Below are 57,671 nucleotides of genomic sequence, written 5' to 3'. Positions count from 1 at the left end.
GATTTACGTCGAGGTTTAAGCATAGTGATCAGTCTCCTGATGATAGGCCCCCCGCTCATTATTGGCGAAGGCAGGTTTGAACTATCTGGTTAGGAAGGCAGGCTCGACTATCGGAATAGGTTGAGAGCTGATGAATAGCCGATAAACGTCTGTTGCAAGATGTAGGCCCGAAAAATTAGGCATCGAGCGCCAGTCGGACGCTGGTGATGCAAGATGCGTCTGGTGCTGGTAATACTCTGGTTTGCTTAGTTACATTTTGTTGAATGGTCATCGACGGTGTTGTCAGATACCGATGCTCAGGTGCCGGAGAGTGATAAGACAGCGAGATGAGATTGTCATGATGAGAAACTGGCCGTGACGCCGGTAGTCTGTACCGATTACGGTAACGTGTTATCTGGCTAGTGATCATGCAGCCTCCGTCGAAAAGAGGCATTTTTTATTTTAGGGGCGAACAGAGGAACAACATGCCTGCACCCATTAGATATATTCAGGACAGCAGTCAGTTGCCGGATCAGGCAGATGTGATTGTGATTGGCGCTGGAATTGCCGGCGTTGCGGCGGCGTATGAGCTGGCGAAAAAAGGCGTCAGCGTCCTGTTGCTGGAAAAAGGGCTGGTTGGCGGGGAACAATCCAGCCGTAATTGGGGATGGTGTCGGCAGCAAAATCGTGATGAGCGCGAACTGCCATTGATTATCTATGCACTGCGCCGTTGGGAGGAACTACAGCAGGAAACCGGAGAAGACCTGGGGTTCCGTCGCAGTGGCTTACTTTACACCTCGCGGGATCAGGCGGAAATTGATGCCTGGGACAACTGGGGCAAGATGGCGAAAGCCTACGGCGTGCGTAGCGACATTCTCAATGCTGAACAAGCCAAAGCGATGACGCCGGGCAGCACCACCGCATGGCTGGGCGGGGTATCGTCACCGACCGATGGCCATGCCGAACCTGCACTGGCCTGCGCCGGGCTGGCGGTTGCAGCTCAACGCCTTGGCGCTCAGGTTATTCAGCAATGTGCAGTACGTGGGCTGGATATTAGCGGCGGTCGGGTCAGCGGTGTGTGGACCGAACGCGGGCGGGTGAAAACTTCAATGGTAATTTGTGCTGGCGGCGTTTGGAGCTCGCTGTTCTGCCGCCGTCACGGCATTGAACTGCCGCAAGGCAACGTCATCGGCACCGCGTTTTGTACTGCGCCAATCGAACAGGCGATCAGCGTGCCGTTTTATACCGCTGAGTTTGCCTGCCGCCCGCAACGGGATGGCAGCTATACGGTTGCGGTATCCGGGCGAGGCCGGTTGGAACCGGGATTCCAGAGCCTGCGTTATGCCCGTCAGTTTTATCCCACTTTTCGTGCACGGCGTAAAAATCTGTCGTTCCGGTTGGGTTTCAAACCGTTCCTGTGTGGACCAGAAATGTGGGCGAGCGGTGTGCTTGATAGCGTGTCGCCATTTGAGCAAACCCGCATTCTTGATCCGGCGCCAGACATGGCGTTGGTCAGTGAAGGATTAGCGGCGATGCGGCGTGAATATCCGGCGCTGGCCGCTTTGCGTGTGGTACAGGCATGGGGTGGTATGATTGACAGCACACCCGATGCCATTCCGGTGATTTCGCCGGTAGCGGACCTGCCGGGGTTGGTGCTGTCTACCGGGTATAGCGGCCACGGTTTTGGTATCGGGCCCGGCGCCGGGCGGCTGGCGGCGGATCTGGCAACCGGCGATACGCCGGTGGTAGACCCGACGCCATTCCGTTATGCCCGACTGGTGGATGGCTCCGGGTTAAAGGCGCCGGGCATGATGTGAGGAGATGACGGAACATGACGATAACGTTACGCGCCATGACGGCAGCGGATGCTCATTTCGGCTGGTCGTTGACCCAACAGGTGAACTGGCCGCATCGTCTGGAAGACTGGCAGGACGCATTGCTGCTGGGTGAAGGACTGGTGGCGGAAGATCAAGGGCAGCCGGTGGGGACAGCGGTATGCTGGCGCTGGGGGGATCGCCGGGCCACTATCGGTCTGGTGGTGGTGGACGGCCAGCAACAAGGGCGTGGTATTGGCCGGTTGTTGATGGAGGGGCTGCTGGCTGGTCTTGATGGTTATCAGGTACGGCTGCACGCGACGGATGCGGGGCAGAGGTTGTATACCCAATTAGGGTTTATACCGGTGGGGACGATCCACCAATACCAGTGTTTGCAACTGCCGTCGAACGCCAGGCTAAATCTGGCGCCTGACCAGCGGTTGCGTGCCGCCACGCTGGATGATGCATCACACCTGGCGGCGCTGGACCAGCAGGCGCATGGGCTGGTGCGTCCGGCGCTGATTGCCTGGCTGTTGCGTCAGGCATTGCAGGTGCGGGTGCTGGAACAATGCGGTCATATCGCAGGTTTCGCCGCGCTGCGCCGTTTCGGGCGTGGTTATGTCATCGGCCCGGTAATTACCGACAACGCGGACAACGCACGTTTGCTGATCAGTTCACTGATGGCTGAGGCTGGTGGTGAATGTGTGCGTATCGACAGCGACGGTGCGCTTGGGTTGGGAGACTGGTTGGCTGATTGTGGGCTGCAGCAGGTGGATGCGCCGGTCACGATGATTCGCGGCGCACCATGGCAGCCGGAAGTGGGCGGTATGCGCGCCTGGGCGCTGATGACACAAGCGATGGCATAATACTGTTGCCAGGAACTCAACGGCAAGCGCCGGTCTTGCCGTAGTAACGCGTTTTTTGAACGACCATCGCTCCACCAAGGCGACCACTTACTGGATGGACGCTTACTGAACAGTCCGGTTACGCCCCTCACGCTTGGCGGTATAGAGGTTTTTATCCGCCTGCGGAAACAACTCATGCACCGTATCCACCAGGTATTTGCCTGAAGTCGGTGCATGGGCGATGCCGATGCTGACAGTCACGGGCACCTGCCGCTGGTTACACCGAAATACGGTTTGCTGGATAGTCTGGCGTAACTCATCGGCCAACAGATAAAACGCCGGAGGACTATAGTTAAAGCACACTACAGCGAACTCCTCCCCGCCGATACGGCTGACCAGCCCCTGTGCAGAAATAGTCTGCTGTATCACGCCTGCTACCTGGCGCAGAATCTCATCGCCGCAATCGTGCCCGAAGTTGTCGTTGATATTTTTGAAGTGATCAATGTCGATCAGCATGATGTTAACCGCATCCTGTTGCAGTTTGAGGCTCTGCCCGTGTGTGGTCAGCGCTTCGGTAAAACCATAGCGTGACAAGGTATTGGTCAGAAAATCATGGCTGGCTTGTTGCAGCAGGCGGGCGTTCAACTGGCGAATAGTGCGAGCATTCATCGCCATCATCAGCGGACTGAAGATAGTGGCGGCGATGCCAATACGGGCGATGACGACCTGATGCATAAAGGAGGGATCTGGCGGACTATACAATGCAAACACGTGCTCGGCGGTCATAATAAGCTCCGTCGTGCCAATACATAAGGTGATAAGCCGAATAAGCCACAACGGATAAACAATGGCGCACCATGTCAGCGCTGGCAACGGAAACGCCAGAATGGCAATCGGGCCGAGCAGTGGTGCCACGCTGATAGACAGCAACAGCAACAGCAACGGCAGGGCATCTGGCAAGCGCAACGTTGGGAGTCGCAGCGAAATCTGGCTGCGTAGGGTTAACAGCAACGGCAGGAATAATACCGCCGTGTAGAACTGGTCGCTGAACCAGTTGAGGAAGTGGCTGCGAAACACCGCAGCAGGAAAACTGGGCCACGGCTGCTGCGCCAGTGCGCCGACGATACCGCAGGCCAGCGCTGCGACCATGCAGGAGGCGAAAAGATACAGCGAACTGAGCATGTCCGTTTCCCGGCGAGTAAGGAAACCGGGCCAGTTGAGGAGCTGGGTAAGGACGATGATAAACACGATGTTGGCGGAATTGATGGTCAGCGCGCTCAGGCCCCAGCCGTAAAACAGACTGTCTTGCAGGATCATCGCAGCATAGGAAATCAGGTAATACCAGGGGGTGTTGAGGTAGCTGCAGCGGTAAAATAGCGCTGCGACGATGATATTTACCGGCCAGAAGACGGAGAGATCCAGCTCGGACAACCGGGCGTGTGCACCAATATTGCAACCCACCAGCGTCACCATAAAAACATTCAAACTGTTCAGACCGGTGCTGCCGTTTTTAAATAAAGCCAAATTCAGATGCATGGAGTCAATCCACTTTCAGGTTTTAAACCCTTCCACTGGCGCTATGTCGTTGTCGTTTTTGGGCGCTGTTTGGCAGCAACGGAGCACGCGTAGAGCCGGTACGATACGTTTTTACGGATAACTATATGAAAAAAGCCGGTTTGGCTCTGTTTCTCTTTTATTCTATTTCTGACAATTCGTTACCAGTAAGACCACAAAATGAGCCGCGGTAAACCGTGGTTATTGGGAGCGACATTCCACATCTAAGCGTGGTTGTTAGCGTCATCGTACGAAGCAATGGAGGAGAGTACATACAAATTTCAGGGGTATTCATGAGTGGGTAAATCGTACTGTGGCCCTAAGTGCAATGCGGCATAGAACGGCAGAGCCATATCAACAAGCGTGACGTTGCCAGACCAGAGATACCTGTGAATGGGGAGATAACGGCAAGGATACGGCCACAGACTCTTGACCAGCCAGCATAGCGCCAGGACATCAGCACCATGAGGTATGTAGGGGAAAATCCATTTTAATTGTGTCACAGTAATACCTGATATTAACTTTTTCTCACAATAATTATTCCCCGAATGAATATATCAAAATAATAGTCATCGATAAATGTAAAACTCAATTGATACTTTGCACACTGATGGCCTGTCCCGCGTTAGGGAAAGTCTGAAACAGGTGGAGTGCGTCGCTGACGACGGGAGAACGTCGGCATGTACGATAGTCAATAACCGGTTTTCCGCGTGTCAGCGCGTTTGCACATTGCTTTTCGGGATAAATGTCGCAAAGTGGGGTTGGCGGGTTCGCTATAAGCATCATTAACCAATGCGGCGACCATAAACCAGTGTGGCAACTATCTTTCCGATGATTACAGGCTTTTCGATGTCTACAGGCAGCGAGCTTGTGGGGTGGGGAACCCCTCCTGCTGACAGGAGGGGGATAAGAGAGAATTAGACGTAGGAATCGTCGTCGTCGTAGGCGCTATCATCCGCGAAATCGTCATAGTCATTACTTTGCGGTTCTGCGCTGACATTGCTCCACAGGTTGTTGTTGGCGCCGTTATTGAAAGTATCCAGATTATCCGCGCTGAAATCACGGAAGCTGTCGCTGGCATTATCCAGCATAGTATCGTTAGTCATCGGCGTTTCGTTGATGATGTTAACGATTTCTTCCGGTTGCGAGCGGTGGAACATACCGGTCAGCATGTCGGCCAGTACCACACCACCCGCCACACCGGCGGCGGTCTGTAATGCGCCGCTTAAAAAGCCGCCAGAACGGGACGGCGCCGGTTGTGCGTAGCCCGGTGCCGGCTGACCGTAACCTGCCGGCGGCGGTGTATAACCCATCGGTTGGCCGTAACCGGCTGGCTGGCCATAACCGGCGGGTTGTGATGGCTGGGTAGGCTGCGGCGCACTGCTGCGACTGCCGCCACCAAACAGACCGGCCAGAAAACCACCGCTGCTTTGTTGCGGACGGGCGGCGGCTTCTTGTTTCAGCCGGTTAATTTCGGCTTCCAGCTCTTTAACCCGTTGATCCATCTGTTTCAGCGCGGCTTCCTGAATGATCATCGCCTGTGCCATGTAGTAAGGCGCGGCGGGTTGCTGGCGGATGTATTCGTTGATTTGCTGTTCTGCCTTGAGATCCCGAGGGCCTGCGTTGGTCTCGGCTGTTTTCAGTCGGCTAAACAGACCATCAATAAGGCGTTGTTCTTCAGATTGCATAGGATCACCTCAAGAGATATTGGATTGTGGGCCTGCACAGTCAGGCCGACCCGTGGCTGTTTTATCACACCCTTCACCGCCATCCTACTGTGTTCCTCTGGGCTAATACATGGCTGTCAGGTAAAGCTGCTTACAAATTTGTTACCAATTACAGCAAGACGGGCAGCAACCTATTGACCCTATTAGGAATCGCCCTGTGATTTCACATGCTGCAGAGATTACCAGAACCCTTGCCGTAAGAGGGACGCAGCGTGACATCTTGTGCTGCACGGTTGTCCAGTGGGCGCTTATCCCCAGTTTTCCCGTCATTCAATCGATTGGCTGTGAATAATACTGTTGGCGGTAATTATTTTATCCCCGGTGGTGAGAGGGAATTAAAGAGAATAATGTGTAACCTGTTATTGGGTTATTTAGACTGGATGAATATAAAATAATCAGATTGGATGAGTGGGGTGATTTCTAGGAATATTCTATATTTTTTTTATTTCCAGCTTTGCTTTAATCACTCCCGAAGCGGTTACCTGAACGCTTCAGTTATTAACCAGAATATAACTCTTTATTTCCGGTTAATCGCCAATGACTTGTTAAAGGAAATTCATAATGAATATGAAACCCCTGTTTTTAGGCGTTATCCTGGCGGCTTCTTATGCACACGCGGCATCAACCGAAATCACGGCTAAACCGGTAACCGGAGCAGCCGCCAGCGCGGAAGTGAAAACCACGTCCATTGCCAATACCACAGCGAGTCAGGGGGCGAACGGCAAAGCGCTGACGGCGTCGTTGCCGCAGACAACTGCCATCACACCGGCAAAACAAAACGACCAGCAAGCGGTGAAAGCCCATCAGAATAAAAAGGTCATGCATAAAAAAGCCGTCACAGCGGAAAAAGAACCGGCGATAGTAGATAAAACCGGGAAGGAGCCAGCAGCGGAGCATAAAATAACGGCAGAAAAAAAGAAAAATACTATTGATGAGAAAAAAGCAACTACGTCGATAACGTCAACTTCCGCTAAAACCGAATAATGGATCATCACCAAAATTAAATATGATATATCCCTAAATAATTCGGGTTGCAGGGCAGCAACGTATCTGCCTCTCGACGTATCGCCGGTATATACCCATCGCTGACAAACACCGGCATCATAACTGGCACCCTTAATTCCCCCCGGCTGGTCATCGTCTGTTTTTTGCCTGATGCAGAGAACAGATGTGATGTCTGGCCGGGTTCATTGCAGTTGTCGCCAGAGTTTCAGGATAGCGCCGTATCAGGATTACTGTGCCAGCGTGCAGCTCACATCCAGAATTTCTTCCGCTGAGCCGTGGTTGAACAGGCTGATAAAATCACGCCGTACTGCCAGCAAAATCAGCTCACCCTGAGTATTGGCGGTAAGTGCCAGACCGTAGTTTTTCATCTCGTCCCCCCGTGCCTGTACATAATGATTGAGCAATTTGAACGGGTCTGATCGCGTCAGGTCGCTGCCGTTCAGCTTAATTGCCAGATAATTATGGCCCAGCAGTGGCTGGCCGAGCGACACCCAGTCGTAACCGATGAAGGCGTTTCGGTTACGTAGCGTCTGGTAGACGTCGGGCTTCAGGCAGGAAATATGAATATGCAACTGGCCTTGCGTACGGCCATACAGAGAGTTGATAGCCAGCGCTAACTTATCGTCCCCAATCGGTTTGCCCCGTTGTGCAGACAGCCTGTCCCGGTAGCTCCAGGCGGCGGCAAAATAGGCCGGTGTTTCGGGTTGCAACAGCAACGGACTTTCAATACCGCTGATGCGATCAGTCGGGATCAGCAGATCGTGATAGGGGCCGCGCCGGTCTTTGAATAAGGCGTAGCGGCCTTGCAGGTTGACGTCCAGACAAGGGGCTGGTGAGTGATTTTTCTGCTGATTGGGAACGCACTGCTGGCTGACAAACTCCCACAGTACATTGCCGTCGCCTCTGTGGGCGAAGGGCTGCCAGAAATAGAACAGCAGGGAGAGCAGCAGCAACGTAACGATCAAACCGATAAGGTACTTTCTGCGTGTTATGGCTCTGCGTGTCATGGCATGATTCCGTAGAGGGTGTTGCCGCATGGTCGTTGATTGCGACGCCATTGTCGCAAGTGATGTGTTGCAAGGTAATTCGTCGGATAAACGCCGTTGCATCTGGGTGATGGCACACCGTATACCGTGATGACACGCCAATAGCGCGTGTGGCTGTAACGCCACATTCACTCATTCACCTATTCACCTATTCACCTATTCACCTATTCACTACATTGTGCCGTGCACATGATGGCGCCTTGATGACAGACGCCTAAAGACGGGTTAGCTGGCCGAGGCGCTCTTGCCGATCAGTATGCGGATCGACTGGACAACCTCTTCCACCAGCAGGCTACGCGCATGTTGGGGGGGGAAAATCGCCATATAAGCGACATCAATATTCGGTTCAAAGGGTTTGATCAGGAGTCTGGTCTCACTGGTGTGAGCGGTGATCGCATCGACGATCCCCACCCCCAATCCAGTGCTTGCCATGACGCAACAATGGCGCAGCGAGGTTTCTATCGGGCTTTGCAGTGTCACGCCTTGTGCGGTAATGGCCTTTGCCAGCTGTTCCCTTAACACGGTTTTGCGTCCGGGCAGGATGGAGCGGTGGTGGTTCAGGTCATCAAGAGTGATAATGGCGCGCTCCGCCAGCGGGTGGTCTGGCGCGACGACGGCGACGGCCTGAGCCGAACCCAGCAGGTCAGCCTGTAATCCTTTGATCGCCGGCGTACTGTTGATAAAGCCGATGTCGTACTGATTACTAAGCACCATCTCGGTGATGGACAGCGTACTTTCCACATCCATAGAAAGCGCTACATCCGGGTATTTTTTCAATAATGTCGGAAAAATACGTTCAGTACACAGATTGGCGAGGGCAGACACCGCACCGATGCGCAGCACGCTGCCTTTGGCGTGACGGATGTCGTCCGCTACCCGCAGGATGTGATCCAGCCCCAGATATAGCCGTTCAATTTCCCGAAAAAGCTTAAGCGCTTCTTCACGGGGTTCCAGTCCTCGTCCATCCCTGTCAAACAGTTTTAGTTTAACCGCGTACTCGAAATCCTTGATCAGCCGGCTGACTGCGGGTTGGGTGATATTCATGATGTTAGCGGCTTGTGTGATGCCGCCGGTCAGAATCACCTTATGGAATGCTTCAACCTGCCTTAAGTTGATACGGCTCATAGATGTTACCAACTATAACGTTTATTTATGTATTCGGTACAAAATACGATTTTTAATCATTTTAGCCAACACGTAGACTCCATACCAAGGTTACAGTTTGTCATAGATTTGAATAAAGCGTGATAAACCTGAATACGAGATGGAGCCGAATTTAAAGGAGTAACCATGAAAGGAACGTTGTTTGTTGCTGGCCTGATGGCACTGATGCCTGTGGCACAGGCAGCAGATTTGACAATTGGACTGGCGTCGTTCACTACCTCGATGGACCCGCAGTTCTATGTCGGTGGCGCGAACAGCGCCATGGCCCGCAACCTATTCGACGGGCTGGTTAACCAAAACGAAAAACAACAAATTACGCCAGCTCTGGCGGTGTCCTGGAAGGCTCTCGACGACACGACCTGGCAGTTTACATTGCGACCGAACGTTAAATTTCATGATGGCAGCGATTTTACCGCTCAGGATGTGGTGGCCAGTGTGAAACGCGTCGCGTTAGCGGCGAAAAATAGCCCCAGTGCTTACACGCCTTATGTAGCGGATATCAGCGAGATTCGTGAAATCAATCCGCTGACAGTAGAAATAAAAACGAAAGGGCCGGCGGCACTGCTGCTCAATAACCTGAGCCGTATCGCGATATTGCCGGCGCGGCTAGCCGACCAGCCGAGTGAAGTACTGAACGGCGGGAAAGAGGTGATTGGCACCGGTCCGTTTAAATTTGTCTCCTACACCCCGGATGACAAGGTGGTGCTAAGCCGCAATGACCAGTATTGGGGCGGCAAGGCGCAGTGGGACAAGGTGACGCTGCGCGTCATCAAGAACAGCAGCGCCCGTATCGCCGCGTTGCTCGCAGGTGATGTGGACATGATTGAAAGCGTACCGACGGCGGACCGCGCGACTATCGCCCGTCAACAGGCTTTCGTTACGGAGTCGGTGCCGGGTAACCGTATTCTGTATCTGCACCCGGATCAGGACAGAGAAGTGTCGCCGTTTGCCAAAGGCGATGACGGTAAAAATCCACTGAGGAAAGTCGAGGTGCGTCAGGCGATGTCGCTGGCGATTAACCGCGATGCGCTGGTGCAGCGCATCCTTGACGGTCAGGGGTTGCCTTCATCGCAGTTGGTGCCGCAGGGCTATCTGGGTTATTCCGCCAGGATACCCGCGCCGGTTTACGATCTGGCGCAGGCAAAACAGAAACTGGCGGCGGCAGGCTACCCGAACGGTTTTACCCTGACGTTCCATGCCTCGAATGATCGCTACCCCAACGACGCCAAAATCGCACAGGCGCTGGGGCAGATGTTCAGTCAGGCAGGCATCAAGACCGAGGTGGTCACCATGCCCGGTAACGTCTACTTTGCCAAGGCCGCACAGCGTGAATTCAGTCTGGTGATGGGCGGTGCGGCGATTGAAACCGGCGAGGCCTCCGGCGTGTTGGGTCCGTTGCTGGAAACCTTTGGCCCGAATGCCGGGCAGGGGAATAGGGGACGGTATTCCAATACCGAGTTTGACAAGCTGCTGAATCAGGCGCGCGCCACGCTGAATGAACAGCAACGCGACGCGTTATTACAGCAGGCAACCGAATTGGCGATGAAACAGCAAGGGGTTATCCCACTGCTGTTTCTCTCCAATACCTGGGCAATGAAAAAAGGCTATAGCTACGTAGGCCGCACAGACGGCTACACATTGCCCTATTTTGTTCACAAGCAGTAATGGTGAGCTTTTCACCTGATACTGGTGGTGGATGAAAAATAGATACCCCAAATAATTCGGGTTGCAGGACAACACGTTCGCGTGTTGAACAACGCGGCGCGTTGGCCCTTTAGGGCAAGGCTCACTAGAGCCTTGTAACGCGGCAACCGAGTGAATCCCCAGGAGCTTACATAAGTAAGTGACTGGGGTGAGTGACAAATTGGCGTAAGCCGATTTGAACGCTGCTGGCAGCGGCCCCGAAGGGGCGAGGCCCATGAAATGGGCTGAGTAACGCAGCCAACGCACCTGCAACTCGAAGTATGACGGGGTAGTGCGATTTTTACGTTAACACCAGGGTTTTCCCATCAGGCCGTGTCCCGCCGCACCCCGCGGCGGGACACCCAGCCTTTAACCTTCAGAGCAACTCCATGAGCGGATTCTTTGGCGTATTTCCCTATCTGGTTTCATCGGCAACAGCAATCGGCGACATGAACACCACCACCCTCAATGAATGGAGCGGCAAACCCATTGCCCCGCCACAGCGGTTGAATCATCATGCCCGACAAGGCGCTGCCAGCGAATTGAAAGGAGTCGATGTGCTGTGAGTCCCCTTCCTGTCATTATTGATTGCGATCCCGGCATTGACGACGCGCTGGCATTGCTGAGCGCGTTTGTTGCCCCGCAACTGGCGATTCAGGGCATTACCGTGGTCAACGGTAATCAGCCGTTGACCAACACGCTGCGCAATGCGTTGCAGATAGTCGAGCTAGGTGATCGTACCGATATTCCCGTCTTTGCTGGTTGCTGGCAGCCGATGCTGCGTGAGCCAATCCACGGCCAGTTTCATGGTAAAAATGGGCTGGGCGACAGTAATTTTCCCACGCCGCGTAAAACGGCGGAGCCACAACATGCGGTTAATTTTCTGATTGCCCGTTGCCGGGAGGCGGCGCAGCGCGGTGAGCCTATTACACTGTGTTCGCTGGGGCCGTTGACCAATCTGGCCAGTGCGTTTTGCATCGCGCCCGATATCGTGGCAGGGATTGAGCGGATTGTGTCAATGGGCGGTGCGTGCCGCGAATTGGGCAACCGTACCATGACATCGGAATTTAACCTGCTGGCCGACCCGCACGCAGCGCATATCGTCTTTTCGCAAGCGGTGCCGATGACGCTGTTGCCGCTGGACGCCACTCATCAGGTGATTCTGACGCCAGAGCGCGTCAGCGAACTGGTTGCCCATGCTGGTCGGTTGCGTGAACCGCTGGCACAACTGATGGCATTCTGGGATCGTAACGATATCAAACGGTACGGTTCACGTGGTGGACCACTGCATGACCCGCTGGTGATCGCCTGGGTGCTGCGGCCCGATCTGTTCCAGACTGAACGGGCGCGGGTGTTGGTGGAGCACCAGAGTGAATTGTGCATGGGACAGAGTATCATGGATATTTATGGTAAATCCGGCTTGCCGGCGAATGTCGATGTGGTCACAGGGGTTAACGCCGATGAAGTGTTCCAGTTATTCTGTCAGCTGTTTTCAGTCTATGGAGCGGCAAGATGACAGGTCAGCGAATCATTATTGATACCGACCCTGGTGTGGATGATGCGATTGCGCTGTGGCTGGCGCTGGCCTCGCCGGAACTGGAGGTGCTGGGCATCACGGTGGTGGCTGGCAACGTGGAGCTGGAACATACGCTGGCGAACGCCCGGCGGATTGTGGCGCTGTCTGGTCGTGATGACGTGCCGGTATTCGCCGGTGCCGAAAAGCCGCTGATTGGTCCACAACGCTATGGCAAGTACGCCCACATCGGCGCGTTCAGCGATGAACTGGTGCCGGCGGGCGCGAGCCGGGTTGGGCAGGAACACGCAGTGGATTTTATCGTTCGCACCACGCGTCAGGCGGCGCAAGAACAAAATCCGATAACCTTTTGCGCTATTGGGCCGATGACTAATCTGGCGCTGGCGTTGATTCAGCACCCGGATGTCGCGCGTGGTATTCGCCAGGTGGTGACCATGAGTTGCGCGTTTACCGCGCTCGGCCACCGGACGCCGTGGGCAGAATTTAATGTCTATGCTGATCCGCACGCCGCCAGCCGGGTATTTGGCAGCGGCATCCCGCTGGTGATTATGCCGCTGGACATGACATTTCAGGCGCTGATTACTCAACAGGAGATCGACTTGTTGCAGCGTGATGCAGGGCGCCCCGGTCAGGCCATCGCACGGTTGCTGGGGGCGTTTGATCGTAGCGACATGGCGCGTTTCGGGCGTGAAGGCGGCCCGGTACATGATGCGACGACGGTGGCCTGGTTACTGCAACCGTCGCTGTTCGCCGGACGTGAAGCGCGGGTCGGGGTGACCGTCGCCGGTGAAACCGCCGGGCATACCTGGGCGGATTTTTATGGCAAGCTGGCGCTGGCGCCCAATGCGCAGGTGATGCAATCGGTGGATGAACCTGGATTTTTGTCACTGTTGGTGCAGGTACTCAGCCGCTATGGCCGGGCGAATACCTCGGAGCGCCGCGCTTAACCCTCATCATTAACCACAAGGATGCGTCATGGCCCGCTTTTTACTCAGTCGTTTTCTGCAAACGCTGCTAACGCTGGCGGTCATGTCGATACTGGTTTTCGCCGGCGTTTATCTGGTCGGCAACCCGGTGGATTTATTACTAAGTAGCAGTGCTACTCCAGCCGAGCGCGAGGCGGTGATTCATGCATTCGGGCTGGATAAAACCCTGTGGCAACAGTATCTGCTGTTTGTTACCCACGCGCTGCAGGGCGATTTGGGCAATTCCTTCATTTTCAACCAACCGGCGTTACACCTGATTCTGCAACGGATGCCTGCCACGCTGGAGCTGGCGTTGGTGGCGTTTCTGCTGTCGCTGCTGACAGGCATTCCGCTCGGCGTGTTCGCCGGTTTGCGGCCAGATAGTCTGGCGGCGAAGTCGGTGATGACGGTATCGATTCTGGGCTTTAGCCTGCCGACCTTCTGGATAGGCATGATGATGATCATGCTGTTCAGCGTGAAGCTGGGGTGGCTGCCGTCATCGGGACGTGGCGATACCGTAACGGTGGCGGGCGTGCCGCTAAGTCTGCTGACGGCAGATGGCTGGCAGCACCTGCTGTTGCCGGCGCTCAATCTGGCGCTGTTCAAGATTTCGCTGATTATCCGCCTGACCCGCGCCGGCGTGCGGGAGTGTCTGCAACAAGACTATGTACGTTTTGCCCGCGCCAAAGGGCTGTCGGAAAGCCGTATCCTGTTGGTGCATGTGCTGAAAAACACGCTGATCCCGCTGATTACGGTAATGGGTCTGGAACTGGGGGCGCTGATCGCCTTTGCGGTGGTGACCGAAACCATTTACGCCTGGCCGGGGATGGGCAAGCTGATTATCGACGCCATCGCCGTGCTGGATCGCCCGGTGATTTTGGCCTACCTGATGATGACGGTGGTGATGTTCAGCCTGATCAACTTGCTGGTGGATGTGCTGTATGCGGTGGTGGACCCGCGCATCCGCTTGGGAGGTGGGCAATGAACCGGACGGAGCGCTCGGTGCATACGCCGTCTACATCGCCAGCAGCGCGTTCGGCGTTGGCTCGTACCTTGTCGATGTTGTTGCATGGTCGGCTGACGCGGCTGGGGCTGATGACACTGTCGCTGATTGTGGCGCTGGCGCTGCTGGCGCCCTGGATTTCGCCGCAAAATCCGTATGACCTGACCCAACTGATGATCACCGATAACCGCCTGCCGCCGGGTTCGCTCGGTATGGGCGGACTGACGTACTGGCTCGGTACCGACGATCAGGGGCGTGATTTGTTCAGCGCTATCCTGTATGGCACCCGTACCAGCCTGATGGTAGGGGTCAGCAGTGCGCTGGTTGCGCTGTTCATCGGGATGATCGCAGGCCTGTCGAGCGCCTGGCTGGGCGGTAAAACCGATGCGCTGCTGATGCGTATCGTCGATATCCAGCTCAGCTTCCCGCCAATACTGATCGCCCTGATCTTGCTGGCAGTGCTGGGGCAGGGGGTGGACAAAATTATTCTGGCGCTGGTGATCACCCAGTGGGCGTATTACGCCCGTACGCTGCGCGCTTGCGCATTGCTGGAAAGCCGCCGCAATTATGTGGATGCGGCGCGCGGCATGGCGTTTTCCGCGCCGCGCATTCTGTTTCGCCACCTGTTGCCCAACTGCCTGCCGCCGCTGATTGTGGTCGCCACTATGCGTATTGCTTACGCCATCATGCTGGAGGCAACGCTGTCGTTTCTCGGCATTGGCTTGCCGGTGACCGAACCGTCGCTGGGGTTGCTGATTGCCAACGGCTTTGACTATCTGCTGTCCGGCGATTACTGGATCAGCCTGTTCCCCGGCGTGATGCTGCTGTTGCTGATTGTGGCGATCAACCTGATCGGTGATGCCTTGCGTGATGCGCTGAATACCAGACAAGAGGAGTGAGGCGTGAATCAGCCGGTGCTGTGTGTTGAACAACTGAACACCGCGTTTCGGGTCAATGGTGAGTGGCTCAGGGTGGTGCAGGATCTGTCATTTGAGATTGGCGAGCGGGAAACCGTGGCGTTGGTGGGTGAGTCCGGTTCGGGTAAAAGCGTCACGGCATTGTCCATCATGCGTCTGCTGGCCGGATCGCAAGTGCAGACCAGCGGGCGGGTGCGGTTTGAAGGCCGCGACCTGCTGACGTTGCCTTCCCGCGAGATGCAGCACATTCGCGGTAATCGTATCGGCATGGTGTTTCAGGAGCCGATGACCAGTCTCAATCCGGTACTGAAAATCGGGACACAGATTAGCGAAGTATTGCGACGTCACCGGGGAATGGACCACGCCAGTGCTCAGGCGCAAGCAGTGCGTCTGCTGGAAAAAGTGCGCATTCCCGCTGCCCGATCCCGGCTGAACGAATACCCGCACAGCTTTTCCGGCGGTATGCGCCAGCGGGTGGTGATCGCCATTGCGCTGGCCTGCAATCCTCGCTTATTGATTGTTGATGAGCCTACTACGGCGCTGGATGTTACCATTCAGGCGCAAATTCTTTCGCTTATCAAAACATTGCAGGATGAGGAAGGCATGTCGATTCTGTTTATCACCCACGACATGGGGGTGGTAGCGGAAGTGGCAGACCGCACCATGGTGATGTATCGCGGCGCAGGCGTAGAAATGGCGGATACTCGGCAGTTATTTCGCGCGCCGCAACATGCGTACAGCAAGACGCTGTTTTCCGCCGTGCCGCGGTTGGGCGACATGGCTGATACCCCCTTGCCGCAACGGTTCGCGTTGTTTGGGCAGGCAGCGGCCAGCGAACCGCTGGCAGATACGGTGATACCGGGAGAGCCGGTGCTGGCGGTACGCAGTCTGGTCAAACGTTTTGAGGTGAAAAGCGGCTGGCTACGGCGGGTAACTGGGCGGGTGCACGCGGTGGAAAACGTCTCGTTCAGCCTGCAAGCGGGAGAAACGTTATCGCTGGTGGGCGAGTCCGGCTGTGGCAAATCCACCACCGGGCGCGCCATCTTACGACTACTGGAACCGAATGGCGGTGCGGTGTCGCTGTGCGGCGAGAATATGCTGACCGCCGATAAACCAGCGCTGGCCGGGTTGCGGATGCGGGCACAGATGATTTTTCAGGACCCGTACGACAGCCTCAACCCGCGGCTGACTGTGGGCAGCGCGATTGCCGAGCCGATGATCAGCCACGGTTTGGCGTCTGCGCGACAGGCGCCGCAAAAAGTGGCGGAACTGCTGAAAAAGGTGGGATTGCAGGCCGACATGGCGGAGCGTTATCCGCACCAGTTTTCCGGCGGACAGCGGCAGCGATTATGCATTGCGCGGGCGCTGGCGCTCAATCCGCAGGTAATCATCGCCGACGAAGCGGTTTCTGCGCTGGATATGACCGTCAAGGCGCAAATCGTCAATCTGCTGCTCGACCTGCAACAACAACTGGGGTTGGCTTATTTGTTTATTTCTCACGATATGGCGGTGGTAGAGCGCATCAGCCATCGGGTGGCGGTGATGTATCAGGGGGAAATTGTGGAGATCGGCCCACGTCAGGCGGTATTCAACCACCCGCAGCACCCGTACACCCGCCGCTTGTTGGCCGCCGTGCCGGTGCCTGACCCGGAAAAACGCGTTCTCCGGTCAATGCAGGCAGATGAACTACACAGCCCACTGCGTCCGGTGGGGTATCAGCCGCCGGAGCGCCGGTATCAGCAGGTCGGCGACGGCCATCTGGTGCTATTATCCTGAATCAGAAAGGCCATGAAGACATATCCTGAACCATGAGGGTATCCATTGGTATAACAGAGGTGGTCAGCATGAATCGCAGAGGTTTTCTTGCCGCTATTTCGGCAACTGCTGTGGCCCTGACTGCCGGGCGCGTGCTGGGCCTGCCATTGCCGACGCCACGCCCACGCATCTGGCTGTGGGATGGCGCGCCGCCGGGCGGCGGCGGACCGGGCGGCGCGGCGCGGTTGAGCGCCAGAGGCGCGCTCAGCCAGATCGTTGCTCCTTATCTTGAGGTGTTTTCGCCGGAAAAGCCTAACGGGCAGGCCATACTGGTGGCGGCTGGCGGCGGCTATCAGCGTATCGAAATGGGTAAAGAAGCCTGGCCGGCAGCGACCTGGCTGATGTCGCAAGGTTATACGGCGTATGTGCTGGCGTATCGCCTGCCCGGCGAAGGTTGGCATGACGGCAATCGTGTGGCGTTGCAGGATGCACAGCGCGCATTGCGGTTGATTCGCCACCGTGAACAACGAGTCGGCGTGCTGGGGTTTTCGGCAGGTGGGCATCTGTTGGGGATGGCGGCGCTCAGACATGACCCTGCTTATACGCCGCGGGATAAACTTGATACTCTGCCGATGCAGGCTGACCATGCTGCACTGATCTACCCGGTGATTACGCTGGAAAAACCCTATCAGCATACCGCCACCCACCGGGTCCTGGTGGGACGAGATGCCACGCCAGCAGCGGAAGCCGAATGGTCGGTGCAATCGTATGTATCGCGGCGCTCGCCGCGGTTTTTTTTGGTGCAGGCGGAAGATGATATGGTGTCCGATCCGCATAATACGTTGATCATGGCGCAGGCTTGTCAGCGAGTGCAGGTGCCGGTGGAGATGCGGCGTTACCCGGTCGGCGGACACGGTTTTGGGCTGGGTAAGCCAGGTACGCCGGTTGCAGCCTGGCCGTCAGCCTACCTGAACTGGCTGCGTCAATAACGTGTCGATGTCAGGCGGTCATGAGACAGAAAACCAGCAAGCCATATAAAACTCAATAGTAGTGGTATTTACTCTGTCGGGAGCCGAGTTGACGCGTTGGGCTGTGGCCTGGCAGGGGCGAATCTACGTAAAAAATAAAGCCGATAATCTGCAATCAGAATTAATTTGAGGTACTGATGGCGAGTGCGAGAGCGCGCGGATAATCAACCGAGGTATTATTCTCTGATATCTTTCTAGTGAGGGCTTTTGTTAAATCCTGTGCTTTGGCGTTTATTAGTTATAACTTATTTATATTAATAACAACGATGGCATGGATGTCACCGGGGTATTTTTTCTCTTGGTTACATTTTTTGTTGTGATTATTGATATGAATGCGAATAAGGCTGCTTTTTACCCGATTAATACGGATGATGTTCCTTAATAATCGATCTCAGTTGCTGATGTTATGTATCACATTGATCAACCGCTTTTGTGTGACGATACGAATAGCGTGTGATTTTTGTTGATTTGTCCGTCATGACGGTGATGTTCCGTCAGACTGGATAAGGCTTACCATTCATACCAGTAACATCTGTTTTCATCGCAATCCATCGGCTATCACAAGGTCAAGAGCAATTGTTGCAGGAAGGTGGTGGAGAAATGACCGATAGTCTACACTTTTTCAAAATAGGAATATGTAACGGATGACGTGAGACACATATTTTTCTTTTTGATGGTGTATAAGTATAAGAAGTAAGCGTTATTTGGAACGCGCCAGCAATCGCGTAGAGTGGGGTTGAGGGTTCAGCCTGATTTGCCTGTATTACCGATGTTGCCTTGTAACCATTACATTAATAATTATTTGCATTGAGGACAGAATGGATAAATTTCAAAAAGAGATTGAGGAGAGAACTAATCTTACCTCGTCCAACAAGTTTGAATTGTTATTGTTCCGTTTGGGGTCGGCCACCGGTGAAGGGCCATCCGAGCTGTTCGGTATCAATGTGTTCAAGCTTCGTGAAATCGTTCCGATGCCAACCTTGACCAAGGCTGCGGGTATGACACCACCGATGCTTGGTATGATTAATATTCGCGGGCAGATTATTCCCGTTATCGATCTTCCGGCGGTGGTAGGGTGTGCGGCGAGTACCGGGCGCAACATCCTGCTGGTGACGGAATATGCACGCAGCACCCAGGCTTTTGCGGTTGAGTCCGTTGATGACATCGTTCGTCTTGAGTGGAGTCAGGTAAATACGGCGGAAGCAGGGGTAAGTAATACTTATATCACCAGTATTGCGCGTCTGGACAGCGATCCGTCGAGCAATCGTCTGGCGCTGGTGTTGGATGTGGAGCAGATTCTGCACGACATTATTCCAACTGAGCGTGAAATTAAGATTGAAAGCGTTGAAGACAAAACCTTCCATCTGAAGCCCGGCGCGGTGGCGATTGTGGCTGAAGACTCCAAAGTCGCGCGAACGATGCTCGAAACGGGGCTGAAGGTGATGAATATTCCGTACATGATGCATATCACCGGGCTGGAAGCCTGGAACAGAATCAAAACGTTGCAGCAGGAAGCACAGGCGGAAGGTCGGCCTATTTCGGATAAGATTGCTTTTGTGCTGACTGACCTGGAAATGCCGGAAATGGATGGTTTTACGCTGACGCGTAATATCAAACGTGATGAGGCGCTCAAGGGTATTCCGGTCATTATCCACTCTTCGCTGTCCGGTACCGCTAACGAAGACCACGTACGTAATGTGGGCGCTGATTCGTATGTAGCGAAATTCGAAATCAATGAACTGGCCGCCGCGATTCACAAAGTAGTGGATCGCGTGAAACCTGCGTCGGCCAGATAATGTAACGGGTTCTACGTGGCCCCGGACTGCTTTTGCGCAACGGGGCCGATAAACATGCCTCACCTCAGGCGGCGTGTCCTCCGGGCGATATTCTTCGTCATCATCCCTGCGATTTTTCCTTGCTGTCCACACAGTTTGTTTCCTTCTCGACCCGTGCTGCTGTAAGTATCCTGCAAACTGAACGTGTCTTCGGTTAAAAGCGCGGTGTCGATCACATTCGCGCCACATGGGGTTGATAAGAAAAACCGTGGGCGAAAGCGTGCTGGCGCGGTAATCCGCTATGGCGTGCCACTTATCTTTACTCTAAAGCTAATGATTGCGATGCCTGCTTGATTGAAGCGGTATTGCGCGGAGAACATACTTTAACCAGACCAAAGCAAATCAAAATGATTAGCTGAATCAGGAGGTTAATAATGTTGTCTGGGCAAACGTCACCGCGAGTCTGGAATACGCGCCGCAGTGAAAAACAACGTCGTAAGGCGCTGATACCCGTTGCGGGCAAGGTGCTTCCTACCGAACATCTTGCCGCCATGCTGGAAAAATTGATCGCTCCCGGCGATAAGGTTGTGCTGGAAGGCAATAACCAGAAGCAGGCTGATTTTCTTTCCCGCTCGCTGGCAGAGGTTAATCCGCAGGTGGTGCATGATTTACATATGATCATGCCGAGCGTTGGGCGCAGCGAGCATCTGGATATTTTTGAGAAAGGCATCGCCCATAAACTCGATTTCTCCTTCTCAGGTACGCAGAGTTTGCGTATTTCGCAGTTGCTGGAGGACGGCGCGTTGGAAATCGGCGCTATCCATACCTATATCGAACTCTATTCCCGCCTGTATGTTGACTTGATCCCGAATGTGGCGCTGGTGGCAGGTTATAAAGCCGACCGCAAAGGCAACCTGTACACCGGTCCCAGTACCGAAGATACGCCGGCGCTGGTTGAAGCTGCGGCGTTCCATGACGGTATCGTCATCGCTCAGGTCAATGAACTGGTAGACGACGAAACGGATCTGCCGCGCGTCGATATTCCCGGTTCCTGGATTGATTATGTGGTTGTCGCCGACAAGCCGTTCTTTATCGAGCCACTGTTCACCCGCGATCCGCGACTGATCAAACAAGAGCACATTCTGATGGCGATGATGGCCATCAAGGGTATCTATGCTGAACATCAGGTGCAGTCGCTCAACCACGGTATTGGTTTTAATACCGCGGCGATTGAGCTGTTGCTGCCGACCTATGGCGAGCGTCTGGGGCTGAAAGGCAAAATTTGTAAACACTGGACCCTCAACCCCCATCCCACCCTGATTCCGGCGATTGAAAGCGGCTGGGTTGACAGCGTCCACTGCTTTGGCGGCGAATTGGGGATGGAAGCCTATATTGCTGCCCGGCCAGATGTGTTCTTCACCGGCGCCGATGGTTCCATGCGCTCCAACCGCGCCTTTTGCCAACTGGCAGGGCAGTACGCTGTGGACATGTTTATCGGTTCGACATTGCAGGTCGATGGACTGGGCAACTCATCCACTGTTACCAAAGGCCGCCTGGCCGGATTCGGCGGCGCGCCCAACATGGGGCATGACCCGCATGGCCGTCGCCACGCGACGTCCGCATGGCTGGCGATGATTAACGAACCCGACCCGATGCAGCGTGGGCGCAAGCTGGTGGTGCAAATGGTGGAAACCTTCCAGGCCGGCGTCAAACCGACCTTTGTAGAAAAACTTGATGCCGTGGACGTCGCTAAAGCCGCGGGTATGCCGCTGGCGCCGGTGATGATTTATGGCGACGACGTTACCCATGTGCTGACGGAAGAGGGGATTGCCTACCTTTATCGCGCCAACAGTCTGGAGGAGCGCCGGGCGATGGTAGCGGCGGTAGCGGGGATTACCGACATCGGGCTGGGGGTGGATGCGCAGCGCGTAGCGGAATTCCGCCGTAGCGGCAAAGTGGCCTACCCGGAAGATTTGGGGATTCGCCGTACGGAGGCGACCCGTTCACTGCTGGCAGCCGGCAGCGTGGCTGACCTGGTGGAATGGTCGGGCGGCCTGTACAACCCGCCGGCGAAATTCCGGAGCTGGTAAATAGAACCGCAGACAGCCCGATGCACACGGGTTCGCGCAATAGCAGGCCGACCTGCTGGCCGCCACGCTATTGCCTGATGGCATCGCACAGCCATCTTTATACGATTAAGAGGGTGTTATGGAACAGATTACATTGTCATTCCCGGCGACTCGCCCGGCCAGCGGCAACGCACTGGCGGGTGTGGTGGGCTCCGGTGATATGGAAGTGCTGCTGATAGCAGACGCCGGACAGACGCTCACCATCGACATCACTACGTCGGTGGATAACAGCCGGGCGCGTTGGCAAGCGCTGTTTTCCCGGTTAAGTACGCTCGGCAGCCTGACTGCCGGCACCATGACGATTCATGATTTTGGCGCCACGCCGGGTGTGGCACGCATCCGTATTGAACAGGTTTTTGAAGGGGTGAGCTATGCGTGACGACCACAGTTTTATCGAGCTTAAAGCGCGGGAGCGCGCTCACGCCTTGCTGGATGAGGGCAGCTACCGCGAATTGCTCGGCCCGTTTGACGGCATCGTGTCTCCGTGGCTGGGACCTCAGGGGATTGTGGTGCAGTCTGACGACGGCATGGTGGTGGCGAAAGGCACGCTACAGGGCAAACAGACGGTGGTGATCGCCATTGAAGGGGCGTTTCAAGGCGGCAGTATGGGCGAAGTCTCCGGGGCCAAGATGGCTGCTGCGCTGGAACTGGCCGCAGAAGACCAACGTAACGGTATTCCGACGCAGGCGATTCTGTGCCTGGAAACCGGTGGCGTCCGTTTACAGGAAGCCAATCTGGGACTGGCGGCGATTGCCGATATCCATGCCGCGATTGTTGACCTGCGTCGTTATACGCCGGTTATTGGCATCATCGCCGGCACGGTGGGCTGCTTTGGCGGTATGTCGATAGCCGCTGCGCTGTGCAGCCATCTGATCGTTACCCGCGAAGCGCGTCTTGGCCTTAACGGGCCGCAGGTGATTGAACAGGAAGCGGGTATTGCCGAGTACGACTCGCGTGACCGCCCGTTTATCTGGAGCATGACCGGCGGGGAAATCCGTTACCGCAGCGGCCTGGCTGACAGTCTGGTGGCTGACGGCGTGAACGCGGTCAAACAGGCGGTGAATGACGCGCTCGCCAGCGGCGTACCGGCGCAACACCGTTCGGATAACTATGCATGGTATCTGGCGCGGCTTACTAACGCTGATACGCAAGTACAGGCCGACACGCAACAGATCCAACAGCTTTTCGGGGAGGTAAACCCATGAGTCAGGTAGCACATCGTGGCGCGCTATGGCTGGACGCGCTGGCACCCGGAAAACCGCGACTGACCGGATTGTGCCCGTCGGTACAGGTAGCTGACGGCAGTCTCGCCGGTGAGCCGGTGCGTTTTATTGCTGTGGTTCCGGATGCGAATAACCACTACCCGCGTGCGGTAAAGGGTGAAGTGGGGCTGCTGGAGGGCTGGACACTGGCGAAGGTGGTGCATGAGACGCTGGCAGCCGACCGCAATAGCGATAAGAAACGGCCTATTGTGGCGGTTATCGATGTACCCAGTCAGGCGTATGGCCGCCGGGAAGAGGCATTCGGCATCCATCAGGCGCTGGCGGCGTCGGCAGGGGCTTACGCCCAGGCGCGTCTTGCCGGTCACCCGGTTATCGGGCTGATTGTCGGTAAGGCAATGTCCGGCGCGTTTCTGGCTCACGGCTATCAGGCCAACCGACTGATCGCCTTTAATGACCCGGAAGTACAGATTCACGCCATGGGCAAAGCGTCTGCGGCACGTATCACGCTCAGAAGTGTGGAAGACCTGGAAAAGCTGGCCGCCACAATTCCACCGATGGCGTATGACATTCGCAACTACGCCACGCTGGGATTGCTGGCGACGCTATTGGATATCGACAATCCGGATGCGCCGTCCGCCGACGATCTGGCTCAGGTCACAGCCGCATTACAACAGGCGGTGACCGATGCCCGCCGCGACTCATCGCTGAAAACGCGACTGGGCGCGGACAACCGCCGCAGCTCTTTGCACGTGCGTGAGCGGATGCGCGCGCAGTGGTAAGCCGCGTTCGCGGGTAAGTCACACATTGGTGGTCGGCGTGTTCATCCGCGGCGGCCACCTATTCGGTAAGCCAATAAAGAGACCTGCCAGATAACCGGATCAGGCGCTACAGGAAGCGCCTGCAGACCCCTTTTGTCTGAAAAAACGGTTGTCTGAAAAAAACGGCGTTGTACCGGCAATGATGCGGGACACAAGCCAAACCATCGCGCTGGAACTGATACTCTTTTATTACAGGTGAATACGATATGACTTATGTAATTGTTCATGCCCTTGCGCCGATTTTTATCATCATGCTGTTGGGATTTTGGGCTGGCAAAGCCAAATTGGTGGATAACAAGAACGTTGCGCTGCTCAACATTTTCGTCATGGATTTTGCGCTGCCGGCGGCGCTGTTTAGCGCCACGGTGCAAACACCCTGGGCCGGCATTGCCCAGCAGTCGCCGCTGATCGTGGTACTGACGCTGGCGATGTGGATAACCTATGCCGCCATCTATTTTCTGGCTGTTAAGGTGTTTCATAAAACACCGCAGGATGCCGCGGTGCTGACGCTCACTGTGGCGCTGCCCAACTACGCGGCTCTCGGTTTGCCAATCCTCGGCAGCGTATTGGGCGATGGCTCATCGACATCACTGTCAGTGGCGGTTTCTATTGCCTGTGGTTCGGTATTGATGACGCCGTTTTGCCTGCTGATTCTGGAGCGTGAAAAGGCGCGTGCATCTGGCGGCAGCCAGCACTCTACGCTTTCGATGTTGCCGGTATTGATGTGGCGTTCGCTGAAAAAACCGATTGTGCTGGGGCCGTTGCTGGGTGTGGTACTGTCCGCCATTGGTATTCGTATGCCGGAATTGCTGCTGGCGGCGATCAAACCGTTGGGGCTGGCCGCTACCGCTGCCGCGCTGTTCCTGACCGGGGTGATCCTCTCGGCGCGTCAGCTGAAAATCAACCCGATGGTCACTACCGCGGTGTTAGCCAAGTTGTTGATTCAACCGGCGCTGGCGTGGGCTGTGGTGCTGGTTTTAGGGCTGCACGGTTCGGTCGCAATCACCGCGATTCTGATGATTGCACTGTCAGCCGGTTTTTTCGGTGTGGTTTTCGGTAACCGGTTTGGCGTGCAGTCGCCGGATGCAGAAGCAGTGCTGCTGTTAAGTTCAGTACTTTGTATCCTGTCACTGCCGCTGTTTATTACATTGACCTCAGGAATGTAAACCATGGTAACGACACGTCCGCATGATCTGTTATGGCTGGCGTCCCGCGGAGCGCTGGAGGATATCGATGCGCCCTGGGTGGACAGCCAATGGCAGCCGGCTTTGCCGGTGGTAGTGCGGCGTGACGTTGACCCGACCGGACGCATTCCGGTCGGGGTGCGCGGCCTGCGCCGTGACCAGCGCGCTGGCGGGTGGGTGAGGGCAGAATGCATTGTTCGGGTGGTGACGCCGGAAATGCTGTGCGGCCTGTCGTCGTTATTGCATTCGCCGTTTGTATCCCAGCCGCCGGTGCAGGTCGCTATTCAACTGGCGCAGCAGTGCTGGCCGTGGCAATGGGGAGTAACCGGTGGTACGGGATACGCGCTGGCAACCCAAATGCCGGTGCTACATGCAGCCAGCGATCTCGACCTGCTGATTCGTGCGCCTCAGGCATTGGACCGCGACGCGCTGGCGCACTGGCAACAACTGCTGTCGTCATCGCCGTTATGCCGGGCCGATACGCAAGTAGAAACTCCCAACGGTGGTTTCGCACTGGCCGAATGGCTGCGAGACGGACAGGTGCTGTTAAAAACCGACCACGGCCCGCAGCGGGTCAGCGATCCGTGGGCAATGGAGCGGTGAGATGAAGATTCTGTTTACTTTCCCTGGACAAGGGGCGCAGCAGGCCGGGATGTTGCAGCAGTTGCCTGCCGATTCTTGCGTGTTGGATGAAGCGGCTGACGTGCTGGGAGATGAGGTTTACCAACTGGATAGTCCGCAGGCACTGCGTCATACCCGTGCGGTACAACTGTGCCTGCTGATAACGGGCGTTGCCTGGGCCAGAGCGCTAATGGCGCGCGGTCTGATGCCGGATATGGTCAGCGGCTTGTCGATTGGCGCGTTTCCGGCAGCGGTGGTCGCCGGGGTATTGCGCTTTGATGATGCGTTACGTCTGGTGGCGTTGCGCGGCGACCTGATGGAGCAGGCGTATCCGCAAGGATATGGTCTTACCGCCATCATGGGGCTGAGTCAGTCGCAAGTAGAGGCGTTGCTGATAGGCAGTGGCGCATATATCGCCAATCTGAATGCTGAACGACAAATCGTGATTGCAGGCAGTGATGAAAGTATGGCGCAGGTAGCGGAACAGGCGTTACAGCTAGGTGCCAGTCGGGTGCAGCGCTTGCAGGTTAGTGTGCCGTCGCATTGTGCGCTGTTGGATGTACCCGCCAGACAACTGGCGGCGGCAATGACCACTGTTACACTGTCGCCTGCGCAGTGCAGCTACCTGAGCGGCAGCTCCGCTCGCGTCATCTGGCAGCCGGAACGCATCGCAGACGATCTGGCGCTCAACATGGCGCGTACGGTGCGCTGGCACGACGCTATGGTGGCGGCAGAAGAACGTGACGTCCGGCTGGCGATTGAGATGCCGCCGGGCGGCGTGCTGAGTTGTCTGGCTAAGCAGGCGTTCAACCGTGCCGAAGCGTATGCTCTGGCGCACAGCGGCATTGATGTGGTGGTCCACCGCGCCGCTCAGATCAGGGCACAGGGGTAACGGCAGCGTTCAGGCTACGGGCGTACATGCGGCCTTCTGCCACCAGTGCCAGCAGATTCGGGTCATGCTCGCGGTTGCGGGCGAACACGATGGCGATAAGCTGGCGCATCTGATAGGGCGGTGCCAGTTTCAGCAACTGTACATCGTTCTCGTACACTTTTTTCATCCGTTCGGGAATCAGGGTAAAGCCGATACCGGCCTGCACCAGACTCAGCATGGAAAAAATGTCGTCTACCCGTGTGACGATTTCCGGTTCGAACCCGGCGATGTGGAACGCTTCCTGAAAACCAGCATAGGTAGCGAACCCTTCGGATAGCGAAACAAACTGCTGGTGATGAAAGTCACGCAGGTCCGCCGGTTGATGAGTATCCAGCTTCACGCTAGCTGGCGCCGCCAGGCAGATGTCGTCTTCAAACAGCGGCAGGAATTCCAGTTGATTACGGTCGATAGTATTGTCAGACAGTGAGATGAGAATCGCGTCCAGTTGTTGGTCATCCAGCATGGCGAGCAGGCGCTGATTCGACCCCATGGTTAAATCCAGTTCCAGATCCGGGCGGCGCAGCTTGATGCCCATAATCAGCCGCGGCACGGTTTCCAGCGTCAGCGAATACAGTGTTCCGATGCGTAACCGTCCCTGACCGACACCTGCGGTTTTGCGGGTTTCCTCCAGTCCTCGTTTCATCAGCAACATCGCTTCCTGACTGTATTCCAGCAGTGTGTGAGCCGCCGGCAACGCCACCAGATTGCGTCCCTTATGGATAAACAGCGGACAGCGCACGCTTTCCTCCAGCGTATGCAGCGCCCGATGTACGCTGACGCCGCTAAGCCCAAGCAGTTCAGCGGTGCGGGTGATATTACCGGTCTCCATGAATGTCTTGAAAATTTCAAGTTTGCGGAACGTGAGGTCGCCGTCTTTTAACATGTCGGACTCATTGTTTTATTGCGCTGTGGATGGTCATTGAGGAGATGATAAGAATTGTACCTGTAATATGCAGCAAAAGGGGAGTCAGGCGCTGTTTTAGTCTTATGTCTGTCAACTGACGCCTGGATTATCCGGTCCGCTACAATCATGCCGGGCTGCTTGTGGCCGTTCAGATACCTCATGCCGCATACCGACTTTGGCGCTGAGATAACGACTTAAACATGATTTATTTTGAGGGTGTGAGCGAAGCAGGATAAAAGTGGATGCCCGGCAGGGTACTACATGATAAAAACAATGATAAAAACAGTCGGGATAGACGTAAAAAGCCATTTTAAGCGACTGTTTTAGGTACGACTTTATGCGGGAATAAATCAGGAGTGCTGTTTGGTTTATTAATTTTTTTTGAAAATTGGCGGAGAGAGGGGGATTTGAACCCCCGGTAGAGTTGCCCCTACTCCAGTTTTCGAGACTGGTCCGTTCAGCCGCTCCGGCATCTCTCCGCGAAAGTGGCGCTTATGATGCCCTGTTTTGTGGCCTGTTAACAAGATCAAACCGACGCCTTTGAATTCAAGTGATGACTTAGCGAGCAACACCATGATGAAGTGGCAATGGAAATCCCTTACTCCCGATACATTTTCGGATTGGCAGCAGGCGCTGTCGATCCCACTGCTAACACCGCTGGCAGAAAATGAACGCCAGCACCTCATCACGGTGGCCAGACAATTTTTGCGCCAAAAGAATCTGGTGCCGTTGCAGGGACTGGTGCTGACCAAACTGATGGCTCAACGCATCGCACTATTGTTTTCGCTCCCGGTGTTGGAATTGGGCATTGAATGGCTGGATGGTTTTCATGATGTGCTGATTCACCCTGAACCTTTTACAGTGAATGGCGAATGGATGGATGAGTTCGGTCTGGTGCATAGCGGTCCCAGCGTTCAGTCTGGACAGAGCTGGGATCAAGGGCCTGTTGTGCTCAACTGGCTGGAAATTCAGGATTCATTTGATCTTTCGGGTTTCAATCTGGTTATCCACGAAGTGGCGCATAAACTGGATATGCGTGGTAATGACCGTCCATCCGGTGTGCCCACGATGCCGTTGCGCGATGTGGCGCGCTGGGAGCAGACCCTTCATGCGGCAATGGAAGCGCTGCGGGAGGAAATCGATCTGACAGGAGAAGACGCCGCCAGCATGGATGCCTATGCCGCAGCTGACCTTGCAGAGTGCTTTGCTGTACTGTCTGAATATTTCTTCAGCGCTCCAGACCTGCTGGCGGAGCGTTTCCCGGCGGTATACCAGAATTTTTGCGGTTTCTATCGTCAGAACCCACTGGAGCGGTTGCAGCGCTGGCAAGCGAATCAGGCTCAGGTCGATTTATCTCCTCACTGATGATGAATACTGCAGATTGTACAGAAGCCAAGCAGTCAGTACGGAATGTCGGTTTTGCCCGTTGACAGCGTAATGCCACCACAGATAAGATGCGCCCCGTTCAAACGATTCCTCTGTAGTTCAGTCGGTAGAACGGCGGACTGTTAATCCGTATGTCACTGGTTCGAGTCCAGTCAGAGGAGCCAATTTAAAGAAAGCAGACGTTCACTGACGTCTGCTTTTTTGCTTTTTATCAATGAGTTATCCCCTTCTTTAGGTTCACCCTCATCCCTTCAAAACTACTCGAAGCCATACCCATTTGCTGGTAAAAATACGGGTAAAGCGGGTTCGATTTCGTTTTTACCAGTAGTTGGAGGTAGCCATCATGCATATAAGCTCGATAAAACCGACGAGACTGAAAAGTCAGCCGGGATAAACGGCGTAAACTTGATATCTGATGGTACAAAAAGCGCAATCTCGTTGAACGTTATTTTGCCCGGCTGAAAGAACATCGCCATATTGTCATCCGCTCGGAAAAAATAACCAGAAACTAACTGAGTATGCTTAAATTGGGAGCGAATAATTTATTTTTAACGCAGTTGTTAAATTAAGGGACTCCTCAGGCATTATTATTTCCTGAATTTCAGCATCTAAAATGCATCGGAATTCATGGAGGATGTATTCTCTTCATTTTTCGCTGCTGAGCAGCACGATTGGCTCGTTGTTCCAGTGCTTATTAGACCGATCCCTGTCGAGATATTTGTCATTCAATAAATTTATCTATAATTTTATGTTTGATTAGTGTAACAACAATTGAAGCGAGAATCATAGTCATAAAAACACTTATGATAATAACCGAAGCGATAAGCGCTTCAAGGTAACTATTTTCTGTTAATAGAAATAAATTCAATTCTATTTATTATCAAATAAGGTTTGCTGAAATGACTGAAGAAGATATCTATCCACTGCTGGGTAAATTGGTTAATGGGCGTGTTTATGCGTATGCCGTACCCTGCTGTGATTATCATGCCCCCCATCATAAGCACTCATTTATCCTTTTCTCGCTGAGTCAGGAAAACAATTACAACGCCTCGCAGCAGCTGGCTGGTCAGCAGGTGACTGTCAGTGTGGATTGTTATGCCCACTCGGTAGCGGCCGCCCGCGCATTGCGTGAGCAGGTCAGAACTGCGCTGGCAGTATTGGCTCCGAATAAAACGGCTGAATATAACGATTTTGATGTGGAATATGAACAATTCCGTATGACGCTGGAAGTGATGCTTTCACGTTAATCGTTGAGCGATATAAATTCATTCGTATTAAATCAGCTGATTCCCTGGAGCGCAATTTATCTTGTGACGGGGAAGCTACTCTCTATTTAAGTGAAGGAAAGGGTTATGTGGTATAAATCAGGTAGTTTATCGCTATTTTCTGGCAGTAAAGTGGTGCTGGGAAATAATACGCTTTGGGCGGATAAAAATAATGGTGTATCAGCAGGAGGGATGCTGCTGATATTTACCGACTGCAGTATCAGGATTTATGAAATTGCCTCAGTTGTGTCGGATACCGAACTGGTGCTGGCCAGCGAATATTGTGGCTGCACTGAAAATGGCGTGCACTACGCCATTCCGGTGTTTGGCAGCGGCGACAGCTTTGATCATGCCGCGTATGTGGCGCAGATTGCGGCGATGCTGGCCGGTTATCAGTCCCAACTGACGCAATGGAAACAGGTGCTGACCGAACATGGGCAGGTGACCCTGACGGATAGCAACGGCAAGAATGTGGTGGTGAAAACACTGCCGGATTTGACCGACGCGGTCAGCCGGATGATGGACAAGACCCTCAATGGCGCGGATATTCCGGACAAAGCCCAGTTTGTCGCCAATCTTGGGCTGAGCGATGTGGTGCATAAGTCTGATCTGGCTAATCATACCCATACTGCATCCCAGATTACCGACTTTGCCGATGCGGTACGCAAGGTACTGCTGGCGACACTGGCAGCCGGGCAGGGCGTTTCGCTGAATTATGATACAAGCAACAACCAACTTATTGTCAGTGTGACAGGGGGCGGTAACAGTGGAAGCGGAAATGGAAATGGTTATACAGTAATTAGCGCAAATGGAGCGATAGCTGGGCAGAATTATACGTTTTCTTTGTCGGGGCAGAGTGGTTACGGCCTCAGTGCATTTGCGCTGAAAGAAGAAAACGGCACTGCTAATCAGAGTTATCTTTTTGATGCATTTTCAGCCACCAGTTCGGCATTTTATTATCAATCTGAGGCCGTGCAGTTTGACGGTAGCGTTCACCCTTATATGGGGGAAGCATACGGTATGTCGTCTGATGGTAATTTCTATTCAGCAGTCATTCGTGCGGATGGAAGTAAATTGGCCGTATCTGCATTCTCGTCAAAATCAGTTATTCCGGCGATGACATCTAACACTTTGCCGACAGGTTACATTGCCAGCGCTTCTTCAAACTCGACCGATCCGAATGTCACTTCTGTAGCATATAAAGCATTCGACAAGACAAATTCGAGTACGACGACTGCATCGGCCTGGCTAAGTGCTTCACAGCCTACTGCATCCTTCCCACAATGGATAGCTATTCAACTTCCATCGGTGACGCCAATTGCCGGGTATTCGATGGCGACCCGCAACTGGAAAGGGTTTTCAAACAGCCCGAAATCCTGGAAATTGCAGGGTTCGAATGATGGCACAACATGGACTGATCTCCACAGTGTTACAAACGATACTCGAGATATTCCAGGGCAAGTCCGATTTTTTCAACTAAATCAACCAGTCAGTTTCTCTCGTTATCGCCTGTATATTACGGATACCAATACAGGAAATCTGCAGTCATTCACTTCAGTGGGTGAGTTTGAGCTTTTGGGTGCGGGTTCTATTCTGCTCCGCGATGCTCAGGGAGTTTATTACACATCTGTAAACGGCACTTTGTCACCTGTTACCACTCCTGTATCGGAAGGCGATTTTACTCAGTCGGGGTTTACCTATTCAGGCGATATTCCGGCATCTGAACTGAACGGTAAATTACCCATCAGTGTAGTGACGGCGGTATCAGGTTCAACCGCTTATACGTTATATACGCCAAAGAAACCGCAAATAATCATTGGAAAGAGTGCTTATTCTACCTCCGATTGGCAAAAATTGAATTCGGCGACGTTGACTTCGGCGCTGGGCGGTGCAGGAAAGGTTTCGGTAGCAGTATCACGTAATATGGTCGATTGGTTTGCATTCAATGGCAGCCAATGGGTGAATATCGGCGGATTAACGACAGATAGCGCCAGTGTATTGCTTGCATCAGGAATGTCCAGCACTGTATTTAATAGTGTCACCGCTGAACAATGGGCGCTTTTGTTCAACGATACGGCGAAGATTCCTGATCGAATCGGCATAGCAATCGCGTTGGATTTACCATCTGCAAGTAGTGATATGGCTAGCGTGGATAGTCTGTCGTTCAACTACGATGCTGCTAGTAGTTGGAAACTACAGACTCCTGCCGAAGTGGAAATCCGCTGGTACCGAGATAAAGTGACGTTTAAGACCGTGGCGGCAGGTAACTACAAGCTGGCCTATCAACAACCGTAAAATTTGAGTGGTATTCATGGCTATACGGGCGGGCTGATATTTTCAGTCCGCTTTTTTCATACGTATTAACGCATATTCGCCACAAAATCTTACCTGTTGTTATCAGAAACTGACATTCAACCGATTATGCTGGCATATCGACTCGATTACTGACCGCAATGGAGGTTGCCGATGGGGTTCTGGCGTATTCTGTTTACCATTATTCTGCCGCCGCTCGGCGTGTTGTTGGGTAAAGGTTTTGGTTGGGCGTTTCTGTTGAATGTGTTGTTGACCTTGCTGGGGTATGTGCCTGGCCTGATCCATGCTTTTTGGATTCAAACTCGCCCAGACAGCCGTAGCGAATAACGCATGGAGAGAAAAATGCCCGGTAAATCCGGGCATGTGAAGGACAGAAGGATAACGTGATTAACCGTGCAGGCGGCGAGCGATTTCAGCAACGCGCGCACCGTACAGTTTGGCGGTTTCCAGGTCGCCTGCCGGGATGGCATCAGCGCCTGCGTCGGATGGCGATTGAATCAGCGCACCCGCTGAACCACCGAGGTTGTTGGCGTCATTGCGGGTAGAAGCCAGAGCGTTAGCTGGCGCTTGCCCCAGGCTGACCCAGATGCCGCCGTGCTGTGCAGCCAGCGTTTGCAGATAAATCAGTGTCACTTGTTTGTCGCCGTTCAGGCTAGCGCTGTTGACGAAACCGCCAAATACTTTGTCCTGCCAACCACGGGTGAACCAGATTTTGGAACTGGCATCAGCGAATTTTTTGAACTGCCACGGAACATTACCCATGTAGGTCGGTGCGCCGAAGATGATACCGTCTGCCGCGTTCAGTGTTTCCCAATCAGCATCGGTGATATCGCCGTTGTTGTCGATGGCGATCAGACTTGCCTGTGCGCTTTCTGCGACCAGTTCAGCAATCAGTTTGGTGTGACCATAGCCAGAATAATAAACAACCGCAATCTTGCTCATAGTATTTCCTCGTGGATGGGACAGATAAAAAGAACGTAAAGCGCTAAGCCATGTTCAGATACGTCGGCATATTATCGTGTTATATATTTATAAACAATTAATTACCTGAAAGTACCTAGGTTACCTGATGGTAACCAGATGGCGGTAATCTGAGCGGTGAGGATTATAAAATATGCTCAAGGTTACGTGATTTTTCATAAAAATGAAAAATTCATCCCTGTGGAAAATAATGGAATATATGTCATGGCGTTATTTTTATTCGACGGAATGAAAATTTAATAATAGCAAGGCAACTAAAGTACGCTATAAAAAATAATAGTGCATCACTGTTGCCTTAATTCATAAAAAATGGAACGACTACTCATTAGAATAACGGGACTGGACGACCTTCATCATTAACTGCGACAAAATTGAACTGACCGGTAATAACGTTAGTTCGGCCTTCGGCGTACATCTGCTCCAGATATACAGATACATCTACCGTCAGGCTGGTGCGACCGACCCGGCTGACCTGTCCGACCAACTCAACAATAGTACCCGACGGAATCGGGGTGGTGAAATTGATCTTTTCGGTGGAGACGGTGACCAGTGGTTTATGGCAAAAGCGGGTAGCGGTAATAAAAGAAATTTCATCCATCCATGCCAGCGCAGTGCCGCCAAACAAGGTTGAATGGTGATTGATCGTAGTGGGAAAAACCACCTTGGCAACCTTGGTGATGGAATGTTGAATACGTTCTTCAATGGTTAATGATTGCGTCATGATACGGCGACCTTATGAATTAACTGGAACACTGTCATTTTACATCAATTCCCGCACGGCAGGTCTGGCCATTATTTCGATTAAGACGTTTTAATGGCCAGCCGGAACTGAAATTATCCGGCTATTGCTGGGAGTCATGCAGACTTTTAATTTCAGAGGGATTTATGCGATGCGTAACGCCACTATATCATCTGCCTATCTGCCGGTACGGCGTTAGGTTGCCTGCCCACAGGTGTCGCAGTCCGGGTTTTTTGGCAATCGCATCTCCCGAAATTGCATCGTCATCGCGTCAAACAGCAGCAATTTACCGGCAAGCGGCTGACCGTAGTGGGTCAGCAATTTGATGGTTTCCAACGCCTGCAATGAACCGATCACACCGACCAGCGGTGCCATAACGCCCGCTTCAACGCAGGTTAGCGCATTGTCGCCAAACAGACGGCTGAGACAGCGGTAGCAAGGCTCTTCCAACTGATAGGTGAAGACGCTGATTTGCCCCTCCATCCGGATCGCCGCACCGGATACCAACGGCGTTTTCTGCAGAAAACAGAGGCGGTTGAGGCGATCACGAATGGAAACGTTGTCGGTGCAATCCACTACGACATCATGTTGCGCCACTAACGCTGATAGCGCGTCATCTTCCAGATTATCCTGAATCGGTGTGATGTGGATATGTGGGTTAATGCCCTGTAAGGTTAGATGGGCAGATTCTACCTTCGGCATACCAATGCGATCATCGCGGTGCAGCACTTGTCGTTGCAGGTTGGACAATGAAACGGTATCAAAATCCAGCAGCGTTAGGTGGCCAACGCCTGCAGACGCCAGATATTGCGCGGCGGCACAGCCCAAGCCGCCCAACCCGACAATCAGTACCTGTGCGGCTTTCAGTCGCTCCTGCGCATCAAAATCAAACCCGCGCAGGACAATTTGGCGATTGTAGCGCAGGGTTTCTTCATCGGTGAGTTCAGGCAACATTAGTAGTGGCTCTGCAACAGTGTATTAAAGGGTTCGACCTCTACCCATTCGCCTGCTTCCACGCGGCCACGTTCCGCTTCCAGTACGATGAAGCAGTTGCCCAGGCTGAATGAGCTGAATACATGGGAACCCTGATGCCCAGTGGTACGAACTTCCAGGTCACCCAGCGCGTTTCGGCTCAGAATACCGCGCTGAAAGTCCAGCCGACCGGGGGATTTTTTCAGTGGTGTTGCTGTTTTAACCCGAAAACGCGTAGGTAGTGACCAACTGCGATGGCCGGATAACTGTGCCAACAGTGGTTGCACTAACTGATAAAACGTGACGGCGGCGGATACCGGGTTGCCTGGCAACCCGCAGAACCAGGCGTGACTCAGTTTCCCGAATGCAAACGGCTTACCGGGTTTGATAGCCAGTTTCCAGAAACGGATATCACCCAGCGCTTCCAACATCTGTTTGGTGTAATCGGCTTCACCTACCGATACGCCGCCGCTGCTGATCACCACGTCGGCAGCCTGATCCGCCTCCTGAAAGACCTGACGCAGCGCCTCTGGGTCATCACGCACTATGCCAAGGTCGATCACGTCATGGCCCAACTGTTCCAGCATCAGGCGTACGGCAAAGCGGTTGGTATCATAAATCTGCCCTTCCTGTAACGGCTTACCGATGGGTTGTAATTCATCGCCGGTGGAAAACAGCGCTACCCGTAGACGGCGTACCACTTGTATCGTAGCGATGCCGAGTGATGCCAGCAGCGGCAATTCGGCGGCACCCAGTCGTATTCCTGCTGGCAGTACTTGCGCTTGTTGGTGGATGTCCTCACCGGTGCGGCGGATGTTCTGACCTGGTTTAACCGCATGAGTGAAACGAACCCTACCGTCGGCATCGGTTTGTGTTTCCTCTTGCATGACAACCGCATCGGCTCCCGCTGGGATCGGCGCACCGGTCATGATGCGGATGCAACTGCCAGCAGGCCAGTCGGCATCAAACGGAGCGCCGGCAAAGGCTTTGCCGGCCACCGGCAGCGGCTGACCACTAAGTTCATGGCACCGTACGGCGTAGCCATCCATCGCAGAGTTGTCGAATGGAGGAACATCGATAGGGGACGTCACTGCCGTAGCCGTGATACGACCCGCAGCCTGATAGATAGAAACAGTTTCTATGGCGGTGAGTGCAGAAACCTGCGTCAGCATGGCGTGCCGTGCTTGTTCCAGAGAGAGTAAACCCGAAGTATCCATGACAGCTCCACAGCGCTGCCTGCCGCATCATGGGGCTGGCAGAACAGGCATGATATTGATGTATCTATAGTTGCCATTATGGCAGAAATCGCCGGGTGGGAGAATGACGTGAGTCAGCGCCAGGGGAGATAAAAAACGCGGCCAAAGCCGCGTCTTGGATGCTGATCGCCCTGCAATTAGCGCGATTCAGAACGCATTATTAGAATGATGTGCGCTTGTAGGTACGGTACTGCGGTTGCCAGAAGTTGTGGGCAATCGCTTTCACCAGGGCCTCTTCTGAGGTCACTTCCGCGACGCCCTGCAACTGAGCCGCTTTAGCCACTTCCAGCGCGATGCGCTTGGAAACGTCCTGAATGGTGCTCACTTCCGGCAGCAGCGCCCCTTCGCCCTGATTGGCCAACGGAGAACAGTCAGCCAGCGCACGGCTGGATGCCATCAACATGCTGTCAGTGATACGTTTCGCGCCACAGGCCAGCACACCCAAACCGATGCCTGGGAAAATGTAGGAGTTGTTGCACTGTGCAATCGGGTAGGTTTTGTCTTTGTACTGTACCGGAGCGAATGGGCTGCCGGTTGCCACCAGCGCAGCGCCATCAGTCCAACGAATGATATCTTCCGGGCGGGCTTCTACACGAGAAGTTGGGTTGGACAGCGGCATCACGATAGGACGGGCACAGTGGCTGTGCATTTCACGAATGATCTCTTCTGTGAACAGACCCGGCTGGCCAGATACGCCGATCAGGATGGTCGGTTTGGCATTGCGCATCACATCCATCAGCGAGATAGCGTCGCTGGCGGTATCCCACCTGGCGAGTTTGTCGCTTTTCTGCACCAGTTTGCTCTGGAAGTCGAGCAGATTCGGCAGTTTGTCGGTCAACAGACCAAAACGGTCTACCATGAATACACGGGCGCGAGCTTCTTCATCGCTCAGACCTTCGGACTTCATCTGGGCAATGATCTGCTCGGCGATGCCGCAACCGGCGGAACCGGCGCCAAGGAACGCCACGGTCTGGTCACGCAACTGGCTGCCAGCCGCGCGGCTGGCGGCGATCAGACTGCCCAGCGCTACGGCGGCGGTGCCCTGAATGTCATCGTTGAAGCTGCAGATTTCATCGCGGTAACGGTTCAGCAGCGGCATGGCGTTATTCTGAGCAAAATCTTCAAACTGCAGCAGTACGTTCGGCCAGCGGCGTTTCACCGCCTGAATGAATTCGTTGACGAACTCATAGTATTCATCGCCGCTAATACGTGGGTGACGCCAGCCCATATACAGCGGATCGTTGAGCAACTGAGCGTTGTTGGTGCCGACATCCAGCACGACCGGCAGGGTGTACGCCGGGCTGATGCCGCCGCAGGCGGTGTACAGCGACAGCTTACCGATAGGAATCCCCATACCGCCGATACCCTGGTCACCCAGACCGAGAATACGCTCGCCGTCTGTCACCACGATAACTTTTACATTTTGTTTAGTGGCGTTTTGCAGCATATCGTCGATATGCTCACGGTTGGGGTAGGAGATAAACAAGCCGCGGGCACGGCGGTAAATATCGGAGAAGTGTTCACAGGCAGCACCTACCGTCGGCGTATAAATGATTGGCATCATTTCGCTCAGGTGGTTGTCCAGCAGGCGATAAAACAGGGTTTCGTTGGTGTCCTGAATATTACGCAGGTACACATGTTTTTCTATGTCGTTCTTGAATGCCTGATACTGCCGCCAGGCACGTTCTGCCTGTTCTTCAATGGTTTCCACCGCTTCGGGTAGCAGGCCGTGCAGGTTGAACTGACCACGTTCTTCCTCGGTAAAGGCGCTGCCTTTATTCAGCAGGGGAAATTCGAGCAGGATAGGACCGGCATAAGGGATATAGAGAGGGCGTTTACTTTCGTATTCCAATTCCATGACTTTCGACTCTTTGGGTAACGGAGATAGGTTCGTAGAACCAGCGAGAAGCGATAGATTGCATTGATCTTAAAGTAACCAGAAAATATGTACAGGGATTGTTAGTTAAAATAATTACAGATGGCTTGCATATAAAAAATATGCGGAGGAAATCACATATTACCGCTTATTCAGCGAAAAAAAACGGTAATTTTCTGTCCTTTTTATTCACGTGGCGTGAATTGTCGGTCACGGTATTGGGCACGCCGCCATGCTAATGGCGGCGCAGGTCAGACGCTAGTGCGCCAGTTCGCGCTGTAAGTCGGCACAGCCAAGGGAAGCCAACAACGGCTGAGTCTGACTCCATTGACTCAGCGTCGCGTGGCTGGATTCCACCAGAACAGCGCGCTGAATGTCGGCGAATCTCTCGCCAGCCAGATTGACCAGATTTAACGCTGCCTGCATGGGCGGTAAACTGGGGTTAAATGCGGCGTTTTCCGCATAACGCCCGGTGTAGCGGCGGCCTTGCCGGGTTTCCAGCGCGATGCCGCTGAACGCCTTGCTATAGGGGGCGTGGCTGCGGTTTGCCGCTGCCAGCGCCAGTTGCAGCAGCGTGTCTTCTGTCGTCAGCGTTAATCCATTATCCATGTTATCCATTAGCAGAGTGTTGATTGCCAGATCGCGCGGGCCAAACGCATCCGGCAGGTAGTGGCCGAGCAGAGCGGGTGAGCGCCCCGGCAGGCAGATACGCAGTTCAGCCGCGCTATTGAGTTCGTTCATGAATTGACGACAGTGACCACAGGGCGTGTAGTTTACCGTCACCGCTCGCAGCGCAGGTTCGTCACGCAGCCAGGCATGACAGATTGCGCTTTGCTCGGCGTGGACAGTCTGTTGCAGCGGCAGGCCGTCAAACTCCATATTTGCGCCCCAGTAAAAGGCACCGCTGGTGCCTTGTGCTATCGCGCCAACGTGAAAACCAGACACCGGCGTGAGTGCACAAGCGGCAGCCAGCGGCAGCAAGGCAAAAGCCAATGCATCGGCGTCGAGCCGGCACTGGGCACAAATCTGGCTTACTTCGTCAGCGGTTAACATGGCGGCGAAATCGTCACGCACCAGTATTGGCGCCAGTGCGGTTTGCAGCGCTGAGGGCAGTTGCGTGAATGCGTCATGAAAGCGTGCTTGCATAGTGGTCTCTCTTTCCTGGTTCAAAGCGTGTTAACTCAAGTCTGCTTGGGCACACAACGATCATTTGTGATTATTATCACGTTCAAAATGAAATAAATGAAAAAGAAATCACAAATGCGAGATGTATCTCAAGTTTATCCGCACAAGCCTTGCTGGTATTACGGTAGCGGTTATACGCCGCCGTCCAGTCATGTCGTTTCATCATTTCTCTGTTGAATGATCGCATCTATTTTTTGTGCGAGTCTTTTTGCCTGCTCAACCACCTCCGCTGCGCTCAGTCCACATTGATGACTGAGTGTTTTCCAGTCATAAGCCCTGGATTTTCGTCCTGCGGGAAAGTATTGATAGATCAAGTCGGTGAATGCGGAATGCGAAGAGGAGGTAGCTTCGTTCAAATAGGCTTCTGCATAGAATACTCGCAGGCCGAAGCGATGACTGACGTGTTCGCTTTTTTCTCTGAAAATATTCACGTAGAGAGGCCAGTACGTTTCCGCGCTGATTGCCAGCATGGTGTCGGTGACAAAATTGAACCAGGTACGGCTGATTTGCAGATTGTTCGACCCGTCATCCCTCTGCAAATCTGGTAGGGCTTTCTTCATGTTAACCAGTACGCCAGCGATTCCGCGGGATTGGATCAACTTGTCGCAGAGCGGGCGATGTTGCTGCAGAAAGAGCAGCATTTCGGCATTTATGCCGGTAAAGTTGCTTGCTCGCCATTGGACAGGCGAGCAATTTCTCTGTTGGTAAAAGTATTCCACCAGCGGCGCATAGCGGATTGCCAGCGTAGCGGAAAGCTCGGAGATTTTTTGCTCGACCGGACTCTGCCAATCGGTCTGTTTCTGGCAGTACGATAACAGCAGTTGCACTGAGGCATGATGGTTTTCAGATTGCAGGCGGGCACGATACGCTGCCTTATTCAGCCACTGGTAATTCATAAATGCCCAGCGATTGGCTTGGCTGACAACGGCGTTTTCGGCTGACGGATTAAACCATTTGTCTATGGCGACGAACAGAAATTTATAGCCTTGAAAGCAGCCGTTGCGCGCCAGCGCGTTTTTCACCGCAGCCTGATAGTCATCAAGCTGGGTGACGTCTGGGGTTGAGCCAGCTTTATTTTCTATCGTGACAATAAATTTATTTTGCGGGTCGATCAAAAACAGATCAAGACGGCGGCGACTCTCGTGAACATCGACAATGCTGAACTCCCGACAGACAAAGAGCGAACCAAAACTGGTCTGATGAATTAAACCGGGGGTCCAGGTGTGGAAGAATTTTTTATTATCGTATTTATGTTCTGTGCTGGCGTAATAGGCAGCGGTCAGAAAATCTTTAATTATCGCATCTCGCTGGCCGTGGCCTTCATTCGGATTCAGGCACCACGCCAACATATGAGAGTGCTGATTTTCCTTTAACGTAATGACATCAAGGATGTCGTCTGATGTCTTGAGCAGCTCCTGTAACTTGATGAAATGTTTATCTTCAAGAAAGGTATAAAATGCATGTTCGTCCATGTGGCAGTCTTAATGTTTTCTTATCATGTGTAGGGAAGCAGGCCGAGCGGCATTTCGAGGCGCCAGCCTGCTATCTGGATGACATCAGGGTATCTGACGACTATGCACCCATCAGACGCACGATCACCGGAAACAGAAACGGCGCGATCAACGACGTGATGATGCCGCAGATAACCAGTGCCAGCGAACTGAAGGCACCTTCCTGAAAATCGACTTCCGCACAGCGGGCGGTGCCCAGTGCGTGAGAGGCCGTGCCCATTGCCAACCCGCGGGCGGATTTGGCATGGATTTTCAGCCGGTTGAACAGGGCGTGGCCCAGCACTGCGCCGATAATACCAACAAAAATTACACACATGGCGCTGATAGCAGGAATACCTCCGATGGCGCTGGCGACCGCCATGGCGATTGGCGTGGTCACCGATTTTGGCAGCACCGACGCGGCGATTTCACGTGAAGCGCCCAGCCACAGGGCGATGACGGTGCCGGAAATGATGGCGGTGAGGCTACCAATAAAGCAGACGCTGATGATGGATTTCCAGCGTGCGCGAATTTGATGCATCTGCTCGTACAGCGGAAATGCCAGCGCCACCACCGCCGGTTGCAGCAGGCTGTTAAGGATAGAACTGCCGCTGAAATAATGGTCGTAGGGAATATCCAGCACCAGCAGCAGCGGGATGATCACCAGCATTGATACCAGCAATGGGTTCAGCAACGGCATTTTTAGCGTCATCGCCACGTTGCGGGCGCCAAAGAACACTACCAGCGTTAGCGGTAGCGACCACCACAGATAACTCAGCATCATTTCTCTTCCTTCGTGTCTGCGCTGTTTTGGCGGAGCAACTGTTGGTCACGGTGCATTATCTGGGTGGTGTAACCGACGACGATCATCACCACAAAGGTACTGATAAGACAGGAAACGACAATCGGGCCAAACTGGTCACGCAGTATCCCAAAATAGTTCATCACCCCGACACCAATAGGCACGAACAGCAGCGCCATATGGCGAATCAGCAAACGGCAACCGGGCTTGACCCAGCTTGAAGGCAGAATCTGCGACGCTAATAAGGCGAACAGGATTAGCATACCGAGAATGCTGCCGGGAATGGTGATAGGAAGTAACGCGGATATCGCATTGCCGGCAAACAGACACAGATAAATCAATGCGAAAGCGCGTAAATACTGCCAGCACAGTGTGATGGTATTGCGCATAGGAGGAATATCCTGATTAATCGTGCAGTGATGATAACGCTAATATTGTCAGTGTGCCATGAATCACAAAAATGAGGTCGTGGACGCGTTTTTCTGTTGTCTTGTTGCCGTGAGGTTGTCGCCCCGGTTCCATCGGGGCGACGGCGGGTCAGTGAGGCAGGCCGTAACCGAATGGGAACAGTGGTTTATTGCTGTCATACGGCAGGTCAGGCTGCTGTTTTAGCACCGACTGCATAGACGACGGCAGTTCGAAGGGCAGTTTCGCGGTGTAAGCCGCGCCTGAAACCAGCCGGTTCAGTAATACGCTATCGCTGACGCCAAAGTTGGCGATCAATGCACTGGTTTTGCCCACGATATTCGACAGGATGGCTGGCCGTTCCATATAGACAGTGACCAGCGTTGGCACCCGTGCGCTGGCGCGTACAATGGCCTGATAGTCCGGGTTGTCGTTACTAAACGCCAGCGACCCTTCATGATGACGGCTGCCAAAGAAAAAGTTTTTGTGCGGCTGCTCGTACGGCGTGTGAGTACGAACCAGCGCGACATCTGCCTGCTCTGGCGTATCCACAACGATAAATCCTGCTGCCTGCGCGGCTTTCGCATCGATACCATGCAGCCAGACTCGGCTATTTTTACGTAGCGGCAACAGATTGTTGTTTTGCAACAACACCAGTGCTCGCGCCTGAGTGTCGTCCGCCAGCTGTTGCCAGTCCGCTTTGCCGACAATGTTATTGGCCTGTTCAGCATTCACGTAGGGGCGTTCGAATAGCCCAGTCTGGAACTTTTGTTTCAGAATACGGTTAACCGAGGTATCCAGGCGGGTTTCGCTTAGCTTGCCGTCCTGTACGGCTTGCACAAGTAAGGCCGAGTCGGTTACACCGCCGAACTGATCAACCCCGGCATTAACGGCTTTGATAAAGCGCTCGGCGGGCGTCAGATTCTCCACGCCCCAGGGCATACCCCGCGGTACCGGTTTTTCACCTGGTTTGACGCCGGTAAGGCAGTCGCCTTTGCAGTCGTTGGTGATAAGCCAATCGCTTAAGATCACACCGTCAAAGCCATACTGGCCGCGTAGCAGGTCGGTGAGCAGGAAACGGTTGAATCCGGCGCCGACTTGTTCGATAGGCTTGCCGTGCCAGCGGGCGTTACGCAGAATGGAATAGGTGGGCATGATGCCGGCAGCATGGGCTTCAAACGCGCCGGTAAACGGGTCGATATGCCATTGCAGATTATTTTGACGGAACCGGGCGTACTTGCCGTAGACATTGTGGCTGTCCCAGCCGTCCTGCGCAGCACCATAGCCGACCCAGTGTTTGACTACTGAGATCACGCTCTGACCGTTGAGGCCGTTTTTGCCGTTCTGCATACCGGTGACATAACCGCGAACCATTTTTTTGGTCAAGTCCGGGTCTTCGCCGAAAGTACCGTCGATACGCGGCCAGCGTGGTTCGGTAGACAAATCAGCCTGTGGCGACAGCGCTTCGGTAATACCGACGGCACGATATTCCTGACGTACGATATCGGCAAAGCGTCGCACCAGCTCCTCATCACCAATGGCGGCCAGACCAAGGGTTTCCGGCCATTTGCTGAATTTGCCGACCGACACGCTGACGCCGACCAGCGACTGGAATGAGCTGCGCGGATCGGTACTGATGGTGGCGGGGATACCCAGTCGGGTGCCTTCCGCCAGTTGCTGCAATTTATTGTTTTCTTCTGCCATCTGGGCCGGGTTTTCGCCGGAAAGTCGGGTAATAAAGCTGTTGACGTAGTGTTCGGCAATCATGGTTTTTGCCGCTTTCAGGTCATACTGCGTACCTGCGCCGGTGACGCTGCCCGCCGTCGGCGCGGAACCGTGCATCATCACCCCGGCTTTTTCGGCCAGCGTCATGCGTGAGACCAGGTCTGCTGCCCGTTGTGCTGGAGGCAGTCGCCAGTCTTCGTACGGATTGAGTTTACCGTCGCGGTTCAGGTCCTTAAATGTCAACCCATCGACGGTAATCAGTGGTACGTCACGGGTATCGAGCACCGCTTGTTGTACTGCGTTGGCCAGAGGGGAAAACAGCAAGGGTAGCGCAATAATCAGCGCCTTTGGTCGTATCGCACTTTTTGCCATGTGTAGATTTCTCGTTATTTTGGGTAGCACGGTGGTTGTAGACAACAGCAGAAATGCCTCACAACGTATGAGTGAGGCTTACACTGTCGTCCTGCCAGAGAGGTTGTTCGAATACGATTATTCGAATCAACACTAGTGCAGCTTTAAGGTGGTCTTCAAGTTGGCAGGGGTAAATTCTGAATAGACTTCAAAGAAATAGTACGCTAACGCGAACTGCCACCCTATCCAGGTGGCAGTGGTTATAGCATGAAGGTGAGTGTATATCGTGTTGGGTTTTAGCGAGTAAACTACATGATGCTAAGCAGGCTGGCAGTCAACTGATTGTGTAATAGCATTACCAGTAGAATCAGACTGGTTGACCCCATTTGGGTTAATACCGCCCGATGCAGACGGGTGGTGTGCAGGAGCCAACCGGGTTCTCCGGGAGCGGTGGTGTCCAGTGCAGTAGTGGCCGGGTCACGCCATTTCTTTTCCGCGATAGAGTCAATAATAAACAGGGCAACGCTCAGGACAAACCACAACTGGAATAAGCGGTGCCAGTCTTCCATCCATAACATGACAGCGCCACTGATCATCAGCAGCCAGCCGGCGATATTGTAAAATCTGTCGGTGATCGTTAATCCGCTCAGTAGCAACTGCTTTTCCGGGTTCTGCTGACAGGATTGCAACCGCCATGAAAGCCAGGGTGCAAACAGTAACGGGCCGGTTGCGGCTACTGAAGCCAGGGCATGAACCAATTTCATCAGATTATATTCCAGCATCGTGATTTCCTTTGTCATCGTGAATCGTGGAGTGCCTAAGGTAACGCAACACGATTCAGTCAAGAATGCTCGAAAACGTCATGCTGTCGAATAGAAGTGACAATTCATGCCAATCCGTATGTCACCTGCTGATGTTCTGATTGTGCAGAACATCAGCGGGGTTTGAGCCTTGTAAACTGGGTATGGTTTTTGTCTGGATTAGATGGCCGGCAGGCTTTGGGTGTTGAGATTTTTGCGTGCGTGGCTGGGGCTGCTGCCCGTCATACGACGAAACCAGTGCCCAAAGGAGTCGCTGGATGAAAAACCCAGTTGAATGGCGAGTTCATCGTTGGATTTATTGTCTGCCAGACCACGCCAGGCTTCTGATAACAACAGGCGATTATGCCATTCGGTGAAGCGTAAACCGGTATGCCGTACAAATAGTCTGGCGAGTGTGCGTTCGGTTGCTCCCACCAGTTTTCCCCATTCAGCGAGACTGCGACGTAACGCCGGCGTGGCGATGAGACTATCGGTGATCTTTTTCAAACGGTGATCGCCAGGTAAAGGAAGGGAGAGATTACTGGCTGGCATTTCATCGATTTCTTCGAATAACAACTGCAGGATGCGATTGCGCCGCTCGTCGCTAAGCGGTATGCGAGGAAACGCCAGACGTTCGCATAACCCGATGATAAGCGTAGAGGCATCCAACAGTTTAATGTCACTGGATGAACAGTGACACAGAGATGGCGTAACATACAGCACGGTTAAATCAACCCGATGCAAGCCATGTCCCCAATGCGTGGTATGTGGCGGAATCCACACCGCCATACCGGGTTTAATAAGCCAGTTGCGAAATGCGGTATGGCCGTACAGCATTCCCTGCCGCACCAGAACAAACTGTCCCTGAGCGTGCTGGTGCGGCACATTTTCAGACATGGAAACCGAATCAAGGATACGTTCTGTAAATACTGCACCATGTTGATGGCTCAATTCGTCCATTATTATTCCGTTGTCTTCATACGTCCCTTTCAGGATTTTTGATAGAGAGTGGGGATAAGGAAACAAAAAATTACACCTATCAGCATACTCCCCCCCAATAACGCGAAACAAGTCTGAAATGTATTTCCTGATTGGACATGCTGTTGCAACGTGGCCAGCAGATTCACACCAACCGCTGCGCCAATGTTGCGCAAAAATTGAATAGTGGAGGTCCAGGCGCCAAGGCGTTCAGGCGGTGCGCTATTTTGCGCCAGCACTAGTGTTGTGGTGGCGGTAAAGCCCATACCTAACCCAATCATGATCAGCGACAGTGCTATTACCAGCGTGTTATTGAGCGTCAACGCGGCATTCATCACCATACAGCCGATAGCCAGTAACGCCATACCGGATGCAGCCATCATGCGATACCCTTTGCTGGCAAGCAGGTTACCGCATACAGCAGACCCGACGACCCATCCCAGCGCCGCCAGCATAATTAACAGACCTCCCGATAACAGGGTGCCGCCAGACTGGCTTAGCGCCAGAGGAAGCAGAGTGACGGAGGCATAAAGTCCCGCGCTGGAGAGCATGACCAGCACAATGACGGAGAACAGCGCTCCGTGGCGGAAAAACTCAACCGGAATAGGGCTGCTGAGCGGCTGCTTGTAGAGGCGAAAGATCAGTATTGCCGCGCTAATCAGCAGTAACGCAACAGGAATGAACCAGGGCATCGTCACATGAGAGGTACCGGTCATCAGCCACATCAGGATACTGGCCAGCAAGATGAGCGCCAGTTGTGCTGCCATATCAAGGCTCACGGCCTGCTGGCGTTTGCCAACGGTGGGAGTAAACACCAGCAATAACAGCGCGCCCAGCCCTACGGGCAGGTTAAACCAGAAGATCGACCGCCATCCGAACCAGTGTGTTAACACGCTGCCGCACAGTGGGCCAACAATCGCGGCAAGTCCCCAGACCGCGCTGAGCATACCTTGCATTTTGCCGCGTTGGCTGGCATCGAACAAACTGGCAAGTAAAGCGTAGGTCAGCACAATCAAGCCACCGGCACTACACCCTTGCAATACCCGTGCAGCGATCAGCCAGACCATGGTCGGACTGATTGCCGCCAGAACCGACGCCGCCAGAAAGATGATCAGGCAGGTTTTCAGCGTAATGGAGACGCCGAGACGGTCTGCGCAGGCTCCCGCCAGTGGCGCAATTAATGCAACGGGCAGTAAAAAACCGGACATAATCCAGGGCCAGAGTTCAGCGTTGCCTAATTCATCGCGCATAGCAGGCAGCGCGGTACTGACAATAGTGCTATCCACAGCAGCCAGAAATAGGGTGGCGATAATCGCCACCACACCTAAACGTGTTTTTGGTTGCGGCATTGCTGCCGCATTCAGAGCGTGTTCTTTCATGCGAAAGGACTCCAGCTATGTATTTGAGAAGATTTGGAGAAATTGGCGACTAACATTTGTGTCTGCTCATCCATGTGGTCATCCACTTTGCGGATCATCTCGCCAGACTGCACGATTTCTCTGAAACGCAACGTCATAGCCAACTGTGTTTCTGCTGCATCATTCCCTTCGGTATAATCGATATCGAACGCGGATTTCACCGTCTCGGCTGAGGCTTTGGCCAATTCGGTATTCAACTGCTCGGTTTCGGTCACCAACTGGTGCATTCTGGCACGCTGTCTGGTGGAGAAACTTGGTATCAGGTGGTCGAAAATGGCGTGATCACACTGAATATGGCGAGCTTCATCCAGACCGTGAAAATGCAACAGGCGGGTTAAAAAACCATGCTGCATCGGGTCCAGCACCTTCAGGCGTCGTTCGAATACCGTAATGACGGTTTCACCGACATACGCGGTAGCACACAAGGCCGCCAGTTTGATCAGCGGGTCGTCATTATCGCTATACAGTGCGATACGCTGCTGGTGCAGGTTATTGCTCAGTTTGATGTCGCGCCCGGAAAGATGGCGTACATATTGGTAAAAGCTGTTGGCGTGGTTGACTTCTTCAGAGGCAAAACACGACAACGCATGATAAAGACCGTCGCCTGCCAGTACACCAGGGTTATCCGATTGCAGTTCGCACAAAATGCGTGTCATCACCGTGGAGACATGCATTTCGATTTCCGCTAATTGGGACAGCTCCTTATACAGATAAGCGATGGCTTTTTGCTGCTGATCATGTTGCCCAACCAGTGCCCACGACAAGAAAGCTAATTCATTGTCGGTGGCGGCTTCTTCCCAAGGCATCCGGTTAGGATGCAGATTATTAAGATGGGCGTATTGGTTGATAGCTTTGAATGCATCCATTACGTTTTCGTTACGCATCAATTCCTTCACACCTTATTTCCTCAAATCGAGTGGTCTTTGGGGTTGGGATATCGTTATACATAAGACAGCGCGTTGAAGATGGTTCTGTCTTTGTCTTCAATGCGGCGGCGACCATGCATAACACGCGTATTGTCAATTAATACGATATCGCCTTGCTGCCAGCCGACATCAAACGTCAGGCTTTCGCATAGCTCATCCATTTCCGCCAGCAGCGTGTCGGGAATAGGATTGCCGTCGGCAAAAGTAATAACCGGTGTTTCATAGTTATTCGACGGCCCGAAAATGCTGTTGGCGAAATTATGCGTTTCCTGTGAATTAATACGGCTGCCAATAATCGCTGGTGTCTGGAACGAATAACGGATAGCGCCATCATCAAGCTGGTCAATCTGTATACCCGTATCACCCTGCGCGACGGAGTACAGGTGCTCCAGCGTGATGTCGTCAATTGAGGTTGGCGCGCCGGGCTGACCGGCCAGCGCGTGCAGCGCATAGGTTTTCCACTTTTTCTCATCCACTCGTCGGGAATAGACAATATCCTGTGACAGGAATGCGGCACGCTGTGCGTCGGTCATCTTCTCATAGACGGCCTTCCCATCGCAGATAGTGGTTTGTGAACCTTGTGACGGCGCTTTCTGGCAATAAAACCAGCACAGATCGGGCCAAAAAGGGCTATTGCCATTCTCACAATGCAGGCCGACCTTGTCATAACCTGCGTCCACTTTCTGTGCGGTATCGCCGTCAAAGCTGCGAGCGGGGTCCAGACTAATGCGGCTGCTGGTGCTGCGCACGCGTTCGGAGAAATCAGCGATACTGTGGCGGAAACCTCTCAGGATCAGATAGCCGTGCGTACGCAGCTGTTTTAACAAATAGTCAGATGTCAGTGCGGTAACATCGCCTTCATTCTGTGAAGTAATAACCAGCCCAGCGTGGGATGTATGAGTCATTTCCTTGATATTCATTCGACATTAACCTCATTTTTTGCAAGAAAGTCGGCAACGGCATTACGGCGTGGCCGACCGGTAACGGTGAACAACTGTTCCATGATGTCAGGATGGTGCGGGAGCAGAATCGGGTTGTTGATTTGCTCCAGTTCATTCAAATGCTGTCGGGCATAGTCATGAATGGCCTGGCGGATGCTGTCCGCTTTGTTGATGTCATTGACGATAAATATGCCGCCAAGAAACTGTTGCTTGTCGCCAAATACAATCGCAGTCAATACGCCAGGCACCGAGCGATACGCAGTTTCCAGCCATTCGGGTGAAATGTTTCTGCCGTTGGCGGTGATGATCATGGTTTTCTTGCGACCGATGATGGAGATAAAGCCGTCATCATCCTGCCGGGCGATGTCTCCGGTATGCAGCCAGCCGTCAGCATCGACATGGCAACTGCTGGGGTCTTCGCCCGCATACCCGGCAAATAGCGAGGAACTGCGCAGACAGAGTTCGCCATCGTCGGCCAGACGGACTTCAACATGTGCCAGTGGCTGACCAACGGTGCCGATACGATGAGCGCCCCGGTAGTTCCAGCAGGCAACTGAGCTGTTCTCACTCAGACCGTAACCTTCGTAAACCGGGATGCCGAGCTGGTTCAGTCCCAGCAGGATGTCGCTATCCACGGGGGCGCCGCCGACCGCCAGCAAAGGCAGGCGATCATGACCAAAGAGTGACTGCAACCGGTTTTCCGGCGCACATCCCCAGGCTTTTTCGGCCAGCGCTTCCACCAATGCCGGGGTCAGCGTCATCGCGGTTGGTCGGGCAGAGGCAATCAGCGGCAGGCGGTCAGCAGCCTGTACGCCAGGGCTTCCCAGCGGGGGGAGCGTGACGGGGGGTAATACAATCGCCCCGCCGGAGGTTAACGGCATATAAATCGCGGTGACCTGCTCAATTAGCAGACTCAATGGAACCAGACATAAATAGCGGTGGTAATCGCCTTGAGTGGCACGTTGCCATAACGCATCGACCAGCGCATCCAGACCATGACGGCGGATCTGCACCCCTTTGGGCTGGCTGGTTGTGCCGGAGGTATGGATAACTTTGATAATTGTATCCTGTGCCGCGTCAGGTGGCTCACTCGCGCCGGCAGGTAAGCCCGGCAGGTCGGAGAGCGTAATCGGAATTAAGGTGGCATCCAGTGATAACCCGCGTTGACGCCACACCTCCAGTTGCTGCTGGCCGATGGTGTCCGTCAGAATCACATCACAATCACGCAATAACCAGGCGGCTTGTTCTGCTGAAAATGCGAGGGGTACGGGGACTTCCACCCGGTTGGCATACAGCAGGGCTAAATCCGCCACCACCCATTCTGCGCTGTTTCCCATAATCAGGCCGACTGGTTTTGGCTGGGCGTCGCCCTGCGAGGTTTCACGGGCAAGAATATCCGCTGCCAGTACGCGCACATCTTTCAGCAGTGAGGCATAGCTGTAGTGAGTTTCGCCACCCGCGTTCTGCAACTGAATGATGGCCGGAGCATCCGGAGTATGGCTGGCTTGTTCGACAATGCGGTTAAGAATATTCATGCCGCCACCTGTGATTCTCGAATGATGTGATTAAAATCCGCCATCATCAGCCGTCCTGAATAGTGCTCGAACAGGTGGCCGCACTGAGATAACAGAATGATGCCCGTCTGGGGCGATTGGTCGTAATAGCTCCCCCAGATCTGCCGCTCTTGTTCTGACAACGCCAGCGGAGAGGCATCGGTGATGGGTTGAAAGGGGATGTGATAATACTCCAGCAATTTTCTTAACCGCCGGGTTGAGGTGCACAGAATAGCTGTTGCCCCCATGAACCACGCCATAATCGGCAGCGTGCGGATAAGGTCGGCGGAAGCGTTCGGGTTATCAGAGGCCAATGCGCCGATCTCAACCAGTTGGTGGCGATAAATCGGGTGATCGGTATGTTTATTGATCAACGATTCAAGGGAGTCCGGTAAATAACGCTCAGAAAATAGTTTTTCATGTTGTGCGGCGAAAGTGATGCCTGCACTGGCCATGATTTTTTTACTGGACGCATTCCGGCTACAGATAATGATATCGGGTGAAGGGGAAATGGTTGCTTTATACGTTCTGAGATAAATGTCAGCGATGTATTTTTTTACCTCGATAGCATCATCATCGTGGGGATGAATAATATCGAGTTGTGTATCGGGTCCGCAGATATCCATGTTTTTCTGGATTAAACAGGTCATGTTGTTCTCCTCCTTAAGTTTTGTATGGGACGAATAGTAGAGGAGTTGACGCGTTTGAAGAATGATTGTTCAGGACATGATATCGATTAGGACAGACATAAATATGACTAAACGGTAAAAGCAAATAACAAAGTTAGTTTTTATTTTATTGCGGAAAAACATTTGATTTTTTTGCTTTTTAGTTAATAAGCGAAAGTTAATTTTATTTCTGTGACTATTGTATGCCTACATAGATGTGTCAGGAGTAATTCAGAATGTGTTGGGTTGAGAAAATATTAAAGTAAGCAGTCTAACCAAAATCGTGCTTATTATTTTGAGTGAGGTTGCTTGCCGTTAAATATCCAGACAAGCAACCCGATGAGATAATTCAATTAAAAAGTGAGGTATAGCCGCCACTGACGGCATCAGCAATCGCATCGGTTAATTGCGCTAATGCCAGCGGTTCAATAATAAAAGGCGGCATCAGGTAGATAAGCGTGCCGAATGGTCGAATCCAGACCCCGCGTTCGACAAAAAATCGCTGCAGATTCGCCATATTGACCGGTCGATGGGTTTCCACAACGCCGATAGCGCCCAGTACCCGCACATCGGCAACTGCCGGCGCATCCCTGAGTGGTAGCAGCGCCTGACGCAGTTGCCCTTCGATGGCCGTTACTTGTGCCTGCCAGCGGTTTTCCGCCAGTAATGCCAGGCTGGCGAGAGCTACGGCGCAGGCCAGCGGGTTGCCCATAAACGTAGGGCCGTGCATAAAGCACCCGGCCTCGCCGTTGCTGATGGTTTCCGCTACTGCACGGGTGGTCAGCGTGGCGGAAAGCGTCATGTAACCACCGGTCAGCGCCTTGCCAAGACATAGCACATCCGGCGTCACCCCGGCGTGCTCGCAGGCCAACAGACGCCCTGTGCGGCCAAACCCGGTGGCGATTTCGTCGGCGATCAGCAACATGCCGTACTGATCGCATAACTGGCGGACCTGGCGCAGATACTCAGGATGATAAAATCGCATCCCGCCTGCACCTTGCACGATTGGCTCCAGGATCACGGCGGCGATCTCATGCGGGTATTGTTGCAGCAGCGTGCTGAACGATGAGATATCTTCCTGCTGCCATGGCTGGTCAAAACCGCAGCGCGGGGCGGCGGCAAACAGATGGGGCGGTAGATACCCCTGATAGAGGCTGTGCATCGAATTTTCCGGGTCACATACCGACATGGCGCCCAAGGTATCGCCATGATAACCGTGCCGCAGCGTCAGGAAGCGCTGGCGGCGCTCCCCGCGTGCCTGCCAGTATTGCAACGCCATCTTCATCGCCACTTCCACTGCCACCGAACCGGAATCCGCCAGAAACACGCACTCCAGCGCTGCCGGGGTGATCGCTATTAACTCACGGCACAGCGCCACCGCTGCCGGATGGGTGATGCCGCCGAACATCACGTGAGACATCTGCGTCATCTGGTCCGTCAGCGCCTGATTCAGCCGTGGATGATTGTAACCATGAATCGCAGCCCACCAGGACGACATACCATCCACCAGTTGACGGCCATCAGTCAACTGTAACTGGCAGCCGCTGGCGGCGATTACCGGGTAACACGGCAGGGGGCTGGTCATGGAGGTGTAAGGGTGCCAGATATGGCGCTGGTCGAAGTTCAGGTCATCCTGATTCATACTGTTGTCAACCAATTTGATATCAATTTGGTTGACAGTATACCCGCATAAATTACACTGACGAGACTTTTTTAGCCGGAGCGATGATGATGACTAAACGCATAAACTGGACACTGGAGCAGGCTCAGTCCCTGTTCGATAAGCCTTTTATGGAACTGATGTTTGAAGCGCAACAGGTGCATCGCCAGCACTTTGATCCTCGTCAGGTGCAGGTCAGCACGCTGTTATCCATCAAAACCGGCGCCTGTCCGGAAGACTGCAAATATTGTCCGCAAAGCGCGCGTTATCGCACCGGCATTGAAACTGAACGGCTGATGCAGGTTGAGCAGGTACTGGAATCCGCTCGTCAGGCTAAAGCGGCGGGTTCGACCCGTTTTTGCATGGGTGCGGCATGGAAAAACCCACATGAGCGCGACATGCCGTATCTGGAGTCGATGGTGCGCGGCGTGAAAGCGATGGGCATGGAAACCTGCATGACGCTGGGTACGCTGCACGACGATCAGGCTGAACGGCTGGCGGCAGCCGGGCTTGATTTCTACAACCACAATCTGGACACCTCGCCGGAATTTTACGGCAACATCATCACCACCCGCACTTATCAGGAGCGGCTGGATACGCTGGATAAAGTGCGTGACGCGGGTATCAAAGTGTGTTCCGGCGGGATTGTCGGTCTGGGGGAAACGGTGCGTGATCGCGCCGGTCTGCTGGTGCAACTGGCAAACCTGCCGACGCCGCCGGAGAGCGTGCCTCTCAACATGCTGGTCAAAGTGAAGGGGACGCCGCTGGCGGAAAACGACGATGTGGACCCGTTCGATTTTATCCGCACCATCGCGGTGGCGCGCATCATGATGCCGACGTCTTATGTGCGGCTATCCGCCGGACGTGAACAGATGAGCGAGCAGACGCAAGCGATGTGTTTTATGGCTGGCGCTAATTCCATCTTCTACGGTTGCAAGCTGCTGACTACGCCCAATCCCAAAGAAGATAAAGACCTGTTGCTGTTTCGCAAACTGGGGCTTAACCCGCAGCAAACCCAAACTGAATACGGCGATAACCAGCAACAGCAGCATCTGACTGAGCAATTGCTGCATACCGATACTGAGCAATATTACAACGCGGCGGTATAAATGAGCTGGCAGCAACGGATCGATCAGGCGCTGGCGCAGCGGCAGGCGCAGGATGCCTACCGGGTACGTCTGCCGAATAATGGTGGCGGCGGTCGCTGGCTGGTGCGCGAGCAACGGCGTTACCTCAATTTTTCCTGCAATGACTATCTGGGGTTGAGCCAGCACCCGGCAATCGTGCGTGCCTGGCAGCAAGGGGCGGAGCGCTTTGGCGTGGGCAGTGGTGGTTCCGGCCATGTAACCGGGTATACCACCGCGCATGAACAGTTGGAGCAACAGCTGGCGAACTGGTTGGGTTATGACCGGGCGCTATTGATGATTTCCGGATTTGCGGCGAATCAGGCGGTGGTGACGACGCTGCTGGCGGAAGGTGATAGCATTCTGGCGGATCGCCTTAGTCATGCCTCGCTGCTGGAAGCCGCCAGCCTGTCACCCGCCACGCTGCGCCGGTTTCACCATAATCAACCGGAATCACTGCAACAACTGCTGGAAAAACCAGTTAACGGCCAGACGCTGGTGGTCACCGAAGGCGTATTCAGCATGGATGGTGACACCGCACCGCTGGCGGCGTTACATCAACGCTGCCGCGATCACGGTGCCTGGCTGATGGTGGATGATGCCCACGGCATCGGCACCGTGGGGGAACAAGGGCGCGGTTGTTGTAGCCAGCAAGCAGTAAAACCCGAATTGCTGATTGTCACGTTCGGCAAAGCGTTTGGCGTCAGCGGCGCGGCAATCTTATGTAGCCAGTCGGTGGCGGAGTATCTGTTGCAGTTTGCTCGTCATCTGATTTACAGCACCGCCATGCCGCCGGCACAAGCCTGTGCGCTGGAAGCGGCACTGACGATCATACGCGGTGATGACGGCGAAACCCGGCGTGACGCACTGGCGCAGACCGTTCGCCGTTTCCGCGATGGCGCTGCCGAATTGCCGTTTCGTCTGCTGGCATCGACGAGCGCCATTCAGCCGCTCATCGTCGGTGATAACGGCTGGTCGCTGGAGCTGGCGCAGCGATTACGGGCTAAGGGGCTGTGGGTCAATGCCATTCGGCCACCCACCGTGCCGCCGGGTACCGCCCGCCTGCGCATTACCCTGACTGCCAGCCATCAGCCAGAAGATATCGACCGATTACTGGAGGTGCTGTATGACGCAGGCTGACCACGGTGGAGTATCGCATTCCCACCATAAACTGGCGATTGCCCACGCCTTTGGTCGGGCCGCCTCGCAATATGACCGCTTTGCCGCCTTGCAGCGTGAAAGCGGCGAACATCTGATGGCGCTGATTGGCGATCATAGTGGCAGAGAACTGCTGGATGCCGGTTGCGGCACCGGTTATTTCAGCGCTCGCTGGCAGGCGTGCGGCAAACGGGTGACGGCGCTGGATCTCTCGACGGAGATGCTGGCAATGGCGCGTCAGCGACGGGCGGCAACGCACTATCTTCATGGCGATATTGAGCGCCTGCCGTTGGCGAATGGCAGCGTAGATATCAGTTTCAGCAACATGGCGATGCAATGGTGTGATGATTTTGCCGCCGGAGTGGCCGAGTTTTATCGGGTCACCCGATCAGGGGGTGTGATTGCCTTCTGCACGCTGGCGCAGGGCACATTGGCTGAACTGGATGCCGCCTGGCGGCAACTGGACGGTTCCCGACGTATTAACCGTTTTCTGTCGCTGGAGGCGATTATTTCTGTTTGCGGTGATTACCGTGCTGATATTTCGCTGGCGCCAATAACCTGCTATTTCCCTGATGTACTGAGCCTGATGCGTTCGGTCAAAGGCGTTGGCGCCACCTGGCTGCGCGATGGGCGTGAACACAACGGACTGGTTCGTCGGCAACTGAGCGCGTTGGCTGGGCATTACTGCCGTCATCCGCAAGGCTATCCCCTGACATATCAACGCGTTTTTGGAGTGATTTACCGTGACTGAACGTTGGTTTGTGACCGGGACCGATACTGACGTGGGCAAGACCGTCGCCAGCGTAGCGCTGTTGCAGGCTGCCCGCCGTGCTGGATTCCATACTGCCGGTTATAAACCGGTGGCGTCCGGCTGTGATATAACCCCGCACGGTATCCGCAATAGCGATGCGTTGCAGTTACAGGCCAACAGCACGGTGACATTGCCGTATGAAGCGGTGAACCCACTGGCTTTTCTGGAACCGACGTCACCTCATATCGTCAGTGCCGAGGAGCACCGGCCAATTGCGTTTTCAACCCTCAGTAACGGCCTGCGCAATCTGGAACGCCAGGCCAATTGGGTACTGGTGGAGGGCGCAGGCGGCTGGTTTACGCCGCTTTGCGGGCGGCAAACCTTCGCCGACTGGGTACAGGAAGAAGCGTTGCCGGTGATTCTGGTCGTCGGTGTCAAACTGGGGTGCATTAATCACGCCATGCTAACGGCAAAAGCAGTGCAGCACGCCGGTTTACGGCTGGCGGGATGGATAGCCAACGTGATTCAGCCGCCTGGCCGTTATCATGATACCTATTTGCAGACGCTGCGAGATAGCATACCGGCCCCGCTACTGGGGGAAATCCCTTATCTGGCCATGCCGTTTCAGCAGAATATCGGTGATTACTTAAACATCACTTTACTAAGGCGTTAACGAGTTTGAGTGAATGTTGTGTGAGTTGTGGTTTTATGCCGTTTCCTAATTGAAATTGATAGAAAAAACCATCTTGAAAACGGCTGACTATCCCTGGGAGTCAGCCGTTTTTCTTTTTGCTAAGTCTGTGTCATTTAGCACTTTTTTTTATAACAACCAGCGGGTCAAACATGGAAATTTTGTTTAAAAGCCGCTTGTACCATCGCCGATGGGGAAAGGTGGTGAAAGACGCTAATACAGGAAGCACGGGCGCTTGTGGGAGTTATCCACTATTTCTGTGGATAACTGTGTGTATTAGGGTTAGAAAAAACGCGCCAGCCAAGAGCTGGCGCGGGTTGCGCCGGGTTTGGCGCTAATCTCTGCTTTTTTTAAAATTCATTAAAAATCAATTTGTTAATTAAAATCAAGTCACTTTTATTGCGGCAAGGCCTGTTTGAATAAATCACCGGCACTGGTCGTAGCAGATAATTTGAGAAACAGCATTTCTGGGGATAAATGTGCGATTTTTTTCTGGATTAATTACACCAGGTTGTGCTAGCCAACAGAACGCTATCGTTGTGCTGCCAATGGTTAAGAATTGCTTGATGCTGTTTTTATATCCAGTAATATGAGGCTGGCAAATCTGACCGGGGATTTTCATACTAAGCTGAGTCTCTCCCTGTCAATGGCGA

51 protein-coding genes and 2 tRNA genes (1 of these 53 only partly in view) are annotated in these 57,671 nt (G+C 53.9%); 28 read left to right on the top strand and 25 right to left on the bottom strand.

Features of this window, described 5'->3' with window-relative positions:
* Positions 1-23, bottom strand: the 5' portion of a protein-coding gene (locus Dpoa2040_RS02705; RefSeq protein ID WP_168640203.1) for a C1 family peptidase. 784 nt of this gene lie to the left of the window's left edge; the window shows 23 of its 807 coding nt (coding positions 1-23); the start codon lies at positions 21-23; its stop codon lies off the left edge, out of view.
* A 441-nt stretch (positions 24-464) separates the two neighbouring features.
* On the opposite strand from Dpoa2040_RS02705, the gene Dpoa2040_RS02700 reads away from it, so the two are divergent.
* The gene (locus Dpoa2040_RS02700) at positions 465-1,796 is read left to right on the top strand and encodes an FAD-binding oxidoreductase (RefSeq protein ID WP_168640202.1); all 1,332 of its coding nucleotides are present in this window, start codon (positions 465-467) and stop codon (positions 1,794-1,796) included.
* Between the two features lie 14 nt (positions 1,797-1,810).
* Positions 1,811-2,659: a GNAT family N-acetyltransferase gene (locus Dpoa2040_RS02695; RefSeq protein WP_168640201.1), complete on the top strand. Its 849-nt coding sequence runs from the start codon at positions 1,811-1,813 to the stop codon at positions 2,657-2,659.
* 102 nt (positions 2,660-2,761) lie between these two features.
* Here the strand turns inward: Dpoa2040_RS02695 and Dpoa2040_RS02690 are convergent, their stop codons facing one another.
* Both Dpoa2040_RS02690 and Dpoa2040_RS02685 read right to left on the bottom strand, forming a co-directional pair.
* Positions 2,762-4,174 (bottom strand): GGDEF domain-containing protein, encoded by a 1,413-nt coding sequence (locus Dpoa2040_RS02690; protein WP_168640200.1) that lies wholly within the window; start codon positions 4,172-4,174, stop codon positions 2,762-2,764.
* Positions 4,175-5,109: 935 nt separating this feature from the next.
* The gene (locus Dpoa2040_RS02685) at positions 5,110-5,880 is read right to left on the bottom strand and encodes a DUF2076 domain-containing protein (RefSeq protein ID WP_168640199.1); all 771 of its coding nucleotides are present in this window, start codon (positions 5,878-5,880) and stop codon (positions 5,110-5,112) included.
* 600 nt (positions 5,881-6,480) lie between these two features.
* On the opposite strand from Dpoa2040_RS02685, the gene Dpoa2040_RS02680 reads away from it, so the two are divergent.
* Positions 6,481-6,903 carry a hypothetical protein gene (locus tag Dpoa2040_RS02680; protein ID WP_168640198.1) on the top strand — a complete coding sequence of 141 codons (423 nt, stop codon included), beginning with the start codon at positions 6,481-6,483 and terminating at the stop codon, positions 6,901-6,903.
* Positions 6,904-7,151: 248 nt separating this feature from the next.
* On the opposite strand, the gene Dpoa2040_RS02675 is transcribed toward Dpoa2040_RS02680, so the two are convergent.
* Together Dpoa2040_RS02675 and Dpoa2040_RS02670 are read right to left on the bottom strand one after the other, a co-directional pair.
* Positions 7,152-7,931, bottom strand: a complete 780-nt coding sequence (locus tag Dpoa2040_RS02675) for a CDP-diacylglycerol diphosphatase (RefSeq protein WP_168640197.1) — start codon at positions 7,929-7,931, stop codon at positions 7,152-7,154.
* Positions 7,932-8,195: 264 nt separating this feature from the next.
* Positions 8,196-9,095 carry a LysR substrate-binding domain-containing protein gene (locus tag Dpoa2040_RS02670; protein ID WP_042869889.1) on the bottom strand — a complete coding sequence of 300 codons (900 nt, stop codon included), beginning with the start codon at positions 9,093-9,095 and terminating at the stop codon, positions 8,196-8,198.
* A gap of 165 nt (positions 9,096-9,260) precedes the next feature.
* Between Dpoa2040_RS02670 and Dpoa2040_RS02665 the strand changes: the two genes are divergently transcribed.
* The 16 genes from Dpoa2040_RS02665 to mdcH all read left to right on the top strand — a co-directional run bounded on the left by Dpoa2040_RS02665 (position 9,261) and on the right by mdcH (position 26,661).
* A complete protein-coding gene (locus tag Dpoa2040_RS02665; protein WP_168640196.1) occupies positions 9,261-10,799 on the top strand; it encodes an ABC transporter substrate-binding protein in 1,539 nt (512 codons plus the stop codon).
* A 407-nt stretch (positions 10,800-11,206) separates the two neighbouring features.
* Positions 11,207-11,383: a hypothetical protein gene (locus tag Dpoa2040_RS02660; RefSeq protein WP_168640195.1), complete on the top strand. Its 177-nt coding sequence runs from the start codon at positions 11,207-11,209 to the stop codon at positions 11,381-11,383.
* On the top strand, positions 11,380-12,333 hold the full coding sequence (locus Dpoa2040_RS02655; protein ID WP_168640194.1) for a nucleoside hydrolase: 954 nt from the start codon (positions 11,380-11,382) through the stop codon (positions 12,331-12,333). The genes Dpoa2040_RS02660 and Dpoa2040_RS02655 overlap by 4 nt, the downstream gene beginning before the upstream one ends.
* The gene (locus Dpoa2040_RS02650; protein ID WP_168640193.1) at positions 12,330-13,298 is read left to right on the top strand and encodes a nucleoside hydrolase; all 969 of its coding nucleotides are present in this window, start codon (positions 12,330-12,332) and stop codon (positions 13,296-13,298) included. Before Dpoa2040_RS02655 ends, Dpoa2040_RS02650 begins: the two co-directional genes overlap by 4 nt.
* Before the next feature lie 28 nt (positions 13,299-13,326).
* The gene (locus tag Dpoa2040_RS02645) at positions 13,327-14,301 is read left to right on the top strand and encodes an ABC transporter permease (RefSeq protein WP_042869895.1); all 975 of its coding nucleotides are present in this window, start codon (positions 13,327-13,329) and stop codon (positions 14,299-14,301) included.
* Complete coding sequence (locus tag Dpoa2040_RS02640; protein ID WP_168640192.1) at positions 14,298-15,218, top strand: ABC transporter permease; 921 nt, start codon at positions 14,298-14,300, stop codon at positions 15,216-15,218. The genes Dpoa2040_RS02645 and Dpoa2040_RS02640 overlap by 4 nt, the downstream gene beginning before the upstream one ends.
* 3 nt (positions 15,219-15,221) lie before the next feature.
* A complete protein-coding gene (locus Dpoa2040_RS02635) occupies positions 15,222-17,012 on the top strand; it encodes an ABC transporter ATP-binding protein (protein ID WP_168640191.1) in 1,791 nt (596 codons plus the stop codon).
* Between the two features lie 68 nt (positions 17,013-17,080).
* Positions 17,081-17,980 (top strand): alpha/beta hydrolase, encoded by a 900-nt coding sequence (locus tag Dpoa2040_RS02630; RefSeq protein ID WP_168640190.1) that lies wholly within the window; start codon positions 17,081-17,083, stop codon positions 17,978-17,980.
* An 857-nt stretch (positions 17,981-18,837) separates the two neighbouring features.
* On the top strand, positions 18,838-19,815 hold the full coding sequence (locus Dpoa2040_RS02625; RefSeq protein ID WP_168640189.1) for a chemotaxis protein: 978 nt from the start codon (positions 18,838-18,840) through the stop codon (positions 19,813-19,815).
* A 413-nt stretch (positions 19,816-20,228) separates the two neighbouring features.
* The gene (mdcA, locus tag Dpoa2040_RS02620) at positions 20,229-21,884 is read left to right on the top strand and encodes a malonate decarboxylase subunit alpha (RefSeq protein ID WP_168640188.1); all 1,656 of its coding nucleotides are present in this window, start codon (positions 20,229-20,231) and stop codon (positions 21,882-21,884) included.
* A gap of 118 nt (positions 21,885-22,002) precedes the next feature.
* Complete coding sequence (gene mdcC / locus Dpoa2040_RS02615) at positions 22,003-22,302, top strand: malonate decarboxylase acyl carrier protein (protein WP_042869903.1); 300 nt, start codon at positions 22,003-22,005, stop codon at positions 22,300-22,302.
* Positions 22,295-23,128 carry a biotin-independent malonate decarboxylase subunit beta gene (locus tag Dpoa2040_RS02610; RefSeq protein WP_168640187.1) on the top strand — a complete coding sequence of 278 codons (834 nt, stop codon included), beginning with the start codon at positions 22,295-22,297 and terminating at the stop codon, positions 23,126-23,128. The genes mdcC and Dpoa2040_RS02610 overlap by 8 nt, the downstream gene beginning before the upstream one ends.
* On the top strand, positions 23,125-23,925 hold the full coding sequence (mdcE, locus tag Dpoa2040_RS02605; protein ID WP_168640186.1) for a biotin-independent malonate decarboxylase subunit gamma: 801 nt from the start codon (positions 23,125-23,127) through the stop codon (positions 23,923-23,925). Before Dpoa2040_RS02610 ends, mdcE begins: the two co-directional genes overlap by 4 nt.
* Before the next feature lie 245 nt (positions 23,926-24,170).
* Positions 24,171-25,130, top strand: coding sequence for an AEC family transporter (locus tag Dpoa2040_RS02600; protein WP_042869906.1), 960 nt, complete (start codon positions 24,171-24,173; stop codon positions 25,128-25,130).
* Positions 25,131-25,133: 3 nt separating this feature from the next.
* Complete coding sequence (locus Dpoa2040_RS02595) at positions 25,134-25,751, top strand: malonate decarboxylase holo-ACP synthase (RefSeq protein WP_168640185.1); 618 nt, start codon at positions 25,134-25,136, stop codon at positions 25,749-25,751.
* Between the two features lies 1 nt (position 25,752).
* Positions 25,753-26,661, top strand: a complete 909-nt coding sequence (mdcH, locus tag Dpoa2040_RS02590; protein WP_168640184.1) for a malonate decarboxylase subunit epsilon — start codon at positions 25,753-25,755, stop codon at positions 26,659-26,661.
* Here mdcH and Dpoa2040_RS02585 read toward each other — a convergent pair.
* Positions 26,645-27,583 (bottom strand): LysR family transcriptional regulator, encoded by a 939-nt coding sequence (locus tag Dpoa2040_RS02585; protein WP_168640183.1) that lies wholly within the window; start codon positions 27,581-27,583, stop codon positions 26,645-26,647. The genes mdcH and Dpoa2040_RS02585 overlap by 17 nt on opposite strands.
* A gap of 410 nt (positions 27,584-27,993) precedes the next feature.
* Positions 27,994-28,083: transfer RNA gene (locus tag Dpoa2040_RS02580), tRNA-Ser, on the bottom strand.
* 94 nt (positions 28,084-28,177) lie between these two features.
* Here Dpoa2040_RS02580 and mtfA point away from each other — a divergent pair.
* From mtfA to Dpoa2040_RS02555, 5 genes are all read left to right on the top strand, one after another.
* Complete coding sequence (gene mtfA / locus Dpoa2040_RS02575) at positions 28,178-28,969, top strand: DgsA anti-repressor MtfA (protein WP_168640182.1); 792 nt, start codon at positions 28,178-28,180, stop codon at positions 28,967-28,969.
* A gap of 109 nt (positions 28,970-29,078) precedes the next feature.
* A tRNA-Asn gene (locus Dpoa2040_RS02570) sits at positions 29,079-29,154 on the top strand.
* A 735-nt stretch (positions 29,155-29,889) separates the two neighbouring features.
* On the top strand, positions 29,890-30,237 hold the full coding sequence (locus tag Dpoa2040_RS02565; protein ID WP_168640181.1) for a DUF3168 domain-containing protein: 348 nt from the start codon (positions 29,890-29,892) through the stop codon (positions 30,235-30,237).
* A 105-nt stretch (positions 30,238-30,342) separates the two neighbouring features.
* Positions 30,343-32,550, top strand: coding sequence for a discoidin domain-containing protein (locus tag Dpoa2040_RS02560; RefSeq protein WP_168640180.1), 2,208 nt, complete (start codon positions 30,343-30,345; stop codon positions 32,548-32,550).
* Positions 32,551-32,721: 171 nt separating this feature from the next.
* Positions 32,722-32,895, top strand: a complete 174-nt coding sequence (locus Dpoa2040_RS02555) for a YqaE/Pmp3 family membrane protein (protein WP_168640179.1) — start codon at positions 32,722-32,724, stop codon at positions 32,893-32,895.
* A gap of 60 nt (positions 32,896-32,955) precedes the next feature.
* Here the strand turns inward: Dpoa2040_RS02555 and Dpoa2040_RS02550 are convergent, their stop codons facing one another.
* From Dpoa2040_RS02550 to bioA, 18 genes are all read right to left on the bottom strand, one after another.
* Positions 32,956-33,510, bottom strand: coding sequence for a flavodoxin family protein (locus tag Dpoa2040_RS02550; RefSeq protein WP_042869928.1), 555 nt, complete (start codon positions 33,508-33,510; stop codon positions 32,956-32,958).
* Between the two features lie 364 nt (positions 33,511-33,874).
* Positions 33,875-34,270, bottom strand: a complete 396-nt coding sequence (locus tag Dpoa2040_RS02545; protein WP_042869931.1) for an acyl-CoA thioesterase — start codon at positions 34,268-34,270, stop codon at positions 33,875-33,877.
* Positions 34,271-34,483: 213 nt separating this feature from the next.
* Positions 34,484-35,242 carry a molybdopterin-synthase adenylyltransferase MoeB gene (moeB, locus tag Dpoa2040_RS02540; protein ID WP_168640178.1) on the bottom strand — a complete coding sequence of 253 codons (759 nt, stop codon included), beginning with the start codon at positions 35,240-35,242 and terminating at the stop codon, positions 34,484-34,486.
* On the bottom strand, positions 35,242-36,477 hold the full coding sequence (moeA, locus tag Dpoa2040_RS02535) for a molybdopterin molybdotransferase MoeA (RefSeq protein ID WP_168640177.1): 1,236 nt from the start codon (positions 36,475-36,477) through the stop codon (positions 35,242-35,244). Before moeA ends, moeB begins: the two co-directional genes overlap by 1 nt.
* A 199-nt stretch (positions 36,478-36,676) precedes the next feature.
* Positions 36,677-38,374: an NAD-dependent malic enzyme gene (locus tag Dpoa2040_RS02530; RefSeq protein WP_042869941.1), complete on the bottom strand. Its 1,698-nt coding sequence runs from the start codon at positions 38,372-38,374 to the stop codon at positions 36,677-36,679.
* Positions 38,375-38,650: 276 nt separating this feature from the next.
* Positions 38,651-39,538, bottom strand: a complete 888-nt coding sequence (gene cdd / locus Dpoa2040_RS02525; protein ID WP_168640176.1) for a cytidine deaminase — start codon at positions 39,536-39,538, stop codon at positions 38,651-38,653.
* A 188-nt stretch (positions 39,539-39,726) separates the two neighbouring features.
* The gene (locus Dpoa2040_RS02520; protein ID WP_042869945.1) at positions 39,727-41,049 is read right to left on the bottom strand and encodes a PD-(D/E)XK nuclease family protein; all 1,323 of its coding nucleotides are present in this window, start codon (positions 41,047-41,049) and stop codon (positions 39,727-39,729) included.
* A gap of 100 nt (positions 41,050-41,149) precedes the next feature.
* Positions 41,150-41,848: a CidB/LrgB family autolysis modulator gene (locus tag Dpoa2040_RS02515; protein WP_042873870.1), complete on the bottom strand. Its 699-nt coding sequence runs from the start codon at positions 41,846-41,848 to the stop codon at positions 41,150-41,152.
* Entirely contained in the window at positions 41,848-42,258 is a 411-nt protein-coding gene (locus Dpoa2040_RS02510; protein WP_042869948.1) for a CidA/LrgA family protein, read from the bottom strand. The genes Dpoa2040_RS02515 and Dpoa2040_RS02510 overlap by 1 nt, the downstream gene beginning before the upstream one ends.
* A 148-nt stretch (positions 42,259-42,406) precedes the next feature.
* On the bottom strand, positions 42,407-44,371 hold the full coding sequence (locus Dpoa2040_RS02505) for a glycoside hydrolase family 3 protein (protein ID WP_168640175.1): 1,965 nt from the start codon (positions 44,369-44,371) through the stop codon (positions 42,407-42,409).
* 287 nt (positions 44,372-44,658) lie between these two features.
* A complete protein-coding gene (locus Dpoa2040_RS02500) occupies positions 44,659-45,132 on the bottom strand; it encodes a hypothetical protein (protein ID WP_168640174.1) in 474 nt (157 codons plus the stop codon).
* A gap of 198 nt (positions 45,133-45,330) precedes the next feature.
* Positions 45,331-46,110: an AraC family transcriptional regulator gene (locus tag Dpoa2040_RS02495; protein WP_168640173.1), complete on the bottom strand. Its 780-nt coding sequence runs from the start codon at positions 46,108-46,110 to the stop codon at positions 45,331-45,333.
* Between the two features lie 29 nt (positions 46,111-46,139).
* A complete protein-coding gene (locus tag Dpoa2040_RS02490) occupies positions 46,140-47,507 on the bottom strand; it encodes an MFS transporter (protein ID WP_168640172.1) in 1,368 nt (455 codons plus the stop codon).
* On the bottom strand, positions 47,504-48,442 hold the full coding sequence (locus Dpoa2040_RS02485) for a hypothetical protein (protein ID WP_371810568.1): 939 nt from the start codon (positions 48,440-48,442) through the stop codon (positions 47,504-47,506). Before Dpoa2040_RS02485 ends, Dpoa2040_RS02490 begins: the two co-directional genes overlap by 4 nt.
* A gap of 44 nt (positions 48,443-48,486) precedes the next feature.
* Positions 48,487-49,392, bottom strand: a complete 906-nt coding sequence (locus tag Dpoa2040_RS02480; RefSeq protein ID WP_168640171.1) for a TauD/TfdA family dioxygenase — start codon at positions 49,390-49,392, stop codon at positions 48,487-48,489.
* The gene (locus Dpoa2040_RS02475) at positions 49,389-50,948 is read right to left on the bottom strand and encodes an AMP-binding protein (protein ID WP_168640170.1); all 1,560 of its coding nucleotides are present in this window, start codon (positions 50,946-50,948) and stop codon (positions 49,389-49,391) included. Before Dpoa2040_RS02475 ends, Dpoa2040_RS02480 begins: the two co-directional genes overlap by 4 nt.
* Positions 50,945-51,616 carry a thermostable hemolysin gene (locus Dpoa2040_RS02470; RefSeq protein WP_042869963.1) on the bottom strand — a complete coding sequence of 224 codons (672 nt, stop codon included), beginning with the start codon at positions 51,614-51,616 and terminating at the stop codon, positions 50,945-50,947. Before Dpoa2040_RS02470 ends, Dpoa2040_RS02475 begins: the two co-directional genes overlap by 4 nt.
* Positions 51,617-51,983: 367 nt before the next feature.
* Positions 51,984-53,276: an adenosylmethionine--8-amino-7-oxononanoate transaminase gene (gene bioA, locus Dpoa2040_RS02465; RefSeq protein WP_168640169.1), complete on the bottom strand. Its 1,293-nt coding sequence runs from the start codon at positions 53,274-53,276 to the stop codon at positions 51,984-51,986.
* A gap of 89 nt (positions 53,277-53,365) precedes the next feature.
* Between bioA and bioB the strand changes: the two genes are divergently transcribed.
* Genes bioB through bioD form a run of 4 tightly spaced genes read left to right on the top strand, consistent with a single transcriptional unit; the run spans position 53,366 to position 57,000 of the window.
* Positions 53,366-54,403 carry a biotin synthase BioB gene (gene bioB, locus Dpoa2040_RS02460; protein ID WP_168640168.1) on the top strand — a complete coding sequence of 346 codons (1,038 nt, stop codon included), beginning with the start codon at positions 53,366-53,368 and terminating at the stop codon, positions 54,401-54,403.
* Positions 54,404-55,558 carry an 8-amino-7-oxononanoate synthase gene (bioF, locus tag Dpoa2040_RS02455; protein ID WP_042869968.1) on the top strand — a complete coding sequence of 385 codons (1,155 nt, stop codon included), beginning with the start codon at positions 54,404-54,406 and terminating at the stop codon, positions 55,556-55,558.
* Positions 55,545-56,327 carry a malonyl-ACP O-methyltransferase BioC gene (bioC, locus tag Dpoa2040_RS02450; RefSeq protein WP_168640167.1) on the top strand — a complete coding sequence of 261 codons (783 nt, stop codon included), beginning with the start codon at positions 55,545-55,547 and terminating at the stop codon, positions 56,325-56,327. Before bioF ends, bioC begins: the two co-directional genes overlap by 14 nt.
* The gene (gene bioD, locus Dpoa2040_RS02445) at positions 56,320-57,000 is read left to right on the top strand and encodes a dethiobiotin synthase (RefSeq protein ID WP_168640166.1); all 681 of its coding nucleotides are present in this window, start codon (positions 56,320-56,322) and stop codon (positions 56,998-57,000) included. The genes bioC and bioD overlap by 8 nt, the downstream gene beginning before the upstream one ends.
* Positions 57,001-57,671 lie beyond the last annotated feature (671 nt).

This window comes from Dickeya sp. CFBP 2040, assembly GCF_012273755.1.
In the GTDB taxonomy this organism is placed as follows: Bacteria; Pseudomonadota; Gammaproteobacteria; order Enterobacterales; family Enterobacteriaceae; genus Dickeya; species Dickeya poaceiphila.
The sequence above is the reverse complement of the archived record's forward strand: the minus strand, read 5'-3'. Positions and strand labels throughout refer to the sequence as shown.

What these genes read in the sequence shown, in the direction of transcription:
- Dpoa2040_RS02510 (WP_042869948.1), bottom strand. Translation starts at nt 42,258, where the DNA reads ATGCGCAATACCATCACACTGTGCTGGCAGTATTTACGCGCTTTCGCA.
- bioA (WP_168640169.1), bottom strand. Translation starts at nt 53,276, where the DNA reads ATGAATCAGGATGACCTGAACTTCGACCAGCGCCATATCTGGCACCCT.
- Dpoa2040_RS02515 (WP_042873870.1), bottom strand. Translation starts at nt 41,848, where the DNA reads ATGCTGAGTTATCTGTGGTGGTCGCTACCGCTAACGCTGGTAGTGTTC.
- mdcE (WP_168640186.1), top strand. Translation starts at nt 23,125, where the DNA reads ATGAGTCAGGTAGCACATCGTGGCGCGCTATGGCTGGACGCGCTGGCA.
- Dpoa2040_RS02625 (WP_168640189.1), top strand. Translation starts at nt 18,838, where the DNA reads ATGGATAAATTTCAAAAAGAGATTGAGGAGAGAACTAATCTTACCTCG.
- Dpoa2040_RS02700 (WP_168640202.1), top strand. Translation starts at nt 465, where the DNA reads ATGCCTGCACCCATTAGATATATTCAGGACAGCAGTCAGTTGCCGGAT.
- Dpoa2040_RS02685 (WP_168640199.1), bottom strand. Translation starts at nt 5,880, where the DNA reads ATGCAATCTGAAGAACAACGCCTTATTGATGGTCTGTTTAGCCGACTG.
- Dpoa2040_RS02665 (WP_168640196.1), top strand. Translation starts at nt 9,261, where the DNA reads ATGAAAGGAACGTTGTTTGTTGCTGGCCTGATGGCACTGATGCCTGTG.
- bioB (WP_168640168.1), top strand. Translation starts at nt 53,366, where the DNA reads ATGACTAAACGCATAAACTGGACACTGGAGCAGGCTCAGTCCCTGTTC.
- bioC (WP_168640167.1), top strand. Translation starts at nt 55,545, where the DNA reads ATGACGCAGGCTGACCACGGTGGAGTATCGCATTCCCACCATAAACTG.
- Dpoa2040_RS02695 (WP_168640201.1), top strand. Translation starts at nt 1,811, where the DNA reads ATGACGATAACGTTACGCGCCATGACGGCAGCGGATGCTCATTTCGGC.
- Dpoa2040_RS02585 (WP_168640183.1), bottom strand. Translation starts at nt 27,583, where the DNA reads ATGTTAAAAGACGGCGACCTCACGTTCCGCAAACTTGAAATTTTCAAG.
- Dpoa2040_RS02480 (WP_168640171.1), bottom strand. Translation starts at nt 49,392, where the DNA reads ATGAATATCAAGGAAATGACTCATACATCCCACGCTGGGCTGGTTATT.
- Dpoa2040_RS02660 (WP_168640195.1), top strand. Translation starts at nt 11,207, where the DNA reads ATGAGCGGATTCTTTGGCGTATTTCCCTATCTGGTTTCATCGGCAACA.
- Dpoa2040_RS02545 (WP_042869931.1), bottom strand. Translation starts at nt 34,270, where the DNA reads ATGACGCAATCATTAACCATTGAAGAACGTATTCAACATTCCATCACC.
- Dpoa2040_RS02645 (WP_042869895.1), top strand. Translation starts at nt 13,327, where the DNA reads ATGGCCCGCTTTTTACTCAGTCGTTTTCTGCAAACGCTGCTAACGCTG.
- Dpoa2040_RS02595 (WP_168640185.1), top strand. Translation starts at nt 25,134, where the DNA reads ATGGTAACGACACGTCCGCATGATCTGTTATGGCTGGCGTCCCGCGGA.
- Dpoa2040_RS02555 (WP_168640179.1), top strand. Translation starts at nt 32,722, where the DNA reads ATGGGGTTCTGGCGTATTCTGTTTACCATTATTCTGCCGCCGCTCGGC.
- Dpoa2040_RS02610 (WP_168640187.1), top strand. Translation starts at nt 22,295, where the DNA reads ATGCGTGACGACCACAGTTTTATCGAGCTTAAAGCGCGGGAGCGCGCT.
- Dpoa2040_RS02600 (WP_042869906.1), top strand. Translation starts at nt 24,171, where the DNA reads ATGACTTATGTAATTGTTCATGCCCTTGCGCCGATTTTTATCATCATG.
- mdcC (WP_042869903.1), top strand. Translation starts at nt 22,003, where the DNA reads ATGGAACAGATTACATTGTCATTCCCGGCGACTCGCCCGGCCAGCGGC.
- Dpoa2040_RS02475 (WP_168640170.1), bottom strand. Translation starts at nt 50,948, where the DNA reads ATGAATATTCTTAACCGCATTGTCGAACAAGCCAGCCATACTCCGGAT.
- mdcA (WP_168640188.1), top strand. Translation starts at nt 20,229, where the DNA reads ATGTTGTCTGGGCAAACGTCACCGCGAGTCTGGAATACGCGCCGCAGT.
- Dpoa2040_RS02550 (WP_042869928.1), bottom strand. Translation starts at nt 33,510, where the DNA reads ATGAGCAAGATTGCGGTTGTTTATTATTCTGGCTATGGTCACACCAAA.
- Dpoa2040_RS02500 (WP_168640174.1), bottom strand. Translation starts at nt 45,132, where the DNA reads ATGCTGGAATATAATCTGATGAAATTGGTTCATGCCCTGGCTTCAGTA.
- Dpoa2040_RS02680 (WP_168640198.1), top strand. Translation starts at nt 6,481, where the DNA reads ATGAATATGAAACCCCTGTTTTTAGGCGTTATCCTGGCGGCTTCTTAT.
- Dpoa2040_RS02530 (WP_042869941.1), bottom strand. Translation starts at nt 38,374, where the DNA reads ATGGAATTGGAATACGAAAGTAAACGCCCTCTCTATATCCCTTATGCC.
- Dpoa2040_RS02690 (WP_168640200.1), bottom strand. Translation starts at nt 4,174, where the DNA reads ATGCATCTGAATTTGGCTTTATTTAAAAACGGCAGCACCGGTCTGAAC.
- Dpoa2040_RS02630 (WP_168640190.1), top strand. Translation starts at nt 17,081, where the DNA reads ATGAATCGCAGAGGTTTTCTTGCCGCTATTTCGGCAACTGCTGTGGCC.
- Dpoa2040_RS02560 (WP_168640180.1), top strand. Translation starts at nt 30,343, where the DNA reads ATGTGGTATAAATCAGGTAGTTTATCGCTATTTTCTGGCAGTAAAGTG.
- Dpoa2040_RS02675 (WP_168640197.1), bottom strand. Translation starts at nt 7,931, where the DNA reads ATGACACGCAGAGCCATAACACGCAGAAAGTACCTTATCGGTTTGATC.
- Dpoa2040_RS02470 (WP_042869963.1), bottom strand. Translation starts at nt 51,616, where the DNA reads ATGACCTGTTTAATCCAGAAAAACATGGATATCTGCGGACCCGATACA.
- Dpoa2040_RS02640 (WP_168640192.1), top strand. Translation starts at nt 14,298, where the DNA reads ATGAACCGGACGGAGCGCTCGGTGCATACGCCGTCTACATCGCCAGCA.
- Dpoa2040_RS02520 (WP_042869945.1), bottom strand. Translation starts at nt 41,049, where the DNA reads ATGGACGAACATGCATTTTATACCTTTCTTGAAGATAAACATTTCATC.
- cdd (WP_168640176.1), bottom strand. Translation starts at nt 39,538, where the DNA reads ATGCAAGCACGCTTTCATGACGCATTCACGCAACTGCCCTCAGCGCTG.
- bioF (WP_042869968.1), top strand. Translation starts at nt 54,404, where the DNA reads ATGAGCTGGCAGCAACGGATCGATCAGGCGCTGGCGCAGCGGCAGGCG.
- moeA (WP_168640177.1), bottom strand. Translation starts at nt 36,477, where the DNA reads ATGGATACTTCGGGTTTACTCTCTCTGGAACAAGCACGGCACGCCATG.
- Dpoa2040_RS02565 (WP_168640181.1), top strand. Translation starts at nt 29,890, where the DNA reads ATGACTGAAGAAGATATCTATCCACTGCTGGGTAAATTGGTTAATGGG.
- mdcH (WP_168640184.1), top strand. Translation starts at nt 25,753, where the DNA reads ATGAAGATTCTGTTTACTTTCCCTGGACAAGGGGCGCAGCAGGCCGGG.
- Dpoa2040_RS02670 (WP_042869889.1), bottom strand. Translation starts at nt 9,095, where the DNA reads ATGAGCCGTATCAACTTAAGGCAGGTTGAAGCATTCCATAAGGTGATT.
- moeB (WP_168640178.1), bottom strand. Translation starts at nt 35,242, where the DNA reads ATGTTGCCTGAACTCACCGATGAAGAAACCCTGCGCTACAATCGCCAA.
- Dpoa2040_RS02495 (WP_168640173.1), bottom strand. Translation starts at nt 46,110, where the DNA reads ATGGACGAATTGAGCCATCAACATGGTGCAGTATTTACAGAACGTATC.
- Dpoa2040_RS02650 (WP_168640193.1), top strand. Translation starts at nt 12,330, where the DNA reads ATGACAGGTCAGCGAATCATTATTGATACCGACCCTGGTGTGGATGAT.
- mtfA (WP_168640182.1), top strand. Translation starts at nt 28,178, where the DNA reads ATGATGAAGTGGCAATGGAAATCCCTTACTCCCGATACATTTTCGGAT.
- Dpoa2040_RS02490 (WP_168640172.1), bottom strand. Translation starts at nt 47,507, where the DNA reads ATGAAAGAACACGCTCTGAATGCGGCAGCAATGCCGCAACCAAAAACA.
- Dpoa2040_RS02505 (WP_168640175.1), bottom strand. Translation starts at nt 44,371, where the DNA reads ATGGCAAAAAGTGCGATACGACCAAAGGCGCTGATTATTGCGCTACCC.